47 protein-coding genes and 1 pseudogene (2 of these 48 running past the window's edge) are annotated in these 57671 nt (G+C 31.5%); 12 read left to right on the top strand and 36 right to left on the bottom strand.

Translation table 11 applies throughout. The features are described from left to right. From SAMSHR1132_RS03740 to fakB1, 18 genes and pseudogenes are all read right to left on the bottom strand, one after another. Positions 1-245: the 5' end (the start) of a YvcK family protein gene (locus SAMSHR1132_RS03740; protein ID WP_001248944.1), read on the bottom strand. Its footprint begins 751 nt before the window's first position; 245 of the gene's 996 nt are visible here — the first part of the coding sequence; it begins with the start codon at positions 243-245; its stop codon lies beyond the left edge, outside the window. Continuing rightward, positions 242-1153 carry an RNase adapter RapZ gene (gene rapZ / locus SAMSHR1132_RS03735; protein WP_000369731.1) on the bottom strand — a complete coding sequence of 304 codons (912 nt, stop codon included), beginning with the start codon at positions 1151-1153 and terminating at the stop codon, positions 242-244. Before rapZ ends, SAMSHR1132_RS03740 begins: the two co-directional genes overlap by 4 nt. A 346-nt stretch (positions 1154-1499) precedes the next feature. Next, positions 1500-2435: a thioredoxin-disulfide reductase gene (gene trxB, locus SAMSHR1132_RS03730; protein ID WP_000141138.1), complete on the bottom strand. Its 936-nt coding sequence runs from the start codon at positions 2433-2435 to the stop codon at positions 1500-1502. 66 nt (positions 2436-2501) lie between these two features. Then, a complete protein-coding gene (locus SAMSHR1132_RS03725) occupies positions 2502-3941 on the bottom strand; it encodes a tetratricopeptide repeat protein (RefSeq protein WP_000079026.1) in 1440 nt (479 codons plus the stop codon). Between the two features lie 7 nt (positions 3942-3948). Further along, positions 3949-4435: pseudogene (locus tag SAMSHR1132_RS03720) on the bottom strand (acyltransferase). A gap of 7 nt (positions 4436-4442) precedes the next feature. After that, positions 4443-5282, bottom strand: coding sequence for a prolipoprotein diacylglyceryl transferase (gene lgt / locus SAMSHR1132_RS03715; protein ID WP_001103507.1), 840 nt, complete (start codon positions 5280-5282; stop codon positions 4443-4445). Positions 5283-5287: 5 nt separating this feature from the next. Continuing rightward, positions 5288-6220, bottom strand: coding sequence for an HPr(Ser) kinase/phosphatase (hprK, locus tag SAMSHR1132_RS03710; protein WP_000958222.1), 933 nt, complete (start codon positions 6218-6220; stop codon positions 5288-5290). A 374-nt stretch (positions 6221-6594) separates the two neighbouring features. Continuing rightward, positions 6595-9441: an excinuclease ABC subunit UvrA gene (gene uvrA, locus SAMSHR1132_RS03705; protein ID WP_000662672.1), complete on the bottom strand. Its 2847-nt coding sequence runs from the start codon at positions 9439-9441 to the stop codon at positions 6595-6597. A 7-nt stretch (positions 9442-9448) separates the two neighbouring features. Next, complete coding sequence (gene uvrB / locus SAMSHR1132_RS03700; RefSeq protein WP_000229261.1) at positions 9449-11434, bottom strand: excinuclease ABC subunit UvrB; 1986 nt, start codon at positions 11432-11434, stop codon at positions 9449-9451. Positions 11435-11701: 267 nt separating this feature from the next. Then, the gene (locus tag SAMSHR1132_RS03695; RefSeq protein WP_000638422.1) at positions 11702-11938 is read right to left on the bottom strand and encodes a CsbA family protein; all 237 of its coding nucleotides are present in this window, start codon (positions 11936-11938) and stop codon (positions 11702-11704) included. Continuing rightward, positions 11935-12585 carry a YfbR-like 5'-deoxynucleotidase gene (locus tag SAMSHR1132_RS03690; protein ID WP_000538137.1) on the bottom strand — a complete coding sequence of 217 codons (651 nt, stop codon included), beginning with the start codon at positions 12583-12585 and terminating at the stop codon, positions 11935-11937. Before SAMSHR1132_RS03690 ends, SAMSHR1132_RS03695 begins: the two co-directional genes overlap by 4 nt. 167 nt (positions 12586-12752) lie before the next feature. Continuing rightward, entirely contained in the window at positions 12753-13580 is an 828-nt protein-coding gene (locus SAMSHR1132_RS03685; RefSeq protein WP_000753315.1) for a COG3942 and LysM peptidoglycan-binding domain-containing protein, read from the bottom strand. Between the two features lie 407 nt (positions 13581-13987). Next, positions 13988-15098 (bottom strand): peptide chain release factor 2 gene (gene prfB / locus SAMSHR1132_RS03680; protein ID WP_014373801.1). Its coding sequence is split into 2 segments (ribosomal slippage): positions 13988-15025 and positions 15027-15098, totalling 1110 coding nucleotides; the frame shifts between segments, so codons are not numbered across the junction. Positions 15099-15412: 314 nt separating this feature from the next. Then, positions 15413-17944, bottom strand: a complete 2532-nt coding sequence (gene secA / locus SAMSHR1132_RS03675; protein ID WP_000506539.1) for a preprotein translocase subunit SecA — start codon at positions 17942-17944, stop codon at positions 15413-15415. Positions 17945-18357: 413 nt separating this feature from the next. Beyond that, complete coding sequence (gene hpf / locus SAMSHR1132_RS03670; protein WP_000617737.1) at positions 18358-18930, bottom strand: ribosome hibernation-promoting factor, HPF/YfiA family; 573 nt, start codon at positions 18928-18930, stop codon at positions 18358-18360. Positions 18931-18990: 60 nt separating this feature from the next. After that, positions 18991-19665, bottom strand: a complete 675-nt coding sequence (locus SAMSHR1132_RS03665; protein ID WP_001030559.1) for a ComF family protein — start codon at positions 19663-19665, stop codon at positions 18991-18993. Continuing rightward, positions 19658-20740: a DEAD/DEAH box helicase family protein gene (locus SAMSHR1132_RS03660; protein ID WP_042354868.1), complete on the bottom strand. Its 1083-nt coding sequence runs from the start codon at positions 20738-20740 to the stop codon at positions 19658-19660. Before SAMSHR1132_RS03660 ends, SAMSHR1132_RS03665 begins: the two co-directional genes overlap by 8 nt. Positions 20741-21103: 363 nt before the next feature. Next, positions 21104-21970: a fatty acid kinase binding subunit FakB1 gene (fakB1, locus tag SAMSHR1132_RS03655; RefSeq protein ID WP_000686339.1), complete on the bottom strand. Its 867-nt coding sequence runs from the start codon at positions 21968-21970 to the stop codon at positions 21104-21106. A 143-nt stretch (positions 21971-22113) separates the two neighbouring features. On the opposite strand from fakB1, the gene SAMSHR1132_RS03650 reads away from it, so the two are divergent. Then, complete coding sequence (locus SAMSHR1132_RS03650; RefSeq protein ID WP_000192941.1) at positions 22114-22755, top strand: YigZ family protein; 642 nt, start codon at positions 22114-22116, stop codon at positions 22753-22755. 112 nt (positions 22756-22867) lie between these two features. On the opposite strand, the gene SAMSHR1132_RS03645 is transcribed toward SAMSHR1132_RS03650, so the two are convergent. Continuing rightward, on the bottom strand, positions 22868-23923 hold the full coding sequence (locus tag SAMSHR1132_RS03645; RefSeq protein ID WP_000258144.1) for a glycosyltransferase family 4 protein: 1056 nt from the start codon (positions 23921-23923) through the stop codon (positions 22868-22870). Between the two features lie 317 nt (positions 23924-24240). Between SAMSHR1132_RS03645 and gdpS the strand changes: the two genes are divergently transcribed. From gdpS to pepT, 4 genes are all read left to right on the top strand, one after another. Next, the gene (gdpS, locus tag SAMSHR1132_RS03640; RefSeq protein WP_000460981.1) at positions 24241-25311 is read left to right on the top strand and encodes a GGDEF domain-containing protein GdpS; all 1071 of its coding nucleotides are present in this window, start codon (positions 24241-24243) and stop codon (positions 25309-25311) included. A gap of 196 nt (positions 25312-25507) precedes the next feature. After that, positions 25508-26269: a threonine/serine exporter family protein gene (locus SAMSHR1132_RS03635; RefSeq protein WP_001113407.1), complete on the top strand. Its 762-nt coding sequence runs from the start codon at positions 25508-25510 to the stop codon at positions 26267-26269. 17 nt (positions 26270-26286) lie between these two features. Next, complete coding sequence (locus tag SAMSHR1132_RS03630; RefSeq protein ID WP_000899889.1) at positions 26287-26781, top strand: threonine/serine exporter family protein; 495 nt, start codon at positions 26287-26289, stop codon at positions 26779-26781. A gap of 13 nt (positions 26782-26794) precedes the next feature. Further along, positions 26795-28024 carry a peptidase T gene (gene pepT / locus SAMSHR1132_RS03625; RefSeq protein ID WP_000744362.1) on the top strand — a complete coding sequence of 410 codons (1230 nt, stop codon included), beginning with the start codon at positions 26795-26797 and terminating at the stop codon, positions 28022-28024. A gap of 237 nt (positions 28025-28261) precedes the next feature. Here pepT and SAMSHR1132_RS03620 read toward each other — a convergent pair whose 3' ends face one another. The 3 genes from SAMSHR1132_RS03620 to SAMSHR1132_RS03610 form a co-directional block, all read right to left on the bottom strand. Further along, positions 28262-29386, bottom strand: a complete 1125-nt coding sequence (locus SAMSHR1132_RS03620) for a glycerate kinase (RefSeq protein WP_000866755.1) — start codon at positions 29384-29386, stop codon at positions 28262-28264. Between the two features lie 424 nt (positions 29387-29810). Next, the gene (gene ytxJ, locus SAMSHR1132_RS03615) at positions 29811-30131 is read right to left on the bottom strand and encodes a bacillithiol system redox-active protein YtxJ (protein ID WP_000985617.1); all 321 of its coding nucleotides are present in this window, start codon (positions 30129-30131) and stop codon (positions 29811-29813) included. A 153-nt stretch (positions 30132-30284) separates the two neighbouring features. Next, positions 30285-31163 (bottom strand): EMYY motif lipoprotein, encoded by an 879-nt coding sequence (locus SAMSHR1132_RS03610; protein WP_000724877.1) that lies wholly within the window; start codon positions 31161-31163, stop codon positions 30285-30287. A 119-nt stretch (positions 31164-31282) separates the two neighbouring features. On the opposite strand from SAMSHR1132_RS03610, the gene SAMSHR1132_RS03605 reads away from it, so the two are divergent. From SAMSHR1132_RS03605 to SAMSHR1132_RS03595, 3 genes are all read left to right on the top strand, one after another. Next, the gene (locus tag SAMSHR1132_RS03605) at positions 31283-31801 is read left to right on the top strand and encodes a GrpB family protein (protein ID WP_000287193.1); all 519 of its coding nucleotides are present in this window, start codon (positions 31283-31285) and stop codon (positions 31799-31801) included. Between the two features lie 126 nt (positions 31802-31927). Beyond that, the gene (gene murB / locus SAMSHR1132_RS03600) at positions 31928-32851 is read left to right on the top strand and encodes a UDP-N-acetylmuramate dehydrogenase (protein ID WP_000608431.1); all 924 of its coding nucleotides are present in this window, start codon (positions 31928-31930) and stop codon (positions 32849-32851) included. Positions 32852-32868: 17 nt separating this feature from the next. Next, a complete protein-coding gene (locus tag SAMSHR1132_RS03595; protein ID WP_001123295.1) occupies positions 32869-33183 on the top strand; it encodes a CHY zinc finger protein in 315 nt (104 codons plus the stop codon). A gap of 135 nt (positions 33184-33318) precedes the next feature. On the opposite strand, the gene SAMSHR1132_RS03590 is transcribed toward SAMSHR1132_RS03595, so the two are convergent. The 7 genes from SAMSHR1132_RS03590 to nrdI form a co-directional block, all read right to left on the bottom strand. After that, positions 33319-34347 (bottom strand): ferrated catecholamine ABC transporter substrate-binding lipoprotein SstD, encoded by a 1029-nt coding sequence (locus tag SAMSHR1132_RS03590; protein WP_000754463.1) that lies wholly within the window; start codon positions 34345-34347, stop codon positions 33319-33321. Positions 34348-34459: 112 nt separating this feature from the next. Then, the gene (locus SAMSHR1132_RS03585) at positions 34460-35221 is read right to left on the bottom strand and encodes an iron ABC transporter ATP-binding protein (protein WP_000616904.1); all 762 of its coding nucleotides are present in this window, start codon (positions 35219-35221) and stop codon (positions 34460-34462) included. Then, positions 35218-36174, bottom strand: a complete 957-nt coding sequence (locus SAMSHR1132_RS03580) for an iron chelate uptake ABC transporter family permease subunit (RefSeq protein ID WP_000551779.1) — start codon at positions 36172-36174, stop codon at positions 35218-35220. Before SAMSHR1132_RS03580 ends, SAMSHR1132_RS03585 begins: the two co-directional genes overlap by 4 nt. Continuing rightward, complete coding sequence (locus tag SAMSHR1132_RS03575; protein ID WP_000876315.1) at positions 36161-37132, bottom strand: ABC transporter permease; 972 nt, start codon at positions 37130-37132, stop codon at positions 36161-36163. The genes SAMSHR1132_RS03580 and SAMSHR1132_RS03575 overlap by 14 nt, the downstream gene beginning before the upstream one ends. Positions 37133-37468: 336 nt before the next feature. Then, positions 37469-38440, bottom strand: a complete 972-nt coding sequence (gene nrdF / locus SAMSHR1132_RS03570; protein ID WP_000562498.1) for a class 1b ribonucleoside-diphosphate reductase subunit beta — start codon at positions 38438-38440, stop codon at positions 37469-37471. A gap of 116 nt (positions 38441-38556) precedes the next feature. After that, a complete protein-coding gene (gene nrdE, locus SAMSHR1132_RS03565; protein WP_000855501.1) occupies positions 38557-40662 on the bottom strand; it encodes a class 1b ribonucleoside-diphosphate reductase subunit alpha in 2106 nt (701 codons plus the stop codon). Further along, positions 40625-41023, bottom strand: coding sequence for a class Ib ribonucleoside-diphosphate reductase assembly flavoprotein NrdI (nrdI, locus tag SAMSHR1132_RS03560; RefSeq protein ID WP_000692520.1), 399 nt, complete (start codon positions 41021-41023; stop codon positions 40625-40627). The genes nrdE and nrdI overlap by 38 nt, the downstream gene beginning before the upstream one ends. Before the next feature lie 806 nt (positions 41024-41829). Between nrdI and SAMSHR1132_RS03555 the strand changes: the two genes are divergently transcribed. From SAMSHR1132_RS03555 to SAMSHR1132_RS03535, 4 genes are all read left to right on the top strand, one after another. Next, positions 41830-42699, top strand: a complete 870-nt coding sequence (locus SAMSHR1132_RS03555; RefSeq protein WP_001068500.1) for a DMT family transporter — start codon at positions 41830-41832, stop codon at positions 42697-42699. A gap of 19 nt (positions 42700-42718) precedes the next feature. Next, the gene (queF, locus tag SAMSHR1132_RS03550) at positions 42719-43219 is read left to right on the top strand and encodes a preQ(1) synthase (protein WP_000046961.1); all 501 of its coding nucleotides are present in this window, start codon (positions 42719-42721) and stop codon (positions 43217-43219) included. A 337-nt stretch (positions 43220-43556) separates the two neighbouring features. After that, entirely contained in the window at positions 43557-45062 is a 1506-nt protein-coding gene (locus SAMSHR1132_RS03545; protein WP_000193759.1) for a peptide MFS transporter, read from the top strand. A gap of 584 nt (positions 45063-45646) precedes the next feature. After that, positions 45647-46561, top strand: a complete 915-nt coding sequence (locus SAMSHR1132_RS03535) for a diacylglycerol/lipid kinase family protein (RefSeq protein ID WP_000428983.1) — start codon at positions 45647-45649, stop codon at positions 46559-46561. Between the two features lie 381 nt (positions 46562-46942). Here SAMSHR1132_RS03535 and SAMSHR1132_RS03530 read toward each other — a convergent pair whose 3' ends face one another. The 7 genes from SAMSHR1132_RS03530 to ltaS all read right to left on the bottom strand — a co-directional run. Continuing rightward, positions 46943-47485, bottom strand: coding sequence for a 5' nucleotidase, NT5C type (locus SAMSHR1132_RS03530; protein WP_000197274.1), 543 nt, complete (start codon positions 47483-47485; stop codon positions 46943-46945). A gap of 344 nt (positions 47486-47829) precedes the next feature. After that, entirely contained in the window at positions 47830-48888 is a 1059-nt protein-coding gene (hisC, locus tag SAMSHR1132_RS03525) for a histidinol-phosphate transaminase (protein ID WP_000663040.1), read from the bottom strand. A 240-nt stretch (positions 48889-49128) separates the two neighbouring features. Next, positions 49129-50643, bottom strand: coding sequence for an ABC transporter permease/substrate-binding protein (locus SAMSHR1132_RS03520; protein WP_000181000.1), 1515 nt, complete (start codon positions 50641-50643; stop codon positions 49129-49131). Then, entirely contained in the window at positions 50636-51613 is a 978-nt protein-coding gene (locus SAMSHR1132_RS03515) for an ABC transporter ATP-binding protein (RefSeq protein WP_000589253.1), read from the bottom strand. Before SAMSHR1132_RS03515 ends, SAMSHR1132_RS03520 begins: the two co-directional genes overlap by 8 nt. Before the next feature lie 221 nt (positions 51614-51834). Further along, positions 51835-53616: a DNA helicase RecQ gene (recQ, locus tag SAMSHR1132_RS03510; protein ID WP_014373798.1), complete on the bottom strand. Its 1782-nt coding sequence runs from the start codon at positions 53614-53616 to the stop codon at positions 51835-51837. Between the two features lie 10 nt (positions 53617-53626). Further along, entirely contained in the window at positions 53627-55510 is a 1884-nt protein-coding gene (locus SAMSHR1132_RS03505) for an ABC-F family ATP-binding cassette domain-containing protein (RefSeq protein ID WP_169929180.1), read from the bottom strand. 247 nt (positions 55511-55757) lie between these two features. Next, positions 55758-57671 carry the 3' portion of a polyglycerol-phosphate lipoteichoic acid synthase LtaS gene (ltaS, locus tag SAMSHR1132_RS03495; protein ID WP_000098278.1) on the bottom strand. It continues 27 nt past the right edge of the window, so the window shows 1914 of its 1941 coding nt (coding positions 28-1941); the start codon falls outside the window, past its right edge; the stop codon is at positions 55758-55760.

Raw genomic sequence — 57671 nt, 5'->3', positions numbered from 1 at the left:
TTTTCTTCAAAACGATACTGGAAAAGTTGGCTTAGTACGGACTCAGAATCACTTAAAGCTGCGATTACATTTCTGATGTCTCCTGGTGCTGGTATATCCATTTCGTCCCTAATTTTACCTGTACTTCCGCCATTATCAGCAACCGTTACAATTGCTGTAATATCAATCGGGAATTCCCTCAATCCCCTAGCCATGACCGATAAGCCAGTGCCACCACCTATAAGTACAACTTTAATTTGTCTCATTTTTTCTCGCCACTTTCAATATGTGCGTCTCTGTGATGCACATAAACATTATATTCGAATACTTCATTTAGATAATTACCAAGTCGTTCAGCTAATGCTACTGAACGGTGTTGTCCACCCGTACAACCAATGGCAATTACTAACTGAGATTTCCCTTCTTTTTTATACCCGGGTATCATAAAATCTAACAAATCAGTTAATTTTTCAAAGAAAATATCTGTTTCTTTCCATTTCATAACATAATTATATACGTCTTCATCTAATCCTGTTAATGGTCTTAAATCAACAACATAATAAGGATTTGGTAAAAATCTAACGTCAAATACTAAATCTGCATCCATTTGTATCCCATGTTTAAACCCAAAACTCGTAACATTAATTGTAAATGTTTCAAATTCTTCATCTTCATAATATCTACGAATTCGTTCTTTTAATTCTTTAGGAGACAATTTTGTTGTATCTATAACAAAGTTAGCAATACTTCTAATTTGTGATAAATGTTCTCTTTCGTCATTTATAGCATCGATTAATGATCGTTTACCTTGCTCCATCAATGGGTGTGCACGACGCGTCTCTTTATATCTCGAAATTAATTTTTCAGTATTCGCTTCTAAAAACATGACATCGACAATAACGTCACTTTCACTTTTGATTTTATCTACTACTGCAACAAGTGAATTGAACAATTCCTTACCTCTTAAATCTATAGCAATTGCTACTTTTCTTAATGAGGGATTACCTTGTTCCATCAATTCTACAAATTTAGGTAATAACACTGGAGGTAAATTATCTACACAAAAATACCCCATATCTTCTAAACTTTGTATAACTAATGATTTCCCTGCACCAGATAAACCTGTTACAACTAATAATTCACTTTTACTTTTTTCTTTTTCATTGTTATCCATAATTATTCACCGCCAACACGTATTTCTTGATGTTAATTTTAATTGTCTATGACAAATTTAAGTAAAGATATGTTTTTATTTTAACTATACATAGATTCATTTTAAAAAATATACATCATTTACAAGATGTGGAATGTTAAGCTTATCCACATGTTAAGTTATAACTTTAATATAACATAGAAAAAAACTAGAACTTATTGAAACGCATATTTAATACGTACAAAGTTCTAGTTTTCGATGTTGTTTAATTTATTTCATATAAAGCAACAATATCTATCTTCGTCACTATTATCTAAAATACTTGTGTAACTAAAACACAATATTACTTTTCATTTAAATTAAATCTCTAAGCTTGATCATTTAAATGTTCAATATATTCCGCTGCACTTTGCGCTGCAATACTTCCGTCACCAGTAGCAGTAACAATTTGACGTAACCCTTTATCACGAACATCTCCAGCTGCAAATATACCTGGTACAGATGTTGTCATATCATCTTTTGTAACAATATAACCTACATCGTTTGTAATACCTAAGTCTTTGAATGGTGTTGTTAATGGTTTCATACCAATATAAATGAATACACCATCTGCGTCATGTGTTTCTTCTGAGCCATCTTTTGTAGATACTAAAGTAACTGATCCCACTTTACCATCTTTTTCATTAATTGATTTAAGTGTATGACTCCAAATAAAATCTATCTTATCATTTTTGAAAGCTCTATCTTGTAATATACGTTGTGCTCGTAACTCATCACGGCGGTGTACAATTGTAACTTTATCAGCAAATTTAGTAAGAAATGTACCTTCCTCAACTGCTGAGTCACCACCACCAATAACGAATAAGCGTTTGTTTTTAAAGAATGCACCATCACATACTGCACAATAACTTACACCGCGTCCTCCAAGTTCTTGTTCACCTGGTACACCGATTTTTTTGTATTCTGCACCTGTAGCAATAATTACTGCTTTAGCAGTTAATTCTTTATTACCAAAATTAATGACTTTGTAGTCACCTTTATCTTCTACAGATTTAATGTCGCCATATTGATAAACAGCACCGAACTTTTTAGCATGTTCAAACATTTTGGTAGACAAATCTGGACCTGTAATCATTTCAAAGCCAGGGAAGTTTTCCACTTCTTCTGTATTGGCCATTTGACCACCTGGAATACCTCTTTCAATCATAACTGTTTTTAAATTTGCACGTGATGCGTACACTGCTGCTGTCATACCAGCTGGACCAGCACCGATAATTGCTATGTCAAAATCTACTTCAGTCATTTTAACAACGCCTCCTCATTATTAATCATTATGCGCATTATATAATAAATCTAACTTTTCATAAATCTATATGCTCAAGAGAAATTCTATCATTTTATTCAGTTTATATTGTGTTATATCTAGCCATGTTGTGATTTGTTTTTTTGTTATATTTTGCGGTTCATTTTTAAAATATAAGTATAGAAATGCACCGATATATGGCTTAACATCAGTTAAATCTACTTTTTCAGCAATAATCAGCTCAGCTTGATTAATCCATGCAACCATCAAATCATTATTATTTGTAAATAACTCATTGCGATAAAGTAAGATTAAACCACGATGTATAAAATCTAATTTATTTAATGTTAATCCTTGCACTAAATATGTCAAATATAATTTTTCATAGTTATTGAGATTTTCCAGTACCTGCCAAATGCTTTCGGTCATAACAATTTCTCGACCATTTAATTCGTTTAATAAGAAAATCCCGTACAAACGATAGTGGCTGTCATCACTAACTAGCATTGGCAAAATTTTATGTTCAAATACCTCTTTACTATGTTCAATTACCCAAGGTGCATGTCCAACTTCTACTTTAGAGATTTGCGTCAATCTTTCCCAAAAATAACGACTTTCTTCTTTATCACCTAGATAATAATAATTGTATGATAACGCGTTAAACATTTGTATAGATAAAAATTTACCCTTTTTATATAACGGATACAGTAACTGTTGCGATGCGCGATACTGCTTTAAATAACTTAATACAATACCTAATTTAAAACTTTCATCATCATTCATTGGAGCAACTTTATTTAATATCTTTAGATATTTTTGGTATTGTTCATTATCTTTAGTATTATAAAGCAACAATGTGTAATGACATAAAGCATAAATATCAGTACTATCTTCATTTAAAAGTGCTTCATATAGTGCTTTTGCCGTGTCATATTCACCAAGATATAAATAACACATTGCCAATAAATTACGTACGACACGATGGTCTTGAACTTGTTGTGATTGATGTAGAACATAATTTTTGGCATCCTTCAAACGACCTTGTGAAAAAAGGTATTGAAACAATATTTGTACTGCAAATAATTGGGCTTCTAGCTCAATTTGCTCCTCGTTTTCATATTTCACATCAAACATTTGCTCTAATTCGTCTCTATATTCCTGATCATCACTAACAAATACATAATTAATACCAAACAAGAATGCCTTGTTTGGTTCATTAAGTTCAATGTTAAGCTGACTCAATTCATAATAGCTATCTTCTAAATGCCTATTATAAATAATATTGTCGTAAAATAAATGTTCTGCTTTTTTAGCAACACCAAGCTGCACAAGACACTGTGCATAATCAATTTGAATTTCCAGATCATCAGGTGACAATTCTAACACTTTTTCAAAATATTCAGCAGCTCGTTTATATTCTCTTTGTTTAAATTTTTGACTAGCCATTTTTCGATAAAAAGCATCATCAAAGGTCATCGAAATTACTTTATTGTTCCGTTGCGCCATGCAATTGTCACCTCCTAATCATTTTTTATATACATAGGGTTGCCATATGCAAATACATTATCTGGTACATCCTTTGATACAACTGTACCCGCTGCTATTTTAACGTGATTACCAATCTTCACTCCAGGTAAAATTGTTGAATTTGCACCTATTAAAGTATTTGATCCAATACATACAGGACCGTATCTAAACTCATCAACTAAGGCTTCATGCGTTAATATCGTGACATTATATCCAATAACGCTATTACTGCCTATTGTGATTAATTCTGGGTAAAATATATCCACCATTACTTTATATGCTATTGAAGTTTGTTTACCAATATTCATATTTAAAAAACGTTGATATACATATTTTTTTAACGACATACTAGGAATGAATTTTGCGATTTCTATGATGATTGTATTTTTCAACACCTTCGGAAATTTAATAATCCGATAAATATGCCATAAAGGATTTACATGATGATACGTTTTAGACAAGAATTTTCTCAAAATATCACTACTTCACTTTTTTTGTTGGCCATGTTAGTGGCCCAACACTACTATAAACAGGCGGATTATATTTCATTCTTCGGTACACAATTAAGCCAATACTTACTAAAATTAAAATGATCGATACAACTTGCGCAATTCTTATATTACTAGTTAACATCAAACTATCAGTTCGTAAACCTTCTATAAAGAATCTTCCAATGGAATACCACGTTAGATATAAAAAGAATGTCTCACCTAGTTTTAAATGTTTTCGAATATTAACTAAAATGATAAATCCAGCCACATCCCAAATCGATTCATATAAAAATGTTGGATGATAATATTGACCATTAATATACATATTTTCAATTATAAAATTAGGCAAATGCAATTGTTCTAAAAATGCACGTGATACAGGACCGCCATGTGCCTCGTGGTTCATAAAATTACCCCAGCGTCCAATACCTTGCGCTAAAATTATGCTCGGTGCAACAATATCACCTATTTGGAAAGGATTTAAATTTTTAATTTTACATACAATGACACCAGCAATAAAGCCACCGATTAAGCCACCATGAATTGCTATACCTCCATGCCAAATTTTAATAATCTCACCAGGATTTTCCGCGTAATATGGCCATTGGAAAATGACAAAATATATTCGTGCCGCAATAAATCCAAATAAAGCACTGTAAAAAATGATATCTACTAATGTATCTTTATGCAATCCTGCTTTAACAAGCGCTCTTTGTGCAACAAAGTAGCCAAGTAATATACCAATAGCAATAATAATGCCATACCATCGTACACTAAGTGGTCCTAAGTTGAACGCCACAGGATCTATATAGTTAAATACAACATTCATTCAACCTACTCCTCACTCTTATGACTGTTCTTGATAATCTCTTCATTTAAACGTTCGCTAAATTCTTCTGCAGTATTAATTCCCATAATATTTAATCGATAATTCATTGCTGCAACTTCGATAATAACTGCTACGTTTCTACCAGGTCTAACTGGAATTGTTTTCTTCGTAATTTCAGTGTCTAGAATGCTTAATGTTTCCTCATTCAATCCTACGCGATCATATAACTTTTGTTTATTCCAGTTTTCCAAATTAATATTTAATCTAATTCGCTTCTCGGTTAAAATAGAACCTGCACCAAATAAAGTCATAACATTAATAATACCTAATCCACGTATTTCTAATAAATGTTCGATTAACTTTGGTGGTTTTCCGATTAATTCATCTTTATTAATTTGACGAATCTCTACATTGTCATCGGCAACTAATCTGTGACCACGTTTCACTAATTCTAATGCAGTCTCACTTTTACCAATACCAGAATCACCAGTAATTAAAACACCCACACCATATACATCAACTAAAACGCCGTGTAAAGAGGTTGTTTTTGCTAATGCATGCTCTAAAAACGTAGTTAAACGACTCATTAAACTTGTTGTCGCATCTTTAGCAATTATAAGAGGTGTATTTAATTCTTTTGCAGCTTCTACAAGTTCTTCTGGTGGTTGCAAGCCACGAGTGACAATAATTGCCGGTGTTTCCGGTCTACAAAGTTTACGCATACGTCCTGCTCGGTCTTTATCCGGCAATAAATTATAAAATGATAATTCGGTAGTTCCTAATAATTGTATTCTATCTGAAGCATAATGTGAAAAATAGCCTGCCATTTCTAAGCCTGGTCTTGATATATCTGCATTTTTAATTGGCTTTGACAAACCTTCTTCACCAGCGATTAAATCTAACTTTAACGTTTCAACTAGTTTTTCTGTCGTTAACATGGGTTCACCTCAATTATATTTATCCCTTCTCTTACATCTCCTATTATCATATCAAAAATATGACAACAATCTACATTGAAAAGCTAAATTAAATATTAATTGTTCATTATTATTAATGTTTTGCAAGTCACTATTAATACCATTCATTTATACTTTAATACATTGCTTAATAAAAAGACTGAAAAATTGGAAACATTGTCTTCTGTTATTTTAAATATTAACAACAATTTAATTACTTATTTATAATTAGCTAGTCTGATTTTGACCCTATATCAACATATTTCTTTTCAGCAATCTTATATAATGATATACGTATATCATTATATAAAAAGAAGTGAAAGATCTCCTAACGACAACTTTCACTTCTTTTATTATTATTTATTTTCAGTATATTGTTTATCTCGTTCAAGTACTTCTTTTAAATATTTACCTGTATATGATGCTTCTGTTTGTGCAATATCTTCCGGCGTACCTGTTGCTACAATCGTACCGCCACCATTTCCACCTTCTGGTCCTAAATCGATAATATAATCAGCTGTTTTAATCACATCTAAATTATGCTCAATTATCACTACAGTGTCACCATTTTCAACTAATCGATTTAATACCTTTAATAACCTACTAATGTCATCAACATGTAACCCAGTTGTTGGTTCATCCAAAATGTAGATTGAACGCCCAGTAGAGCGTTTATGCAATTCTGAAGCAAGTTTTACACGTTGTGCTTCACCACCAGATAATGTTGTAGCTTGTTGACCTAATGTTACATAGCCTAGCCCTACATCCACAAGTGTTTGAAGCTTACGATTAATCTTAGGAATATTTTCAAAAAATTGTGTTGCTTCTTCTACAGTCATTTCCAAAATGTCTGCAATATTTTTACCTTTATATGTTACTTCTAACGTTTCACGATTGTATCGTTTACCATCACATACTTCACATGGCACATAAACATCAGGTAAAAAATGCATTTCAATCTTAATGATACCATCGCCTTTACAAGCTTCACAACGCCCACCTTTTACGTTAAAACTAAATCGTCCTTTTTGATAACCACGAATTTTAGCTTCATTCGTTTGCGCAAATACATCACGTATATCATCAAATACACCTGTATAAGTTGCCGGATTTGAACGTGGCGTTCTACCGATTGGAGATTGGTCAATATCGATAATTTTATCTAATTGATCAATACCTTCAATGTTGTCGTATAATCCCGGTTTAACTTTTGATTTATTAATTTTTTGTGCTAATGATTTGTATAATACTTCATTTACTAGAGAACTTTTACCGGATCCTGATACACCAGTTACTACTGTCATGATTGATAATGGAATGTCCACATCCACATCTTTAAGATTATTGCTTCTTGCACCTCGAATCGAAATTTTACGGTCTGAAGCAGGTCTACGGTATTCTGGAACTTCAATTCGTTTTTTCCCACTTAAATATTGACCTGTTAAAGACTTTTTATCTTTCATTACTTTCTGTGGCGTACCACTAGAAACAATTTGACCACCATGCTCGCCAGCACCAGGGCCAATATCAACCAAATAATCTGCAGCCCTCATCGTATCATCATCATGTTCTACTACGATTAAAGTATTTCCTAAATCTCTCATTTCTTTGAGAGTATTTATTAACCGATCATTATCTCTCTGATGAAGGCCAATTGAAGGCTCATCAAGTACATATAATACACCTGTTAATCGTGATCCAATTTGTGTTGCTAATCTAATACGTTGTGCTTCACCACCCGATAACGTTCCAGAAGCTCTATTTAATGTTAAATATTCCAGTCCTACATTATTTAAAAATGTTAATCGAGAAATGATTTCTTTTAGTATTTGATTAGCAATCGCTTGATCTTGTTCTGATAAATTGATGTTTTCATAATAGTTTAACGCTTGACTAATTGAATATTCAACAACTTCTCCAATATTCAATCCACCTACATACACCGATAAAGCCTCTCGACTTAATCGTTGCCCGTGACAAGTTTCACATGGTAATTCTGTCATATATTTACTCATCATTTCACGTGTATATTCTGATGGTGATTCATGGAATCGACGACTAATGTTTGGAACAACTCCTTCAAATACCATCGTTCTTTTTCTAGTACCGCCTTGACGTTGAGTAAACGTAAATTCAATTTCTTTTTCACCTGAACCATATAATAAAATATCACGTTGTCGATCTGTTAACTTTTTAAATGGCTTATCCATATTAATTTTATATACTTCACAAACACGTTTTAATAAGGTTGGATAAAAATCAGAACTAGTAGGTATCCATGGTTCAATGGCACCTTCATTTAATGTTTTATCTTTGTCTGGTACCACTAAATCAACATCAACAGTTAACTTTTGACCTAAACCATCACAGGTTGGACATGCACCAAATGGACTATTGAAACTAAACATTCTTGGTTCTAATTCTCCTATTGAAAAGCCACAAATCGGACAAGCATGGTTTTCAGAAAATTTTAAGTCCTCACCATCGATAACATCAACAGTTAATTGACCTTCAGCAAGTTCAAGTGCTGTTTCAATAGAGTCAGCTAGTCGTGTTTCAATGCCCTCTTTTACAACTAAACGATCGACAACAACTTCAATTGTGTGATTTTTATTTTTATCTAATGCTGGCACTTCATTTACATCAACAATATCTCCGTCAATTCTTAGACGTACATAACCTTTTTTACCAATATCTTCTATTAGCTTTTCATGACTACCTTTACGATGAGAGATGACAGGTGCTAATAATTGAATCTTTGTACGTGTATCTAACTCCATTATACGATCAACCATTTGTTGTACCGTTTGAGATTCAATTTCTATATTGTGATTTGGACAATATGGCTTACCTACACGTGCATATAACAGACGAATATAATCATATATTTCTGTTACCGTAGCTACAGTAGACCTTGGGTTTTTACTCGTTGTTTTTTGATCTATTGAAATTGCTGGCGATAATCCTTCAATCGTATCAACGTCAGGTTTATCCATTTGACCTAAAAATTGACGCGCATAGGCACTTAATGATTCAACGTATCGACGTTGCCCTTCAGCATAGATTGTATCAAATGCTAAAGAAGATTTACCTGACCCTGACAAACCAGTCATTACTATTAATTTATTTTTGGGTAATTCAATATCAATGTCTTTTAAGTTATGCGCACGAGCACCTTTTACTACTATAGATGGTTCTTTCATTTACTTGTCACCCTTCTGCTTTTAATTCAAATAACATATCTCTTAATTCTGTAGCTCTCTCGAAATCTAAATCCTTCGCTGCTTGTTTCATTTCTTTTTCTATATTTTCGATTGTTTTTTGTCGTTCTTTTTTTGTCATTTTCTTAGGTATTACAGTTTGTTCTTTTTCATTGTTTTCATCGTTGTCAACAGTTGCACTTATCAAATCATGAATCTTCTTATTGATGGTTTTAGGCGTAATGCCGTGTTTTTCATTATGCTTCATTTGAATATCACGACGACGTTGTGTTTCATCTATTGCGTACTTCATCGAATCTGTCATTTTATCAGCATACATTATGACTTCGCCTCTTTCATTACGCGCAGCTCTACCGATTGTTTGAATTAATGACCTATTTGAACGTAAAAAGCCTTCTTTATCTGCATCTAAAATCACAACTAAAGAAACCTCTGGTATATCAATACCCTCTCTCAATAAATTAATACCTACAATGACATCATACGTACCCATACGTAAATCTCTAATAATTTCAATTCGCTCTAATGTTTTAATTTCAGAATGCAAGTAGTTAACTTTAATACCTGCTTCTTTCATATACGTTGTTAAATCTTCACTCATTTTTTTAGTAAGTGTTGTTACTAAAACTCGTTCATTTCTTTCAACTCTTGCTTGTATTTCACTTAGTAAGTCATCGATTTGATTTTCAGTAGGTCTAACTTCAATCTTAGGATCTAGTAAACCAGTTGGACGTATAATTTGTTCAACCATTTTATCTGTATGTTCTATTTCATAAGGTCCTGGTGTTGCCGAAACATATACTAACTGCTTCGTCTTTTCTTCAAATTCTTCAAATTTAAGTGGTCTATTGTCTAAAGCACTTGGTAATCTGAAACCATGATCAACAAGCACTTGTTTACGTGCTCTGTCTCCATTATACATACCTCTAACTTGCGGTAATGTCACATGTGATTCGTCAATCATTACTAACCAGTCATCACCAAAATAATCTAATAAGGTATATGGTGTTGAACCTAGCGGACGTAATGTTAAATGTACGGAATAATTTTCAATACCTGAACAAAATCCCATTTCTCTCATCATTTCTAAATCATAATTAGTTCTTTGCTCTAAGCGTTGGGCTTCTAACAATTTATTCTCATCACGCAATTCCTTTAATCGTTCTTCTAATTCTTTTTCAATACGTTCTATTGCAACTTTCATTTTTTCTTCACGCGTTACGAAGTGAGATGCTGGGAATATTGCGAAATGTTCTCGTTCTTTTAATACTTCACCTGTTAAATAGTTAACTTCTCTTATGCGATCTATTTCATCTCCGAAAAACTCAACTCTAATACATAACTCTTCTTTTGAAGCTGGGAATATTTCTACAACATCTCCACGAACTCGAAAAGTACCACGTTGGAAATCAATATCATTACGTGTATATTGAACATCTACAAGTTTTCTAAGCAACTCACTTCTATCCATTTCCATACCAACACGAACACTTACTACTAAATCTTTATATTCTTCTGGATTACCTAAACCATATATACAACTTACACTTGCAATAATTATTACATCATCACGCTCAAACAATGCACTTGTAGCTGAGTGACGTAATTGATCTATCTCATCATTAATGGATGCATCTTTTTCAATAAATGTATCTGTAGATGGAACATATGCTTCAGGTTGATAATAATCATAATAACTCACGAAGTATTCTACTCTATTTTCAGGGAAGAATTCTTTAAATTCACTATACAATTGACCTGCTAATGTTTTATTATGTGCGATGATTAAAGTCGGTTTACCAACTTCTTTAATTACGTTACTCATTGTAAAAGTTTTACCAGTACCTGTAGCACCTAATAATGTCTGATGTCTCTTACCTTCTTTAATACCTTGAACAATTTCTTTAATTGCTTGTGGTTGGTCACCTTGAGGCTCAAATTCAGAATGTATTTTAAAAGGATAATGCTCAACCATTGTTACATACGCCTCCTATTTAATGTGTTATTTATTTATCCCGTTCAAATTTGCTCTTTCTTATTTCATATTTTATCAAAATAATCGCTAAAAAAGCAAACATTTGTTCGTAATATTTTAATACAAAGAAAAACAAACATAGTTGTTCTAACTATGCTTGCATTTAATCAATTCATTTATCTAGTTATATTTTGTGAGTATATACACTTTATATCAAACGTCTTATTGTTTCAATTAATTTGTTTGGACATTGTCCTTAGGTCAAAATTAGCGATCTCCATCTTGATGCTTATGAAATTCAAGCTGATCTATTATAAGATATCCAGCTAATAGTGATACTACGTCAATAAAGATAATCCACTCGTTATGAAAGTATTCCTTATATATGGAAGCCCCTATTAAAATCAACGTTAGTGTTGTACCAACCCATTTACTTCTAGTCAATACACTAAATAACACTACTAAGACACATGGAAAGAATGCAGCGCTAATATACCATATCATTCATTTTCCTCTTTTCTTTTGTTTAAAATGTTCATTGTAGTTTCTCTTAATTCTGTTTTTGGGATGAAGTTTTCAGTTAACATTTCTGGAATGATATTATCGATAAAATCTTGTACAGAAGCTAAATGATCGAATTGAATAATTGTTTCTAAACTCATTGCATAAATTTCAAAAAATAATTCTTCAGGATTACGTTTTTGAATCTCACCGAATGTTTCATATAATAAATCAATTTTATCCGCAACTGAAAGTATTTGTCCTTCTATGGAATCATCTTTACCTTCTTGCAATCGTTGCTTGTAAACTTCTCTATATGGCAACGGAATTTCTTCCTCTATAAATGTTTCTACCATTTCTTCTTCAACTTGCGAAAATAGTTTTTTCAATTCACTGCTGGCGTATTTCACAGGCGTTTTAATATCACCAGTAAACACTTCTGCAAAATCATGATTTAATGCTTTTTCATATAAACTTTTCCAATTTATTTTTTGCCCATGATATTCTTCTACAGTTGCTAAGTATTGAGCAATTTTAGTTACTTTAAAGGAGTGTGCTGCTACGTTATGTTCAAAATATTTAAATTTTCCAGGTAATCTTATAAGTCTTTCCATGTCTGATAATCTTTTAAAATATTGATGTACGCCCATTTCAATTACCTCCCTATTATTTAATCATAAATTATACTTTCTTTTTACATATCCTTCAATTAAATATCATTTAAATTTCTTAATTGTTTACCTTCGTTCATATTATAACAAAAAAATCCTCTTAACCCATTTTACAAGACAGGTTAAGAGGATGAATAAATAACTAATTAATGAATGTAATTGTATTTACCTGGATTTAAAATTGTTCTTGTTGACTTAACATTAAATCCTGCGTAATTCATTTCGGATACCGTGATTGTTCCATTAGGATTTACTGATTCAACTACGCCAACATGACCATATGGACCAGCAGCAGTTTGGAAAATAGCTCCAACTTCTGGTGTTTTATCTACTTTAAATCCTGCACTTTTCGCTGCGTAATTCCAATTATTTGCATTACCCCATAGACTACCGATACTTCTGCCTAATTCTGCACGGCGATCAAAAGCATAATACGTACAGTTTCCATATGCGTATAAGTTACCTCTGTTTGCAACAGATTTATTGTAGTAATGTGCAACTGGTTTAGTTGAAGCTACCGTTTGTACTTTAACTGGTTTATATGCTACATTAACTGTTTTAGCAACAGTCTGCTTAGTTGCTACATTTTTTGAAATTTGCTTAGCAGGTTGCTGTGTTGACTTTGCTATTTGATTTGGTTTACTTACTGGTGTTTTAACAATCTTAACTTGTTGCGCTTTATTTTGAGGCACTAATGAAAGTACATCACCAGGGAAAATTAATGGCGTCACACCAGGATTGTATGAATATAATTGATTCAATGTTAAATGATGTTCTAATGCAATTTTATATAATGAATCCCCAGGCACAACTGTATATGTTGTTTGAGATTGTGTTTGAGATTGAACATTTGATACATAATTATGCTTAATTGGTGATTTAACCACTGTGCCTTGTTGTTGTGCATGTGCTGCATTATTAAAAGCTAAAAAAGCTAACACTGACGAAACTGTCACCGTAAGAGTTTTCTTCATCTTGTTGTCATTCCTTTGCTGTTAGTATTTTAAGTATGAAAATACTATAGCACAATACATTTTATCAAAAGCTATTGTTATGACGATGTAATCAAATGGTTAACAATATAAAAACATAACTAGGAAATGATTTAGTGTAAAATGTTTTTATCACAATGATTTGGTAACGCTTTCACACTTTTTGTCTTAGTGGCGAATTTGGTTACAAGTAATATTACTTAATGTACTCTACATGCATTTTATAAACAAAACAATTCTACAAAATAAGCGAATCTACTTGATTGAAAAATAAAGATTTACAATTTCAATCATAATCCTATCTTCTAATCGAGCCCCTCATTAAAATAAAGATTTAACATTTATACGCAAAAAACCGAAACCAAAATGGTCTCGGCTTATCGGATTATTTAGTCATGTGACATTGTTTGTCTCAAATATGATTCGATGAATGGACCTATTTCTCCATCCATTACAGCATCTACTTTACCAGTTTCTTCGTTTGTACGATGGTCTTTTACCATTGAATATGGATGGAAAACATACGATCTAATTTGACTTCCCCATCCTATTTCTTTTTGTTCACCACGAATTTCTGCCATTTCGCGCGCCTGTTCTTCTAATTTTAATTGATATAATTTTGACTTCAGCATTTTCATTGCCGCTTCACGGTTTTTAATTTGAGATCGTTCATTTTGATTATTAACTACAATACCAGATGGATGATGGGTAATTCGAATAGCTGACTCTGTTTTATTAATATGCTGTCCACCTGCACCAGAGGCTCTAAATGTATCTACAGTAATATCATCCGGATTGATTTCAATTTCTATTTCATCATTATTAAAATCCGGTATCACATCACACGATGCAAATGATGTATGGCGACGACCAGATGAATCAAATGGAGAAATTCTAACAAGTCGATGTACACCTTTTTCAGCTTTTAAATAACCATAAGCGTTGTGACCTTTAATGAGCAGCGTCACACTCTTAATTCCTGCTTCATCACCAGGTAAATAATCAACAGTTTCTACTTTAAAACCTTTCTTTTCACAATAACGTTGATACATTCTAAATAACATATTTGCCCAGTCTTGCGATTCCGTGCCTCCCGCACCTGGGTGTAATTCTAATATGGCATTATTAGCATCATGTGGGCCATCTAATAGTAATTGTAATTCATATTCATCCACTTTTGCTTTGAAATCAATTACATCTTGTTCTAAATCAACTTTCATTTCTTCATCAAATTCTTCTTGTAATAACTCCCAAGTTGCTTCCATGTCATCTACATCTTGTTGTAACTTTTTATAACCATTTACAATTGATTTTAATGCATTGTTTTTATCTATAATATCTTGAGCTTTCGTTTGATTATCCCAAAAATTCGGTTCAGACATCATCTCTTCATATTCTTGAATATTGGTTTCTTTGTTCTCTAAGTCAAAGAGACCCCCTAATTTGCGTTAAATCTTGATTATATTTATCAATATTACGTTTTATTTCTGATAATTCCATAGTTTTCGCTCCTAGCTATTATTCAAATAATGGTACTAATCTCGTACAATTTATAATGTTAAATTTTAACATAGATTTGTTAAAATTTAACATTGATAAGGAATTTAAATCTATTTAAATTATATCGACATATTTGGAGTAAGATACTTTTTACCAATTTTAATATAGCTAAATGACCATTTACAATAAATCTATCATTATAACTTATACATGATTAAAAAGTTTTCTATCTACATATGTTTTATTAAATTTCAAAAAATTACTCCTTCCAAAACACAATATTGTGTTTTCATGGAAGGAGTAATTAATATCATTTATTTACCGTGACAATTTTTATATTTTTTACCACTGCCACATGGGCATTCGTCATTTCTACCAACTTGTTCACCTTTTACGATTGGCTGTGCTTTAACTTTTTCTTTACCATCTTCTGCTGAAACATGTTTAGCTTCACCAAATTCAGTCGTTTTTTCACGCTCAATATTATCCTCGACTTGTACTACAGATTTCAAAATGTACTTACAAGTATCTTCTTCAATATTTTGCATCATAATATCAAATAGTTCATGACCTTCATTTTGATAATCACGCAATGGGTTTTGTTGAGCATATGAACGTAGGTGAATGCCTTGACGCAATTGATCCATTGTATCGATATGATCAGTCCAATGACTATCGATAGAACGTAATAATATCATACGTTCAAATTCATTCATTTGCTCTTCTAAAATATCTTTTTGACTTTGATATGCTTTTTCGATTTTAGCCCATACAACTTCAAAGATATCTTCAGCATCTTTACCTTTGATATCATCCTCAGTTATATCGCCTTCTTGTAAGAAGATATCATTAATATAGTCAATAAATGGTTGATATTCTGGCTCATCATCAGCAGTATTAATGTAATAATTTATACTACGTTGCAGCGTTGAACGTAACATTGCATCTACAACTTGTGAACTATCTTCTTCATCAATAATGCTGTTTCGTTCGTTATAAATAATCTCACGTTGTTTACGTAACACTTCATCATATTCTAATATACGTTTACGTGCATCAAAGTTATTTCCTTCCACACGTTTTTGTGCTGACTCAACAGCTCTCGATACCATTTTGGATTCAATTGGTGTTGAATCATCCAAGCCTAATCGACTCATCATTTTTTGTAAACGTTCAGAACCAAAACGAATCATCAATTCATCTTGTAATGATAAATAGAAACGACTATCACCTTTATCACCTTGACGTCCAGAACGACCACGAAGCTGATCATCGATACGACGAGACTCATGACGCTCTGTACCTATTACTGCTAAGCCGCCTAGTTCTTCAACACCTTCGCCTAATTTAATATCTGTACCACGACCAGCCATGTTAGTTGCAATTGTAACTGCACCCTTTTGTCCAGCTCCTGCAACAATTTCGGCTTCTCGTTCATGGTTTTTCGCGTTTAACACATCATGACGAATACCTCGTTTTTTAAGTAAGTTAGAAATATATTCTGATGTTTCAACTGCAACTGTACCTAATAATACTGGCTGTCCAGCTTTATGTTTTTCAACAACATCTTCAACTACGGCATCAAATTTACCTTTTTGGCTAATATAGATTAAATCTGATTTATCACGACGTTGTACCGGCTTGTTAGTTGGAATTTGAGTAACTGTCATATTGTAAATATTTCTGAACTCTTCTTCTTCAGTTTTTGCTGTACCTGTCATACCAGCAAGTTTATTGTACATTCTGAAATAGTTTTGGAATGTAATTGAAGCCATTGTTTTAGACTCATTTTGTATTTGTACACCTTCTTTAGCTTCAATAGCTTGGTGTAACCCTTCTGAAAAACGACGTCCAGGCATCGTACGTCCTGTAAATTGGTCTACAATCAATACTTCCCCATCAACTACCATATAGTCTACATCACGTTGTAATGTCACATGTGCGCGTAAAGCTGTATTAATATGACTAATAACATCAACATTTTGTACATCATATAAGTTTTCAACTTTAAACATACGTTCCGCTTTATCTGCACCTTGTTCAGTTAAATGTACAGCTTTTGTTTTTTCATCATATTTATAATCTTCATCTTGCTTTAACATTTTCGCAAATACATTTGCTTGTGTATAAAGTGACGTTGACTTTTCAGCTTCTCCAGAAATAATTAATGGTGTACGCGCTTCATCAATTAAAATCGAGTCAACCTCATCTATGATTGCAAAATGCAATGGACGCATAACTCTATCTTCAGAGTAATTCACCATATTATCTCTTAAATAGTCAAAACCTAACTCGTTGTTAGTACTATAAGTAATATCTTGAGCATAAGCATCACGCTTCTCTTCAGTTGTCTTACTATTTAAGTTCAATCCTACAGTCAAACCTAAGAAATTGTATAATTCTGCCATTTCTTCACTTTGAACACTTGATAAATACTCATTGACTGTAATAACGTGAACGCCTCTACCAGCAAGTGCGTTTAAATATGTTGGCATTGTCGCTGTTAACGTTTTACCTTCACCAGTTCTCATTTCAGCGATATCACCCTTATGAATCGCAATACCACCCATAATTTGAACTTTATATGGTGTCATATTAAATACACGTTTAGAACCTTCTCTAACTAGTGCATATGCTTCTGGCAAAATTTTATCTAAATAGTCATTCTGTTTTTTGACATTTTCTATGTCAGCTAATTCTGTTTGGAATTGTTTCGTTTTATTACGAATTTCTTCATCAGTTAAAATTGCCGTTTTTTCTTCTAAAGCGATTACTTTATCAGCAAGTTTACCTAACTGTTTAATTTCTTTATTATTGCCATCAAGAATTTTTGATAAAAATCCCATTTCGTTCGCTCCTTTAGCTAAAAAACTGTTTGGCCTACAACAATATATCTTATCATTTATAGTTATAAAATTATACTTATTTACTCATTTAAGGAATCAATATAAATATATTTACGACAAACTTCATTCACATTCTGTTGATAACAAGTTTATCACTATTAAATATAATCTCAATACACATTAATGCTTTCCCATAAAATATAGCATCGTTATTTTACGATTATTTAAGTGGATTGTTCAATAAACTGACATACTATAATTAATTCAACATTCAAATATATACATCCATTTACATTAGCATAGACACTATGTTTCATTCAACAAATTACATAAGTGAATACTGAAATAATTTAACTGACCATTTTGAATTTAAAAAAGCACTTGTGCTAGAACACAAGTGCTTAAAATATCATTTATTGTTCGCTAGTTTGAATTAAACCATATTTACCATCTTTACGACGATAAACTATGCTTGTTCCATCTGTTTCTCTATCTGTGAATACAAAGAAATCATGACCAAGAAGATTCATTTGTAATACAGCTTCTTCTGAATCCATTGGTTTTAAGCTGAATTCTTTAGAACGAATAATTTCGATTTCGTTATCATCATAAGTCTCATTGTCAACTGGTGTTTCTTGCATTTCTTGCAACTCTGCAACAAACACTTCTTGATCTCCACGATCACGGCTCTTACGATTAACACGTGTTTTATATTTTCTAACTTGTCTTTCAAGTTTATTATTAATTAAATCAATTCCTGCATATAAATCATCGTTGCGCTCTTCAGCTCGTAACGTTACATTTTTCAATGGAATTGTTACTTCAATTTTAGTTGCTGAATTTGAATAAGTTTTAACTTTTACATGCGCGACTGCATTTGGTACGTCATTAAAATAACGTTCCAACTTACCAATTTTTTCCTCAATATAGTTGCGAATAGCATCTGTGATAGTGAGGTTATCTCCATGAATTTCAAATCTAATCATAGTAATCTCTCCTTAAACCTCTTTATTGGTAACTCTTTATTATATTTTAACATTTTTACGCTATCGTGCAAACGCAAACACTTTGAATTTTCTGATATTTTTAGTATATAATTTACACCCAGCACGATGAATTGTTAATCCTGTTGTATAAATATCGTCAATGAGTAATATTTCTTTACCTTTTAAATCTAAACTAGTATCAACTATAAATGGATTCTCTTCTAAAAGTCGTTCTTTTTTAGATAAGCCAGCTTGTTTTGGACGGTCAACCATTTTTAAAATCTTATCAAAATGAATGCCCTTTGCTGTTAAAACCGCTTCAACTGGATTATATGTTCTATATTGATCATTTGATGCAGATGAAGGTATTGGTACAATATAATCATACGTTGTCGAAGGTATTTCAATTAAATGTGCCAACAATTCACATAAATAATAGTCTTTCATAAATTTAAATTGATGAATAATCTCTTTCATTATCCCGTCATAATTATATCCACAATACAATTGTTCCATTAATTTAAAATGTGTTGCTAAAAATTCGCAATCTAAGCACATTTCTTCCATATCGCTTAAACATTTAAGACATTTAACACATCGTCTTTCTTTATTATTGATTTTCATCTGTTTCCATTTATTCTCGCAAAATTCACATAATTGAGAAGGCTTCTTAAATAAATTATAAATTGAAATAGTTTCATTGATATTCCTACCACAATTTAGACACTTATTCATCAATCCACCCTCTTTTTAAAGCTAATCGATTCATTTGCAAGATTTCTTTTCTTGCTAGCATCATACTTAAACTAACACCTTGATGAAAATACAATACTTTACCATTTGGACATTCTAATTTACGTCCAACTCGTCCAGCAATTTGAATTAATGCTTCTTTAGAAAACTGATGTGCATCAATGACGATAACATCTAAATTAGCCATCGTGAATCCTCGTTCTAAAATTGTTGTAGTAAAAATGACATCATAGTTTCCATTTCGTAAATTTTCTACTTTTTCAAAACGAAAAACGTCTTCACTATGAACGTATGTTAATCTTGAAATTTTATTCTTATAAGACGAAAAAGTTTTAATCATTATCTCTATATTATTAAAAAAGACCAGTGTGTAACGTTTATTAGAAATTTGTTCCATTAGTAATTTATAAAGTCTATGTTGAATTTTGCTTTCCTTTAATTTGAAATAATGGAATTTAGGAACTGGTAGTGACTTTTTATGAAATCGTGCAGGTAACTTAATAATATTTTCTCGAGGAATTGTTGCTAAAAGGTGCTTTGGAGGTGTGGCCGTCATATAAATCATTGCATGATTTTCTTTAGCGGCTGAAATTAATGCCTGTTGTAAAGTATTGTCCATTGCTAATGGAAACGCATCTACTTCATCAACAAAAATCGTATCAAAATGTTTTTTGAAGCGGTATAGCTGGTGAACAGTACTTACAACAAAATGACCATTAAATTGTTGCTGCGACTGCTGATGTAAGACATCTATATTTTCTCCTATAAACGCGTCTTGAATTCGTTTGCTAATCTCCACGACCACATCTACACGTGGTGATACGACAGCAACATTATCTCCTTGACGTCTTGCATATTGAATACCTTGAAACATCATTTCTGTTTTACCAGCACCTGTAACTGCATATAACAAAATCGTTTGCCGGTTGTGAATTGCCTGAACAATATGTTCAGAAGCATATGCTTGTTGTGCGGATAAATCAAACGGTAGATTATAATAAGCTTGCGAAGGATTCTGAGAACTCTCAGTTATTTTATAAATTGTCATATCATCCATGCGACCAAGCGAAATACAATTTCGACAATACACAATCATTTTTGAAATAGTTGATGAGTAATATTGATAAAAATGTTGAGGATTATTACTTTCACATTGAAGGCACCGATAATATCGTCCTTCTTTTGTTATACCGGTAGTTTCTGTTTTAATTACCTCTGTTGTTAGTTGCGTTCTTGGTTGTATTAATTTTCCATAATGTTTGATATGTTTTACCTCTTTTCAATAAAAAAGTCTACATTTAATGATTATTACGTTTTAACTATAGAATTTCAGCATTTACATGATAAATCATAAAAATACTTAAAATACTAAACTTAAAACTTTAATCATAATGTAGACACTTCAATTAAAATTTTATAATTATGTTAATCTTATTTTTCTACCAACGTATCCTAAACCTAATCCACCAGATCCTAAATGTGCTGCAATTACTGGACCAAATTCTGAATATGCAACTTGATAATTTGAAGGACAATCTTCTAACAGCTTTTTGTATAATGCTTGCCCATCTTCATAGTGGTCTCCATTAATAACAAATAATGTTACTTCTTCGTAGTCCTTAACAATTTCTAATACTTTCTTTTCAAGTGTTTGTATAGCACGCTTTTTAGCACGGACTTTTTCTTCAGGTATAATCTTACCATCTTCAAATTTAAGTACTGGTTTCATTTTCAATAATGTTCCAACCCATGCTTGTGCTCCTGTAATTCGACCACTTTTTTGTAAGTTTTTTAAATCATCAACAATTAAAAATGCACCTGTATGTTCACGCATTTCAGTTAAATCATCAATAATCTGCTGTGGTTCATACCCTTCGTCAACCATTTCAATAGCTCTTAAAACATAGCAGCCTTCAATCATCGCTGCTAATTTACTGTCGAAAGCATGCACATTAACACCGTCAACCATTTCTCCTGCTTGATAACTAGATTGGTAACTACCGCTGATTCCACTTGATAAACAAATGACAATGATATCTGTGTAACCTTGATCTCTTAGCATTTCATATTTTGTGATCCATTCGCCAATTGCAGGTTGGCTTGTTGTTGGTATCGTTTGTGACGATGCCATTTTATTGTAAAATTCATCAATTGCTATTTCATTACTTTCTGTAAAATTCTTACCATCATCAAATGTCACACTTAATGGCGCGATTTGAATGTTATATTTATCAATTAAGTCTTGCGACAGATAACTTGTAGAATCGGTCATCACAGCAATTTTCATAGTCGTCCTCCTCAAATATACTCATAGTCATGATACAATATTTCTGTTAAAAAGAAAATGGCAATCAAACGATTTATTGTTGTGTCATTTTCAGTGTATAATGAAGTTTAAATAATCTTAAGCTGATGAATTAAGGAGTTATTATGACACAAAATATCATTACTATTAAAAAAGAACACATCATTGAAAATGTAATTAGTAAGTCGAGATTTATTGCTCATATTAAACCAGTTCAAAGTGAGGATGACGCTAAAGCATTTATTGCCACAATAAAAAAAGAGCATAAAGATGCCACACATAACTGTTCAGCATATACAATAGGACCTGAGATGAATATTCAAAAAGCCAATGATGATGGTGAGCCTACAGGTACTGCTGGCGTACCGATGTTAGACATTTTGAAAAAACTTGAAGTTCATAATACATGTGTTGTTGTTACAAGATATTTTGGAGGTATCAAATTAGGTGGTGGTGGCTTAATTCGTGCATATAGTGGTGCAGTAAGAGATGTCATTTATGATGCTGGACGTGTAGAACTACGTGAGGCCATACCTTGTATTGTCACACTTAATTATGATCAAACCGGAAAATTCGAATACGAATTAGCCTCTACACATTTTATGTTACGTAATCAAATTTACACTGATAAAGTTAGCTATTATATCGATGTCGTCAAAACTGACTATAACGATTTCATCAATTTTTTAAATCAAATAACTGCTGGTAATTTTGAATTAACTGAAGAGAATACAAAACAGTTACCTTTCGATATTCCAACAACATAAAAGCACTAGCAAATGATGGTGTATTTCAATTGCAATTGAAGTAACACGATCATGCTAGTGCTTTATTTATTATCTTTTTTAATTTCAATAAAGTATCTATTTAAACCCCATCTCACTCTTCTTTATGAGATGACTTACGACTAATTAAATTCAAAATTGGTCTATAGTTATTATCAATGAGTCCTGTAAATTCAACAATCAACTCAATACTAAAAATAATTAACACAAACATCAATACAACACCTAATGGTGGCGACACATATAGAATAATACTGGAAAGGCTAAATAAAATAGAAATCGAATAGATTAATAATACTGTTTGCCTATGTGTATAACCTAAAGCCAATAATTTATGATGTAGATGAGACTTATCAGCTTGCATAATATGCTGCCCTTTTTTAACACGTCGAATCATGGCAAATAATGTATCGATAAATGGCACTGCTAAAATAACGATTGGGAAGAATAAAGCAATAATTGTAATATTTTTGAATCCTAATAAAGATAAGAATCCAATTATAAATCCAATCATTAATGCCCCGCTATCTCCAAGGAATATTTTTGCCGGATGAAAATTGTAAAATAAAAACCCAATCAATGAACCTAATAGTACGCAGCAAATCATAGTAATGAATATGTTTGCTTGTAAAATCGCAATAAATCCAATTGTAATAAGTCCAATTGCTGAAACCCCAGATGCCAATCCATCCAATCCATCAATTAAGTTTATTGCATTTGTGATTGCAACAATCCAAATAACTGTAATTGGTATACTTAAAAATCCAAAGTGAATCGTCGTACCCATTGGCAATGAAATAAAGTCAATGGTCACACCATAAAAAGCAACAACTAAAGCTGCAGCAATTTGGCCAGCAAGCTTAATATAAGGTTTCAAATCATAAATATCATCTACAAGTCCAAGTATGTACATAATAATCGCACCAATAATAAGTGGCTTGATTTCTGTTTCAATAGGATGTCCAATCCAAATACCTATTAAAAATGAAAAGAGAATCACAGTTCCCCCCATTACAGATACAGGTTTGGTGTGTACTTTTCTAAAATTTGGTTTATCAACTAAATTTAATCTTTTCGATATTGCAATAACGATTGGCGTTATAATCAAACTGACAATCATCGTGACTGCAACAAGTAATAATGTAACCATTTATTCACCTTCATCGATATTAATTGTTTTTAACGTTGTATTTATTTAATATAATCTTTATAGAATGATATATATACTTTCTATGTATATCTTATGCCTTTATTATAAATTAATTCGCTCAATAAATGATATCATATATACAACTATACGATTCATTTCGTTTAAATCGTTTATTACTCATTTTTTTATCATATCATTTAAGGCAACATTTTAACATTAAAGTCTATATTAAACGCTAATTTTATATATAAATTAATGACAAAATGTAAGTTTTCACTTACAATAGCTAGTGGTCAATTAAAGGAGTCGATTAAGACATGTTCGAAGCATTTATATACAATATATCTGTTATCGTCGCTGGAATCTATTTGTTCCATCGATTACAGTATTCAGAAAACAAGCGTATGGTTTTTTCTAAAGCCTATGTCACAGTATTGATGACAATCGTTTCATTATTATTATCTGTTTACCCAATTCCTTATCGTGAGGATTATTTAATTCATTTAACTTTCGTTCCTTTATTGTTTTTAGGTAGATTTACCAATATGGTCTATACATTATCTGCTACTTTAATTGTATCAATTGTTGAAGTCGTTGTATTCAACAACTCAATTATGTACGGTGTCACATTAATCGTTATTGCTGCCGTAACAAGTGCTATAGGACCATTTTTAAAACAAAACGATGTACTATCATTATTAATTCTAAATGTTGTCACAATTATTATTTTATTTGGTGTTGCTTTAGTGAGCCCGATTTATAGTTTATCTGAAGTTATCATTTTAATACCAATATCATTAATTATCACGTTAGCATCTGCAATAACTTTTGTAGATATATGGCACTTCTTCTCACTTGTTAATCGTTATGAAAATGAAGACAAGTATGATTATTTAACAGGATTAGGCAATGTAAAAGAATTCGATAGACATTTAAATGAAATTTCACAAAAAGCTGAAAAAGAACATCAAAGCATCGCGTTATTATTAATTGATATCGATGGCTTTAAAGATGTCAATGATACGTATTCACATAAATCTGGTGATGCAGTATTAAAACAAATGTCACAATTACTTAAAAACTATGTACCAAATCAATTTAAAATTTTTAGAAATGGTGGCGAAGAGTTCTCTGTAGTTATACACAATTATTCACTAGATCAAAGTGTTAAATTAGCTGAAAACATTCGTTCAGGAGTAGAAAAATCTTCATTCCATTTACCAAACAAAGAAGTTATAAAATTATCTGTATCAATAGGTGTCGGTTATCTAACAGACGAAGACCCTAAATCACAGCGAAAAGTATTTAAAGATGCAGACGATATGGTACATGTAGCTAAAAACCAAGGGCGAAACAAAGTCATGTTTAACCCTATTATCAATTTATAACAACGACAAAACTGTTAATCATTTGCTATTATTAAATCATGATACAATAGCAAAGATTAACAGTTTTTTATTATTTTAATTTTATCTTTGCAATTACTTCATACGGACCCAGCGTCTCACTATTGAAAGTTGCAACAACAAGTTGTAAACTTCAATTGTTCAAATAAATAAACAAAATCATTGGAGGTGAATTGATATGCCTGATTCAATCACAATTATAGATGAAAATAAAGTGATTGATGTTGTATTGATTGCAGGAAGAATTTTGCTAGAGTCTGGCGCAGAAACATATCGTGTTGAAGATACGATGAATCGTATCGCACATAGTTATGGTCTTCATAATACATATAGTTTTGTCAGTTCAACTGCAATCATTTTTTCATTAAATGATCGAACAAGCACGCGATTAATTCGTGTACAAGAACGTACTACGGATTTAGAAAAAATCGCTTTAACAAATAGTCTTTCACGTAAAATATCAAACCAAGAATTAACAATTGATGAAGCAAAGTCAGAGTTCATTCATTTACAGCACGCATCATTACAATACTCATTTTTAACAAATTTCTTTGCAGCAGCCATCGCATGTGGCTTTTTTCTTTTCATGTTTGGTGGCGTTGCCTCAGATTGTTGGATAGCAGTAATAGCAGGTGGTGCAGCATTTCTAACATTTAGTTTTGTACAACGTTACATTCAAATTAAATTTTTCTCAGAATTTGTTGCAGCAGCAGTTGTCATATCGATTGCCGCCACATTTACGAAATTAGGCATTGCAACAAACCAAGATATTATAACCATTGCCAGTGTTATGCCTTTAGTACCAGGTATATTAATTACCAATGCGATTCGCGATTTACTAGCCGGTGAATTACTTGCCGGCATGTCACGTGGTGTTGAAGCGGCATTAACGGCATTCGCAATAGGCGCTGGTGTCGCAATTGTATTACTAATTATTTAAGAAAGGACTGTTAAAGCATGTTATTTTATTTATTTCATTTTACGATAAGCTTTATTTCAACAGTACTTTTCTCCATTATATTTAATGCACCAAAAAAACTTTTAGTTGCATGTGGTTTTGTAGGTGCCATTGCATGGACAATATATCAATTAACAGTTGATTTAGAATTTGGAAAAGTTGGCGCGTCGTTTTTAGGAAGTTTAATTTTAGGTTTAATGAGTCACACGATGAGCCGTCGATATAAGCGCCCTGTAATCATTTTCATAGTGCCAGGAATCATCCCATTAGTACCAGGTGGCGCTGCTTATCAGGCAACTCGATTTTTAGTTTCAAATGATTATACAAGTGCTGTAAATACATTTTTAGAAGTTACTCTAATATCAGGTGCCATTGCTTTTGGTATTTTAGTATCCGAAATACTGTATTACCTATACACACGCATCAAACAACTGTATGGTAAAATTAAAGGTAAGACATATAAAAAATCTTACAACATGAATAATAGAGTTTAAGGGGTCGAATAGGATGAAGAAACAATTAATAGATAGATTAACAAGATATGCAACAATTGATACACAATCTGATCCACAATCCACAACTACGCCTTCTACTAAGAAACAATGGGATTTGCTACATGTATTAGAAAAAGAATTACAACAATTAGGATTGCCGACCGATTTAGATGATAATGGATATTTATTCGCTACACTAGAAAGCAATATCGATGCTGATGTACCAACAGTTGGTTTTCTAGCACATGTAGATACTTCACCTGATTTCAATGCTTCTAATGTCAAACCACAAATTATTGAAAACTATGATGGTAAACCATATAAATTAGGTGATACGAAACGTGTATTAGATCCTAAAGTATTTCCAGAACTTAATAGTCTAGTCGGTCATACATTGATGGTTACTGATGGCACATCTTTATTAGGTGCTGACGACAAAGCTGGTATTGTAGAAATTATGGAAGCCATTAGTTATTTAAAATCACACCCTGAAATTAAGCATGGTACGATTCGCATTGGATTTACACCCGATGAAGAAATTGGTCGCGGGCCACATAAATTTGATGTCGAACGATTCAATGCTGACTTTGCCTATACGATGGATGGTAGTCAATATGGCGAATTACAATACGAAAGCTTTAACGCTGCTGAAGCAGTGATTACATGTCATGGTGTAAATGTTCATCCAGGTTCTGCTAAAAATGCAATGGTAAACGCGATACGTTTAGGTGAACAATTTGATAGTTTATTACCTGATAGCGAAGTTCCTGAACGTACAGAAGGCTACGAAGGCTTTTATCATTTAATGCATTTCGAAGGTACTGTCGAAAAAGCAACATTGCAATATATTATTCGTGACCATGATAAAAAACAATTTGAATTACGTAAGAAACGTATGTTAGAAATTCGCGACGATATCAATGCACATTTTGAAAATTATCCTGTAAAAGTTGATATTGCTGATCAATATTTTAATATGGCTGAAAAAATATTGCCTTTACAACATATCATTGATATTCCAAAACGAGTTTTTGATAAATTAAATATCCCTGCAAATACTGAACCTATTCGTGGGGGTACTGATGGTTCTCAATTATCATTTATGGGATTACCAACGCCTAATATTTTCACTGGCTGCGGCAATTTCCATGGTCCTTATGAATATGCATCAATTGACGTTATGGAAAAAGCAGTACATGTTATTGTTGGAATTGTACAAGATATCGCTGAAAAAAATAATTAATACATTAGTATAAGATGAACACCGTTTCCATCTTAATTCACAATAAAAATCACGCTAACATTTTGTGCTACGTTAGCGTGATTTTTCATTTTATCTATAATTCCTATTCAATTTAATAATTAAATTTTAGTCACGTATACCCTCATTATCAGGCATGGTTATCTCTTAAAAATATTTTTTATAACTCAATTTTCCAGAAAACTAACATTGCATAATTTGTGACTTTTCTATAATGTACTAACTTTCCACATTAAATTGCGTTTTCAACAACTTTAATGATTGAACAGTATAATGTCGTATTTGTAAGCCCATTTTAAAGTCTGTATAACTTTCAGGCATATCAATAAATGTATTAAACATTGCTGTTACGCCTTGTGATTCAAATAAATCAAACTTTTCATCAGTAGCACAAATTGCAATTGAAATTTTTTGATGTTTATGGCAAAGTTCTGCGATACGTAAAGTTGTAGTCTCTAACAATTGATCATTTTCATTTAAACCTTCGCCAAAAATAATTAAATCAGCTTGCTCTACTAAGTTTTCTAAATGTGTTAGTTGATCAACTAGTGCGTGACTCGTTAGGATTTCAGCTTGGTATAGACCATTCAATACAGCTGCAATCCCCCCACCTGCACCACCGCGTTCAACAGGACCAATAGCTAATTTCAATTCACTCTTAAACAATTCACTAAAGTACCAAATAAAGTTGTCAATTTCAGCAGCTTGATTATGATTTAATTGATGCGCTTCATAAGTTTGCATGATTTCGCTTTGCTTTCCATATAATCGACTTGAGAAATCTGACATTACTTGAATTCTTGTCGTTGCCAATTTAGGATGCAATTTTGACATATCCATTCGTCTAATATATTTAATTAATCCTGCACCTTTTCTCATATCAACGATGCGGCCTTCATCATCATAAAATACCGCACCAAGTGCTTGTAACATACCTGCTCCTGCATCAAAGCTATCAATGCCACCAAGAGAAATGACAATATGATTAGCCTCATTATCTAATGCATGTTTCATCATTTCACCTAAGCCGTAACTCGAACGCTCTGTAATTGGCTTATGCCCTTTTAAAAACAAATTCCCCTCAATGACTGTCATACCAGTATCTGTTTGTCCATAAACCCCTTCAGTTTCATTCATATCTGCATCATGAACAGGTATACGATACTTTTGACCTGATTGCCATAAAAATACTGAATCCAGCAATTCATGTCGTCCATTAAATAAAGGTACTTGTACAACATCTGCTGTTTCAATTTGACTAGCAACAGCTTCTTCAACATATCTATTTGCTTGATAACTTGAAATAATACCATTAAATTCATCCATGGCTACTAATACTTTCATAACCTTGACCACCTTACTTTATTATTTATTGTTTAACGTTTCAATTAAGGTATATCTAACCTTATTATTTACATTTAATTTTACGATTTGAAATTTAAAATCACTTTCATCTCTATCTATACTAATATTTAACACAAATCATACATATAGTTTAGCTTCATTATCATTTATTTTTTCGCAAATTTTCCATAAATAAATCTTTAAATAGTTTTGCTTTCCAAGCATTAATTCGTATACTTTTTAATAAAAATACTCGAATACATTATACATATGTTTATTAAAAAGTACTAACGTTACTGCTTTTACATAATTAAAAAAATAAAAGGTTAGAACATGATTATAACCTTATTACCGTGCATATGAACTTAAAATCACAATTCATATGTGGCAAGTTAGGCAATTATGTTCCAACCTTATAGCTTTATTATTCTTCTGCTTGTGCTAATGACGAAACATTAATATCACCATGGTCTCTATTCCAAACCATTTCACCATTCACAAAATAAAATGCTTGAGGTGATTCGTGTTTAACGTTCGTTTTTTTAGCAATATAATCTGACAAATCGCGTTCTTGTTGGACTATGAGATAATATCCGTCCATATCGCGTTCATATAAAAATTTATTAAATTGATCATACGCATTTGCCGATATTGGACAAGTTTCACTATGTTTTAATACAAAAACATATTTGTTTTCTTCAATAACCTGTTCAAATTGGTCAATTGAACTTAGCTTTATAGCCACTCTATTCACCTCTAAAAATAATTATCACATTTAAATAGCATCTGCGTGACATTTCTATACATTTAGTTAATATCAATGTTTACCATTATACACATTGTATGTTGTCCTGTTAACCATAAATTCAAATTTTTTAACTTTGAATAATAATGATAGTTATTTATCTTCTAATTTTTCAAGCTTTTTTACAAAGACTTTGTCGCCACTAGTTATATCTATACCCTTTTTCGGCATCTTATCTACATCAATCTTTGATAACTTTTCACTGACTTCAATCGTCTCTATACGTGTATTATAATAGTTCTGTAAACTATAGTACATTTCTATAGCATTTTTACGAGCATTATTAACATGTTTATCACTTATATTTGTCTGATTAATATCAGTGATTTGTTTCTCAATCATTGGCATAATATGATTTTTAATAGCACGCTTCACTTCATTTTCTTTACTATCATCTAAGTTTTTCTTAGCAGTATCTCGTAGCGCTTGATTATTTTGTTCTAGCTTTGTTGTTAAATTTCTTGCCTCATTTTTATTATCTGCTAATTTTATTTCCGATTCAACTTTATATCTATTTTTTTCAAATTGCTTCGTATAATCTAAAATATCTTCATTATACTTAATCGATTGATTACATAAATCTATGAATGTCTTTAATTGCTTTATCGACTTCTTCTTCTCATTAGCAATCGACATATATTCTTTTTTTAATTTTTTCACCTTTGCAGTGTCATCTGGTAAACTTTCAGCAGATTTATAATATGCTTGAAACTTTGGCATTAAATGATTTTTCACATCTTCCTGTAAAGCTTTAAATTCTTTACTATTCTTATCCGTCGTATCAGTTTTACTTAGATGATCAATCTCTTTAAGGTGAATATTATCCATGACATGTTGCAGTTCTTTTTGTTTTTGCTCAACATCTTTAAATTGTTTAGTAAATTGATGTTGTGCCTCTTTTTCTTTATTACCACATGCACAAATTACTATAATTAAAATCGCTAACATAGCGAATATGACAATTTTTTTCATGGCTGCACTCCTTAACAGATACATTATACAAAAACATGTTTATTATGAAAATGAATTATGTTATAGTATTTCAGACTTTATCGCGATTAAATTAAGTTTTATTACCAAAGGAGTTTATCATGTATTCAAATGTTCAACCATTCATTAATAATGATTCATATCATGACTTTCATACGCAATATACAAACATAAAATCATTATTATTCAATTTATTAGATAGCCCTGTAAAATATACAAAACATATCGGTGGTACGTCTCATTTTAAATATTCAACTGAGCCGATTTTAGATATTTTAGTAGGTGTTGAAAATTTACATGATATAACTGCACTCGATGAAAAACGTTTAAATTATGTTGGTTTTTATCGCCTTCATCATAAATACAATAAAAAAGTTATGATGGCAAAGTTTAACAATTACCATGATTTGAAACAAGAAGTACGCTTACATATAATCCAAATGAATACTCAAACATTCGAATCATATATTGCACTTGATTATCTGTTATCTACTAATAATGAAATAGCGTTGCTGTTTAATTCTAAGAAACGACAAATATTACAACACTCTCCATCAATAAGACAATATGAGATTCAAAAGCAACAATACTTCGAAAAACTATGTAAAAAATATTTATAACAGTAGTTATATCGTGTTTTACAATTATACTAATTTTAATACTTAATTTTCAATTTTCGCAAATGAATTTTAAAATTGGTATAATACTATATGATATTAAAGACATGAGAAAGGATGTACTTAAAAGTGATAAATAAAGACATCTATCAAGCGTTACAACAACTTATTCCTAACGAAAAGATTAAAGTTGATGAACCTTTAAAACGATACACTTATACAAAAACTGGTGGTAATGCAGATTTTTATATTACCCCTACTAAAAATGAAGAAGTACAAGCCGTTGTGAAATATGCCTATCAACATGGCATACCTGTTACTTATTTGGGAAATGGCTCTAACATTATTATTCGCGAAGGAGGTATTCGTGGCATTGTAATAAGCTTATTATCATTAGACCACATTGAAGTGTCTGATGATGCTATTATAGCCGGAAGTGGCGCTGCTATCATTGACGTATCTCGTGTTGCTAGAGATCACGCATTAACAGGCCTAGAGTTTGCATGTGGCATCCCTGGTTCTATTGGTGGTGCTGTCTATATGAATGCTGGTGCCTATGGTGGCGAAGTGAAAGACTGTATTGACTATGCACTATGTGTCAATGAACAAGGCGCACTTATCAAACTTACAACAAAAGAATTAGAATTAGATTATCGCAACAGTATCATTCAAAAAGAACATTTAGTTGTATTAGAAGCTGCATTCACACTAGCTCCAGGAAATATGACTGAAATACAAGCAAAAATGGATGACTTAACAGAACGTCGTGAATCAAAACAACCTTTAGAATATCCTTCTTGTGGCAGTGTATTCCAAAGACCACCGGGACATTTTGCTGGTAAATTAATACAAGATTCTAATTTGCAAGGCCATCGAATTGGTGGTGTTGAAGTGTCAACTAAACACGCAGGCTTCATGGTGAATGTTGATAACGGGACTGCAACAGATTACGAAAATCTTATCCATTACGTACAAAAGACTGTTAAAGAAAAATTTGATATTGAATTAAATCGTGAAGTTCGTATAATTGGCGAACATCCAAAGGAATCATGAGTTAAGGAGATTTATTTATGCCTATAGTTTATGGTTCTTTGATTGATACAGAAACACGTTGTCGCCATTATTTTACCGAACAAGATATTATTGCGATTAAGTTTAAGTGCTGCAATAAATATTATCCATGCTATAAGTGTCATAATGAATTTGAAAAGCATACTATTAAACGTTGGCCAGAACGCACATTTAATGAAAAAGCAATTTTGTGCGGGGTATGTCAACATGAATTGACAATTAACGAGTACATGATGGTAGAGCATTGTCCAAATTGTCATTCAAAGTTTAACAATCGCTGTAAATATCACTATCATATTTATTTTGAAATTTAATTAACTAAATCATTACATTTACGGACTTATATATTTATCATGATGATAAGTAGTAAGTCCTTTTATTTTGAATTTTAGCAAAAAAGCGTGGAGAACATTGATTATAATAAATAATCGTTGCTCTCCACTTAGTAATTATTTTACAACTTTTTCAAGCTCATCAATTTGTTTAATTGTAGTTGTAGTTGATCCAGCTGCAAAATACCATAATTTAGGATCTAAGTTATAAACTTTATCTTCTTTAATTGCTTTAACGTTTTTCAATACTGGGTTATTTAAGGCTTGTTTTGCTGTCGATTTGCCACTTACAGCTTGTCCTCTATCCATCGCTAAAATTACATCCGGATTTTCTTTGTTTACATATTCATTAGAAACATTTTGTCCATGATTGCTATTACTTACTTTTTTATCAACGGCATTGAATCCTAATGTATCGTATACTAATCCACCAAAACGTCCTTTAGGTCCAAACGTTGATAATTCACCTTCGTTAACTAATAAATACATTACAGTTTTATTGAAATGTTTCGTTTTATCTTTCATAGAAGCAATTTTATTATCTAAATCTTTATTTAATGCTTTAGCTTTATCTTCTTTATCGTAAATTTTACCGATATTTTCAGTAGTTTGTTTCATTGAACCAATTAAATTTTTCTCATCAGCACCAACATAAACTATTTTCGCTTTAGGTGCCGCCTTTTTAAATTCATCTAAATTCTTTTGATTTGCTGTACGTCCAGAGATAAAGATGACTTCTGGTTTTGTTGCAGCAATTTTATCAAAATTAACTTCTTTCAAATTACCAACGTTAGTATATTTATCATCCTTAAATGACTCTAAGAAATTCGGTAATGACTTACCACCTTCACCTTTTGGTAATGCTTTAACTTTATCAGCTAATCCCATTTCTTTCATGACATCAAGTGCACCATAATCTAGTACAACTGCATTTTTAGGGTTCTTTGGTACTTCAACAGTTTCTTTGACTTTTTTAGCATCGCTACCGTCTTTTTTCTCGCCACGCATTTTGTAATTATTTTCGATTTTCACTGTTTCTTTTGAACCTTTAGTATCTGATTTTGATTGTTCTTTTCCAGAATTATTACCACATGCTGCTAATAAAAACATTAATACTACTACTAAATATAAGACTGTTTTCTTCATAATTTAAATGTCTCCTCTATTGACTTAATCTGTGTGCTAAATGTGACAATGAACAATGTCTAATACTTACTTCTTTAATTGGCGCATCACCCCTTTAAAGCATTTCCAAAAGTTAATCTTTAAAATATAGACAAATTCGTTGATTTCTAATAAGTTCTATCTGTATGTCCATATCATATAAATCGCTTAAAACACTACTTTGAATGACCTTATCTTTCAAATCTGATTTAACTAATTGTCCATTTTTCAGTGCAACAATGTGATCTGAGTAACAGGACGCAAAATTAATATCATGTAAGACTATGACGATTGCTTTATTCATTTTATGTGCTAACATTTGCAAGGTTTGCATAATTTGAACAGCATGTTTCATATCTAAATTATTTAAAGGCTCATCTAGTAAAATGTATTCCGTATCTTGTGCTATCGTCATTGCGATATAGGCACGTTGGCGTTGCCCACCTGACAATGATTTAATATTTCGATGTCTAATGTCCTGTAACTGTAATAAATCTAATGCATCATTAACAATGGCATGATCTTCTTTTGTTAATCGCCCTTTTGAATATGGAAATCGTCCAAAATTAACTAATTGCTCAACTGTAATATTCATTTCAGTATGGTTTGTTTGTTTTAAAATTGATATCCTTTTAGACAAATCATTATTTTTGTAATCCGACATAGCTTGTCCATCAATTTTCACTTCACCATCATCAAAGCGAATTAAACGACATATCGCTGAAAGTAATGTACTTTTACCAGCGCCATTTGGTCCGATTAATGACGTCACCTTCCCTTTTTCAATAGCTATACTGATATCTTTTAATATCGTTTGATTATGTATCGTCTTAGTTAAATTATTAACTTGTATCACTGCGCATTTCTCCTTTTAACTAATAGATAAATGAAATAACTTCCACCTATCAAATCAATAAGTAAGCTCATCTCTGTCGTAGCTTCAAAAACATTTTCAACAACCCATTGTGCGCTAAATAAACTAATCCAACTTAAACAAATTGTCGCAATTAATATATATTTATGTTCATATGTCTTCATTAATTCATGAGCCAAATTCACAGTTAAAAGGCCTAAAAACGTAATGGGACCTACTAATGCAGTTGAAACTGAAACTAAAATTGATACAATCACTAATAAAATTCGCGTCAATTGTTCATACGAAATACCTAAATTTATAGCTTCTGCGCGACCTAAAAGTAATACATCCAAATAAGGTAGTAAGAAAATCGTAACGATTAATAGTACTACTAAAATGACTGCTGAAAAAGTGACTAGATTTGAATTAGAAGCATTAAAATTCGCAAACATACTACTTTGTATTGCTAAAAATGATTCAGGGTCCATAATTAATTGAATAAATCCGGTAATACTTCTAAAAAACGTACCTAGTAATACCCCAATTAACAAAATGAAGTAAATTGAAAAATGTCCAATTTTAAAAATGACTTGAAATAGTATTAAAGCAAAAAGTACCATCGTAATTAACGTTAAAATAAAATTCAAATATACATTTGTCACCCAAACTGATTGTATGCCAAGTAGAAATACCGGTATTACTTTTATAAACAAATAAACTGCATCAAGTCCCATAATCGAAGGTGTTAACAAACGATTATTGGTAATAGCTTGAAAGATGACAACTGAAGTTGCAATTGCTCCGCCGACAAGAATAATTAAAATAAATTTTCGCAAACGACTTGAAAATTGATATTCAAAAATTTCAAAATCAATGCCTACAAATAAATAGAGTACAGCAATAAGACATGTCACGATGATTAAAATAGCAAGCTTTTTATTATTGTTGTGCATAATTTTTCCTACCTTTCATCAATAAGATAAGGAAAATAATTGTTCCAAAAACACCGATAGTTAAACCAATATTTATTTCATATGGATAAACGACAACTCTACCTACGATATCTGAAAACAATACAAATATAGCACCTAACATCATCGTGTGTGGTATGGCATTTTTCAAATGATCGCCTTTATAAATTGAAATAATATTCGGAATAACTAAACCTAAAAATGGCAAAGTTCCAACTGTGACAACAACTAAAGCTGTAATTGTTGCAGTTATGAATAGCGCAATATTAATTAACTTCTCATAACTCAAACCTAAATTATTAGTGAAATCTTTACCCATTCCTACAATAGTGAAGTGATTAGCAAAAAGATATGTCAGTGCTAAAAGAGGAATACTTAAATATAAAATTTCATAACGTCCGCTTGTAATAATGGCAAAGTTCCCGTTAAGCCAGTTACCAATGCTTTGTACAGCATTTGTACGCAATGAGATGAAAGTTGTAAAACTAGCAACAATACCACCTATCATAATCCCTAATAGTGGGACAAAGATGACATCTTTCACTTTGATAAAATCAATTATTTTAACAAATAAAAATGTACCGCATATGCTACATACAACAGCAAATACTAATTTCAATAATATATGACCTGTTGGAAAGAATAATAAGGCTATTAAAATACCTAATTTAGCCCACTCCATTGTTCCTGCTGTAGTAGGACTTACAAACTTATTTTGCATCATTTGTTGCATAATCAAGCCCGCTAGTGCCAATGAACTACCGGCAATTAAAATACTCATCGTTCTAGGAATTCGACTTGAAAATAAAATATTTTGCTGATCTTTAGTTAAATGAAAGATATCTTTGATTGATAATTCACTCACACCAATAAACAGCGAAATAATCGTCAACAATATAAGTAATAGAAGCAAAATATTTCCCTTTAATAAATACTTCATTACAAATTTTTCTCCCTTTTAATTAATGATAATCATTATCATTGATAATATTTCTCATTAATAGTATCGTTTTTTGATACTCATTTCAATAGCCTTTCAAATAATTTATTGTCAATATTATTGATTTTTGCAATTAAATTGAAAATTAATTTTCTTAACGATGTATTTAAACCCATAATGCGAAATAAGAAACTCACTGTTCTATAATATCGCCTAAATGAATTATCCAAATATAATCCCCGTCTTCTTCAATTTAAAATAGAAAAAAAGACCTTCCACATGAAAGTAGTGAGATATATCACTATCCCTGTTCATGTAAAGGTCTTTTTATATTATTTATTTGTTGTCGAACACAAAGTCATCATCTTGTAGTGCTTCAACATTTAATGCTAAGACATAGCCATCACCTTTTACGGAGAAGAAGTCATGGTTTTTAGTTGTTGTATCTAATGCGTTTTCAATGATTGGATTGAATTCACGTTCTTCAAAATAAGGTTCAAAACCTAAGTTAGAAAGTGCTTTATTTCCATTATATTTAACGTAGTTTAACACGTCTTCAGTAATTCCAAGATCATCGTATAACATCTTTGTATAAGACTCTTCATTTAAGTATAGGTCATTTAAAAGTTTATACATTTCTTGATCTGCTTTTTGCTTTTCACTTTCAGATAATTCATTACGTAAATGTTGAGCATCTAGCCCAGTAAATACACCATGAATAGATTCATCTAATAAAATTTTACGAATGATTTCACCTGATGTAGTCATTTTCCCTTGACCAGCTAGGTATAACGGATAATAGAAACCTGAGAAGAATAAGAATGTCTCTAAAAATACACTTGTTACTCTAGCCATATATTGATCGTAAATTGAAGCCTCTTTACCCCAAAGTTTGTGATAATTTGCAACAATTTTATCTGATTTATATTTTAAATGAGGTTCTTCTAATACCCACTCATCTAATAAATAATTTGTTTCGCTAGATGGTAATAATGTTGTGAAAATATGCGAATAACTTTTCGCATGAATTTGTTCCATCATCGCCATAAATGAATAAACAGCCTTTTTTCTTAAATCCGTAGTATGAAGCATAACTAGTGGCATTCCATCATCTGCTTGATGTGTATCTAAACCTGTTAATCCTGCCAAAGCTTTTTTAAATGTGTCTTGTTCAGCTTCAGATAATGTTTTCCAACTTGCAATGTCTTTTGATACTTTAAATTCTGTTTCAACCCACATTTGAGAAATGTTTTGTCTCCAAAACATATTCGTCATATCTTCTTGTGTGTTCCAATTAACAGCTATCATGAATATAATTTCCTCCTGTAATGTTAATCAATTATTGATAAATATAGACATAACAGTCTAATCATCTGTCACCTTTTACAGATGATTAGCTGATATTGTCTATAAACGTTAATTTGTTAGATAGAACAACTAGTACATTCTTCTACGCTTAATAATTTATTTCTAGTATAGTAAAGTGATTTTAATCCTTTATAATGCGCATATACATATAATCTCGCTAACTCACGAGTAGAAATTTCAGAGTTAACATATAGAATTGTTGAAATACCTTGATCAATATGTGTTTGAATCGTTGCAATTAAATCAATTAATTTCATTTGATCTGTATTAAATGCTGATTTGTAATACCACATTGTTTGTGGTGATAAGAATGGCATTGGATAGAATGTTTCAGCATTACCATAAGTACGACGTTCAATTTGATCAACAATAGGCATTACAGAACTTGTAGCATTTTGAACATAAGAAATACTTTGAGTTGGCGCAATCGCCAATCTATAAGCATGGTATAAACCGTATTGTTCAACATCTTGTTGTAATTTCTTCCAATCTTCTGAAGTAGGAATTGTCATTCCATCGAACAATTCACGTACTTTTTCAAATTGTGGTTCAAATTCTTGAGACGTATAGAACTCAAAATATTTACCATTTGCATAATCAGATTTTTCGAAATCTTGATATTTAATACCACGTTCTTTAGCAATTTCCATTGAACGTTCAATTGAGTAGAAGTTCATCATCATAAAGAAGATATTTGCAAAGTCTTTTGCTTCCTCTGACTCATAACCAATTTTATTTTTAGCTAAGTAACCGTGCAAGTTCATAACACCTAGACCAACTGAGTGTAATTCACTGTTTGCTTTTCTAACGCCTGGCGCATTTTGAATATTTGCAACGTCACTTACAACTGTTAATGCATCCATACCAGAATGTACTGAATCTCTAAACTTACCACTTTCCATTACATTCACAATATTTAATGAGCCTAAGTTACATGAAATATCACGTTTGATCTCATCTTCAACACCATAATCATTAATAATTGATGTTTCTTGTAATTGGAAAATTTCAGTACATAAATTACTCATTTTAATTTGACCAATATTTGAGTTCGGATGCACTTTATTCGCATTATCTTTAAACATTAAATACGGATAGCCTGATTGTAATTGCGTTTGTGCAATTAAATTCAACATTTCACGTGCATTCTTTTTCTTTTTGTCAACATTTGGATTTGCAACCATGTCATCATAAAATTTATCTAAATCAATATCATCTAATGTCACACCGTATTCTTCTTTAACTGTATGAGGCGCAAACATATAGAAGTCTTTACCCTCTTTAGCTAAATCAAAGAATTTAGATGGGACGATTAAACCAGTTGAAATTGTAGATAAACGTAGGTCTTCATCGGCATTTACTTTTTTAGTATCTAAAAACTCTTCTACATCGTAATGGAAGATATTTAAGTACACGGCACCAGCACCAGGTCTTTGACCTAGTTGGTCTGCATAACTGAAACCACCTTCTAGTGATTTAGCGATTGGTAAAACACCTTTCGCTACGCCTTTAATACCTTTAATCGCTTCGCCACGTGCACGTAGTTTAGATAAGTTAATCGCTACGCCGCCACCAATTTTACTTAATTGCTTTGCAGTTGAATCAATAAAGTTGATTGAATTTAAGCTATCATCTACTTCTAATAAGAAACATGAAACTAGCTCACCACGACGCGCACGACCTGCGTTTAAAAATGTTGGTGTTGCTGGTTGATATCTTTGTTCAACCATAGCAGAAATAAATTGTTTCGCTTGTTCTTTATTACCGTTTGCTAAGTATAAAGCAACAATAGCAACGTGTTGATTGTAGTCTTCTAAATATTGACTTTTATCATTAGTTTTCAAAGCATAATCTTTGAAAAATTTACTTGCTGACATATAACTTGCAAATTTAAATGGAATAGATTTTGCATAGTCAGTAATTTCAATAAGATCAGCTTCGCTATATATGTCAAACACATTGAAATAGAAATCATTAACTACTAAGTAACGTAAACGTTCTATTTCTGAATCGAAAAAGATTGTTTTGTCCTTTACTTCTTCTAAATAAGCAGCTAATGCTTCTTGGTCTTTTTCTAAACTAAAGAATCCATCTTCTCTTCGTTTAGTGACCTCATTATTTAATTCAATATGATTGTACTTTTTCTCTTCCATGGTTTTCATTAAAATTACCCACCTTGTTCTTAAATTCAATAACGTCTTTGTTTTTTCCATGTAACTCAAACTTCATTAATAAAGGGACATTATACTCCTCTGATATCGTGCGACCCGCTTTAGCGAAATTTAGTCCCCAATTTCGATTACCGCTTGCTGCCACACCTCTGATGTATTGATGATTAACTTCTAAAAAAGATTGAACTGGTTTTGGTACTTCTCCAAATCCAATAGTGCCTGTAACGATAATAAACGGTTCATTAACTGGTTCCATACAATTGTCTGCTGTAATCTCAAGTGTATTTTCTAGTTCTGTTCTCTTGATAAATCGACGGACATTTCCAGTAAATGAAAAATATATTATTTTCATTGGATCACCTTCTTTCTTCAACCCTTTTAAATTAAGTAGTCATTACAATTAAAAAATGCTTTAACAACATTAAAATTCATGTTTATCTCAGCATTGCTTTAACTATAATGAAGCTACTTATTTTCTCAAATGTAAACCAAACCAATTGCATAGATTTATATTTGAGAAAATAGTAGCTTGTATGGGTTGTATGTATCAAAATCACTATATGTAGTGTTTACATCATTTGACATCTTCCATTTGCTTAGTGCATTTTCTGAAAATATGACTATAAATTGATAATAACTATTAAATTCCAGTGTTAAATTACTTTTAAAAGTAATTTCTTCATAAATAAAGCATTTGCATACAAAACACAAGATATTGTGTCTTTATCGGATTACCAACACTATATTATGTGTTTCATTATACATAAGACCACCAATGATTTAAAGTGTCATTTTCCGGTTGAATGTTCGTAAAACGTTCCAATTAGGCACCATTACTTAAATAGAAAAACTTCGGTAAAATTAAAAAATTTTTTCAGTAGATATCGCTTGCTTTTTTAAAATCTGTAACAAACTCAATCGTATCAACAAAAATCAAGAAATAATCAATTACATAGATGCTTAATTGATTTTATTTAAACGTAATAACACAAACATTCATGACTAAGTAATGCCCTATAATTCCGTCAAATGAACATAAGAACATTTGTTCGTATAAACAATTATAGTTCTTTTCTTTTAAATTTCAACTATTTATGCACAATATGTTGATTTGTGCTAATATAAATACGTTAATTTTATATAAAAGAGGCGATAAAATTGAATCCTAAAGTAAAAGGTATCATTGCCATATTAATTTCGGCTATTGGTTTCAGTTTTATGTCAGTGTTTTTCAGACTTGCAGGTGATCTTCCTGTTTTTCAAAAATCATTAGCACGAAACTTAGTAGCAATGTTTATTCCACTATTTTTTATATATAAATATCATCAACCCATGTTTGGTAGACTTTCTAGTCAACCATTATTACTAACCCGTTCTACTCTTGGACTTATTGGTGTATTGTTAAATATTTATGCAATCGACCATATGGTACTAAGTGATGCAGACTCTTTAATGAAACTTAATCCTTTTTGGACGATTTTATTAAGCATTATTTTCTTGCATGAAAAAGTGAGGAAATATCAAATCACAGCTATGATAATTGCAATTCTAGGTATGCTTTTAATTGTTAAACCTGAGTTTTCTTCATCAATAATTCCTTCACTAGCCGGATTATTTTCAGGTATTTTTGCAGCATCAGCATACACTTGTGTCAGAGCACTTAGTACAAGAGAAGCACCATATACAATTGTATTTTACTTCTCATTATTCTCTGTCATCGTTTTAATACCTTTCACTGCATATACATATGTTCCAATGACTCAAATGCAAATACTGTACTTGTTAGGTGCTGGACTAGCTGCAGCAGTTGGTCAAATTGGCGTCACATTGGCATATAGTTTTGCTGCTGCGAAAGACATATCTATTTTTACGTATGCATCTATAATATTTACAGCAATACTCGGTTTTATTTTATTTGGAGAGTCTCCAGATTTCTATGCAACATTAGGTTATGTCGTTATTATCGGTGCAAGTTATTACATGTTTGAGAAAGCACGCCGAGACGCAAAAGTATCATTAAATAAATAAAATCAAAGGAGCGTTTTTTATGGCACAAGGCCGTCAACAAGATGAATTACAAGATATTACTTTATTAGGAAACCAAGACAATACTTACAATTTTGACTATCGTCCTGATGTATTAGAGTCATTTGACAATAAACACCAAGGACGCGATTATTTCGTTAAATTCAATTGTCCTGAATTTACGTCTTTATGCCCTATTACAGGCCAACCAGATTTTGCAACAATCTATATTTCATATATTCCGAACATTAAAATGGTTGAATCAAAATCGTTGAAGTTATATTTATTTAGCTTTAGAAACCACGGAGATTTCCACGAAGATTGCATGAACATCATCATGAATGATTTGATTGAACTAATGGATCCTCATTATATTGAAGTTTGGGGTAAGTTCACACCTCGTGGTGGCATTTCAATTGATCCATATACAAACTATGGCCGTCCAAATTCTAAATATGAAAAAATGGCAGAGCATCGTTTAATGAACCATGATTTATACCCTGAAAAAATAGATAATCGTTAATGAATTAATACAAAAACACACCAAAAGTTGTTTAGACATCGACTTTTTGGTGTGTTTTTTTCGTACGTGTTTTGTAATTTAAAATTAAATTTTAAAATTCTAAGTAATCAAAAACGGTAATTATACACAAAATAAATAACAATTTTATAGAAACCTATTGCACTTTAACGTCAATAAGTATATTTTTATATTATCTCTAATTAATTGTGCGCGCTTAATAACAGAATATTCTCAATATTTCTATTTTTTTGTGATTTATTGAAAGTACTTAGTTGATGACGCACAACCATTTTAAAACTAACTATTGTATTAGGGGAAGAAAGGATGGGATGTATAAATGACACAACAAAACTCCCATGGAAGTCAAATTCAAGACATACCTCAAACAGGATTTTTCGGGCATCCTAGAGGGCTAGGCGTACTATTCTTTGTAGAATTCTGGGAAAGGTTTAGTTATTATGGCATGCGTGCCCTACTCATTTTCTACATGTACTTCGCTGTAACAGATAATGGCCTTGGAATTGACAAAACAACAGCTATGTCAATCATGTCAGTATATGGTTCATTAATCTATATGACATCAATACCGGGTGGATGGATTGCTGACAGAATTACAGGCACAAGAGGCGCTACTTTATTAGGTGCAGTCTTTATTATTATCGGACATATTTGTTTAAGCCTACCATTCGCTTTAATTGGCTTATTCACATCAATGTTCTTCATCATTATTGGTTCAGGTTTAATGAAGCCTAACATTTCAAATATTGTTGGACGTTTATATCCTGAAAATGATAGACGTATGGATGCTGGTTTTGTAATTTTCTATATGTCAGTTAATATGGGTGCATTGTTATCACCTATCATTTTGCAACACTTTGTAAATGTTAAAAATTTCCACGGCGGATTCTTAATTGCAGCTGTAGGTATGGCACTAGGTTTAGTATGGTACGTACTTTTCAACCGTAAAAATTTAGGTACTGTAGGTATGAAGCCAACTAATCCATTAACACCAGCCGAAAAGAAAAAATATGGCATTATCATCGGAAGTGTCGTATTAGCTATCGTGTTAATTATCGTAATTGGCGCAGTAACTAACTCACTTTCATTTAACTTAGTGAGTAATACGGTTTTAGTACTAGGAATAACATTACCTATCGTCTACTTCACATTAATTATTAAAAGTAAAGATGTGACAGATACTGAACGTTCACGTGTTAAAGCATTTATTCCATTGTTTATACTTGGAATGGTTTTCTGGGCTATCCAAGAACAAGGATCTAATGTATTAAACATTTACGGTATTGAACAATCAGACATGAAATTAAATTTATTTGGCTGGAAAACAAACTTTGGTGAAGCGATTTTCCAATCAATTAATCCATTATTTATTTTATTATTGGCACCAATTATTTCGCTTTTATGGCAAAAGCTTGGTACTAAGCAACCTAGCTTACCAGTGAAATTTGCAATTGGTACATTTTTAGCAGGTGCATCTTACATACTTATCGGTATTGTAGGTTATACATCAGGATCTGCACATTTCTCAGTTAACTGGGTAATTTTATCTTACATTATCTGTGTAATCGGTGAACTGTGCTTATCACCAACAGGTAATAGCGCAGCCGTAAAATTAGCACCAAAGGCATTCAATGCACAAATGATGAGTATTTGGTACTTAACTAATGCTTCTGCACAAGCAATAAATGGTACATTGGTTAAATTAATTGAACCACTTGGTCAAACAAATTACTTTATCTTCTTAGGTATCGTAGCAATTGTCGTTACAACAATTGTATTAGCATTCTCACCTTTAATCATTAAAGCGATGAAAGGAATCCGCTAATCAGCGACCTTAAATTATTTTTATAGACATCAAAAACTGTAAGTCATTCAATTGGCTTACAGTTTTTTGTATTTCACATTGAAAATAAAACTTATAGTTGGGCGTATGTCAGTAAAGATAAAGAGCCACCAATGTTTTATTCTGTAGTGATTTTTTGGAGTATGACAGTAAAGAACCACTAATGATTTATTATGTAGTGGTTCTTACATATTAGCTACAGCTAAAGTGTACTTAAAAATAGGGATACATGAGTAAAACTTATGCATACAATCTGGGACATAAATCATAGAGTCTATAATATTATATTGGCAGTAGTTGACTGAATGAAAATGCGCTTGCAACAAGCTTTTTTCAATTCTAGTCAACCTTGCCGGCGGGGCCCCTCCAACTCGCACATTAATGAACGCTGATACTCCGTCACCTTCCCCGCCAATTTGCACATTAATGAACGCTGACATTCCGTCAGCTTCTATGTTGGGGCCCCAAGCGCCGATATCATTGATATGTGACAGAGTCTTTGGTATATACATTTAAAAATGGGTATATATAGTTAGTAAATCAATTTTTAGAAAGTAGGCTAAATAATGGAAAATAAATATCACCATGGCGTCCTCTTTTACCATGAACACAGTGGATTGAAAAATATTAATCAAGGTATTGGGGAAGTTACAACAGCATTAAGTTCAATTTGTAAACATCTTTCTATTCAATTGAGTGAAAATGAAGGAGACATCATTAAATATTGTCAAGAAATCAAAGCTAAAGACTATGCAAGCGATGTAGACATATTATTTATTCTCGGCGGCGATGGTACCGTTAACGAGCTAATAAATGGCGTTATGACATATGACCTTCAATTACCTATTGGTATATTACCAGGCGGTACATTTAATGATTTTACAAAAACACTTAATATAGCACCTAATCATAAACAAACTAGTGAGCAAATGATTTCAGCACAAATCGGAACTTATGATGTCATCAAAGTTAATCAACAATATGCACTTAATTTTGTTGGCTTAGGCTTAATCGTTCAAAATGCTGAAAATGTACAAGACGGTTCAAAAGATATATTTGGTAAATTAAGTTACATTGGTTCGACTGTTAAAACGCTGTTAAACCCAACACAATTTAATTATCAATTATCTGTTGATAATCAATCATATACAGGTGAAACATCAATGATATTGACGGCAAATGGCCTATTTATTGGAGGTAGCAAAATACCTTTGACAGATTTATCTCCTCAAGATGGCGAACTAAATACATTCATTTTTAATGATCAAAGTTTCAGTATTTTAAATGATATTTTCAAAAAACGTGATAGCATGAATTGGAATGAAATTACTCAAGGTATAGAGCATATCCCTGGTAAACATATTACGTTGACAACTGATCCAGTCATGAAGGTCGATATAGATGGAGAAATATCATTAGAAACACCTCTTGATATTGAAGTTATGCCAAATGCAATTCAATTGCTAACTGTAAATGAATAGGGCTAGTTAGTTGACTATGCATTTAACAGCAAGATGATGTGATAGATAATATGACCTTTCCAAATTCTTTATAAAATTATTGGTCTATTAATCTATATCACAATTTAATAACTATGAAACTGGTACATCCTCTTTGATGAATGTTTTTCTAATTTGAATCATCATGGATAATTCGCCCTATCTATCTTTTAAATACAAAAATCGGATGGTGTGTAATCTATTACAGATTAAATCACTCATCCGATTTATAAATTGTGATATGTGTACTTAGAATCCCTTTTATATGCTATGTATGTACCTCTTATGATACACATAACATAATCCGTGTTGGTGGAACTCTATTTAATAGTTAATTGAGCTCAGTTTAAAAGTAATAAACCTCTACTTATCTATATCTGATAAAAAATACTGCTCAACATCTTTCCAACCATTTACGCGTTCAAAACGATCGTCATTTATATTATGCACCGCAGTAAACATAATTGGTGTTCCAGTAAAAATTTCAAGTTGTCTGGGATTATCGTCAATTAAATAATCGGTTTTGACAATATTCTTTCTACCACAAAAAACAAAATGTTGTGGATCTAAAAATGGAAAGAATTCAAGTAACCATTCATATTTATCGCTAAATGAAGTAGGTACATCCATTGCAGCTGTGGCAATATACACATCATAATGTTTAGTTAATTTTTCAACAACTTCTTGTGCATGCGGCATCACTTTAAGATGTCTAAAGAAACCAGGCTCTCTCAAAACTTCAGTAATTAAACCATCATGTTCTGGAATAACATGTTTTAACTTTTGACCATTTAAGGCTTCCATCTTAATACCTAAATCTGCCCTATGATTGACAGCATCAATTATTTCTCCTAATGTATCTGCCAGTACTTCATCCATATCAATCGCAATTGATTTACGGGTCATTTTAATCTTCTCCTCAAAATATCAGTATTGGTTCAGTATAGCAAAAATTTATGTTCGACAAAATAATATAAGACTTGTACTATCACAATACCTTTATTATAAATTTATAGCATCAATAAATTAACAACTTTATCAGTATCAATAAATTCAACTTTAAGTTGTCACTTCATTTACCCAATATGGTATTACTTAATAACTAATTTAAGGCATATCTAAATTATAGAAACCAGTGTAATAAAAGTTTTTCATTTTCAATTGAAATCTTCTCTTTTTATTGACATAAATGACATAATACCTTCAACACCCGATTCAAGGTAGGTTTTCACACAATTTTATTTTGATTCTTACTCATATTTAAAATTTGATAATACCTCTATCATTTTGTCATTTTGTTCTTTAAATCCAATCGTAATTCTAACTCCTGTTGGAAATGGTCGAGTAATACACCCTACATTTAGAAGCGCTTCATACAATTCATTTACATTTGTCGTCTTTACAAATATAAAATTCGTTTGACTTGGTAAAAAATGCTCACTTTGAGGTAATTGATAAAATCTTTCTCGTTCAGTACTATTTTTATGAGTAATTTCTTTCAAATACTGTTGGTCTTCTAATGCTGCAACTGCTGCATATTCAGAAATACGTGTAACATTAAACGGTGGTCTAATGATATTCCATTTTTCAATTGCTTGTTCACTCGCAACAACATATCCTACACGTAAACCAGCTAAACCATATGCCTTTGAAAATGTACGTAATAAAAAGGCGTTGTCATATTTTTCCTGTAATGCTAAAGTATCTGGAAAATCTTGAGCTGTTACAAACTCAAAATATGCTTCATCAATAATTACTGGAACATTTGAAGGTACTTGAGATAAAAATGAATCAAGTGCTTCATGATTGAAATAAGTACCTATAGGATTATTCGGATTACATAACCATACTAATGCGGTATCCTCATCAATTGCTTTTAAAATTCCTTCTAAATCGAAGCCACCATTTTTTAAAGGAACTTGTACAACATTAGCCGCTTCTACAATTGCATTATGGTAATATTGACCAAATGTAGCTTCACTTGTAACGATAGTGTCGCCTGGTCTTAATACTGCCCTTGAAATCATTAATATAACTTCATCTAACCCGGCCCCAAATAATATACGTGAAGGTTCCACGTTTAAAAATTTGCTTATCGCCTTTCTCAATGTAGGCGCTCCTGTTTCTGGATAATAATATAATTCATCTAAGTGTGCAGTTATTGCTTCTTTTACTTTAGACGATGGTCCATATAAGTTTTCATTCGATGCTAGTTTATATAATTCTCCTTCAATTCCATACTTTTCTTTTAATGCCCTTGGTGATAAACCCGGCTGATATGCTGATAATTGATTAAGTTGTTCTTTCATAATAGAAACAGCCTCCTTTAAATTGACTGAAATTTTAAAAAACTTACATTTATTATATCTCTCTATGTTTCTAAAATGCAATGCTACTATTTTCACAATTTGCAATTGTATCATTGTGATTTCTCGCTCATAATATGTCACTAAGTTTGCATGTTTAGACTTAACAAATACATACATTTAAATATAGCAACGCCACATAAGATATAATGTGGTGAACCTCATCTTATGTGGCGTTGGTCGTTATTTGATTAACCCTTTTGCTTTTAAATAATCCTTTGCAACGGTGTAAGGATCTTCGTTTTTGACTGTTACTTTGTAATTCATCATTTGCATGTCTTCATCAGATATTTTGTTTGCTAATTTGTTTAGTGGCTTGATGATTTCTGGATGTTTCTTTAAAAAGCTTTCTTTGAATAAAGGCGCACCTTGATATGGTGGAAATACATGTTTGTCATCTTTTAACACAACCATATCATATTGCTTTAATTCTGCGTCAGTCGAATACGCATCGATTAAATTAATATTACCTTTATTAATTGCTTGATATCTTAATTTAGGTTCCATTGTACGTATATTATTCAAGTCTAAATTATACGCTGTCTTAATTGCTTTGTAACCATCTGGACGATCATTAAACTCTAAAGTAAATCCTGGTTTAAGCTGATCCTTAACTTTATTAAGATCTCCAATTGTTCGTATATTATGCTTTTTAGCAAAGTCACGTTTTACTGCTAATGCATAAGTGTTATTATATTTCATTGGCTTTAACATTGTCATCTGATATTTCTTTTCAAGACTCGTTTTAGCTTGTTCATAAACTTTATTCTCTTCTTTTGATTTCAATGGTTCTTTTGTTAATTCGCCTAAAACTGTACCCGTAAATTCCAAATAGCCATCAATATCATCAGATTTTAAAGCGTTGAATAAAAATGCAGTTTTTCCCATTCCATCTTTTACTTCAACAGTATTATTTGTATTTTCTTCAATTAATATTTTGTACATATTCGTAATAATAGACGGTTCAGAACCAAGTTTACCAGCTAATGTAATTTTTTCTCCTTTTTGCGCAAACATAGGAATAGCAATGGCCAATATAATAATCATGACAATGACACCTAACGTCATCAATAATTTTTTATACGATAATTTAGCCATAAATCTTAAAATTAAATCAAAAATAATTGCTAATAATGCGGCAGGAATAGCACCTAATAAAATTAATGATGCATTGTTACGGTCTATACCTAATAAAATTAAGTCTCCTAGTCCACCTGCTCCAATTAATGCGGCAAGTGTCGCAGTACCAATGATAAGTACCATAGCAGTTCTAATACCCGCCATAATTACAGGCATTGCAATTGGCAATTCAACCTTAGTTAAACGTCTAAAAGGCTTCATCCCTATACCTTTTGCTGCTTCAATCAAAGAAGGATCTACTTCCTTGATACCAGTATACGTATTTCTTAATATAGGCAACAGCGCATAAACCACTAATGCAATAATTGCTGGTACGCGACCGATACCAAATAGCGGTATCATTAATCCTAATAATGCTAATGACGGAATCGTTTGTAGTATTGCTGCAATATTCATTACGATTTCAGATATCGTTTTAGTTTTAGTTAGTAAAATACCAAGTGGTACAGCAATCGCAGTCGCAATTAATAGTGCTATAAATGATATTTGAATATGTTCAATCATTGTAGATAATAATTGTCCCTTACGTTCACCCAGTATTTCAAAAAAGTTAGTCATGTTGAGCTACCCCCTTTTGTTGGGACAAAAACTTAAACATATCTTGTCTATCAATGACATACTGTCCAACATGGTCTTCACGCTTAACAATAACACGTTCGTGTTCTGCTAAAAGCTGATATAATTTTTCAACTAGTTCATAGTCATCTACAATTGGAAAATCTCCCGTTGATGTAACTTCATCTATAGGTCTCATAATATTCAAATCACGAATACTTAAATTATGCTCAACACATGGTGCTTCATCTTCCAAATGGCTACCCATAAATTGTTTTACAAATTCACTCTGTGGATTGTTTTTAAATCCTTCTGGTGTATCAATTTGTTCAATATGACCTTCATTTAAAAGACAAATTTTATCGCCAAGTTTCATAGCTTCTTGAATATCATGTGTTACAAAAATAATTGTCTTCTTTATTTTTGTTTGAAGTTCAATTAAATCATCTTGCAATTTTTCTCGGCTAATTGGATCTAATGCACTAAACGGTTCATCCATTAAAATAACTGGAGGGTCAGCTGCTAATGCTCGTATTACACCGACACGTTGACGTTGACCACCTGATAATTCATCAGGCTTTCTATTTTTATATTTAGTTGGTTCTAAGCCAACCATATCAAGTAATTCATCCACTCTTTTATCTATGTCTTTTTCTTTCCACTTTTTCATTTGTGGCACTTGTGCTATATTCTCTTTGATTGTCATATGTGGGAATAATGCAATCTGCTGTAATACATAGCCAATATCCCAGCGCATCTCATACACAGGATAATCACTAATTGGTTTATCTTTAAAATAAATATAACCTTCACTTAAGTGAATGAGTCGATTTATCATTTTTAAAGTTGTTGTCTTTCCACAACCTGAAGGTCCAATTAATACAAAAAATTCGCCTTCATTAATATTGAAACTAATGTTATCAACAGCAACATGTTTGCCATAACGTTTAGTTACATTTTTAAACTTAATCACTTTGCCACCTCTTTTTTTCTCATAGCATAAAACCGAGATTATATGTATGTATTCCCTATTTAACCATGTTTATTACAAATTTCAAATTTAAATGATTAATATTTGAAGTTTTTTATCAAAATAATGAATGAAATACAATTTTCAGTATAAAATTAGGATTATTTTTCTTATATTTAGAAAAAACACCCAGTAAAACAATGAATGTTTACTAGGTGTCCTAATCATACTTTTGCTTTATAATTTTGGATTGTTTCTAAAAATGCTGGGCAATAGTGTTTTAGCTTATAACTACCAACACCATCAATATTAATCATATCTTGCTTCGAAGCAGGTTTACGTTTAGCAAATTCTTCTAGTGTATAATCCGAAAAAATACTTACAGGTGCAATGGTTAATTTGTCGCTTAATTTTTTACGAACTTCCACTAATTGACTGAATAAAGCACGATCAACACCTTCAACTGTATTAATAAATACTTTTTCAGTTGCTTTTTGTTTAAATGGTGTAGTAAAAACTTCTACCTTATTACTAAGTAATTTTTTAATTGATGTGTCACACATTAATATTTCATCATTTTCATTTAAAAATCCTTTAAACCTTAGTTCATCAATTAAATGACTTAATTCCGATGTTGTGTAACCTTTCATTAATCCATGGGTTGAAATTTGGTCATAACCTTTATACTTAATATAATCGGTCGTTTCACCTCTAAGCACCTGAATGATTACACTATAGCTTTCCTGTTGTTTCATACGCGCAATACAACTAATAATCATCTTTGCTTCTTGAGTCATATTATATGATTTATCTTGTTGAACACAATTACTACATTGTTCACATTCTTCTAATTTCTCATTCGGTTCAAAATAATGAACTATTGTTGCTTCTAAACACTTTTTCGTTTTAGTATATTGAATCATTTTAGTTAATTTTTCGCCCATTTTATCTTTATAGTCATCATCAGCTTGAGAGACTGTTATAAAATATTCGTGCAAATTGATATCACGTTCGCTAAATAGTAAAATACATTCACTTTTCAAGCCATCACGACCCGCACGTCCTGCTTCTTGATAATACGACTCTAAATCACCAGGCATATTATAATGAATAACAAAACGAACATTTGATTTGTCAATTCCCATACCAAAAGCATTTGTTGCAACAACTACCTTCACACGATCAAATAAGAAGTCGTTTTGTGCTTCCTCACGCTCTTTATTACTTAAACCTGCATGATATATAACACTTTCTATCTTTTGACTTTCTAAAGCTTCTTTAAGTTCTTCAACCTGTTTACGTGTCGAACAATAAACGATGCCTGCATCTTCATCGTGAGATTTAATGTAATCAATGACATATTTTTGACGTTGATACGTAGGGTTAACTTTAAAAATCAAATTTCTACGTTTCGTACTTGTTTTTACTTGATCAGTTTGAGCAATATTTAACTTTTCTCTAATATCTTGTTGAACTTCAACAGTTGCCGTTGCGGTTAACGCAATAATTGTAAAATCTTGAGGTAAAGTAAATACTTTAGAAATAACATTTTGATAACTTGGTCTGAAATCATGTCCCCACTTGGAAATACAATGGGCTTCATCAAATGCAATTAAATGTATTTTGATACGTTGAAGTAAATTTAAAAAATATCGATTTTCAAATCGCTCTGGTGCTACGTATAAAAATTGAATTTCACCATTCGATAATTCTTTTTCAATACGTTGTTGTTCTTTTTGTGACAAACTGCTATTAAGAAAAGCAGCTTGTATACCCATCGCTTTTAATTGATCCACTTGATCTTTCATTAATGAAATCAAAGGACTTATAACTATCGTTGTACCGCCTAACATCAAACCTGGTACTTGATAGCATATCGACTTACCACCACCTGTTGGTAAGACACCAAGCACATTACGATGGTCGAGCACTTTACTTATAATTTCTTCTTGTCCTGGACGAAACGTTTCATATCCAAAGTAATGCGATAAAGTTTGTTGCATCATATTTGACCCCTTATTGTTGTTCTTTAATTTCTTCTAACTCACTCCACCTTGTGATGTCGATATCATATTGATTTTCCAGTTGTTCTTTTTCTTCATTTAATTCTTTAATTTTCCCATAATCTGCACTAGCTTCTATCATCAGTGAATCAATTTCTTCCATACGTATTTCAGCTTGTTCAATACGTTCTAATAATTGTTCGTACTCTAATTTTTCTTTGTATGATAATCCACTTTTCTTACGTACAGTTGTAGATGCTTTTACTGGTTGCTTAATTGCCGTTTTATTTTTATCTAAGGACTTTTTATAGTTTTCATAATCTTCGAACGTGCCAATAATTTTTTCCATTTTGCCATCATGAATAAACCAATATAACTGGGCTACTTTATTTAAAAAGTATCTATCATGACTAACTGTAATGACTGTACCACCAAAAGTATGAATATAATCTTCAAGTATTGTTAATGTTTCAGTATCCAAATCATTAGTAGGCTCATCTAATAATAAAACATTCGGTTGATGGACTAGTAAACGCAATAAGTATAGGCGTTTTTGTTCACCACCTGATAATTTATAAACTTTTTTACCATGAGTTGCACTTGGAAATAAAAATCGTTCAAGAAGTTGTGTAATAGAAACGGAAGTACCATCTTTTTCTTTAGCCAGTTCACTTTCTTCTCTTAAATAATCAATCATTCGAATGTCTCTATCTAAAGTTTCATCTGTCTGCTTAAAATAGGCTATTTTAACTGTCTGCCCTGTTTTTAATGTACCTTCAAAATATTGGTCTTCTCCACTCAAAATATTCAATAAAGTCGTTTTCCCAGCACCATTAGGACCTACAATACCAATTCGTTGACCTTTTTGGATAATTTCATTCACGTGTTTGAATAGCACTTTATCATTAATAGACTTTGATATACTTTCTAATTCAAATACTTGTTTACCTAACCTTGAATATGCAAGGTTCAATTCACCTTTATCTTCTTTGAATGGTTGATTAACTTCCTGTTCCAAATCATTAAATCGATTAATTCTAGCTTGTTGTTTTGTTGTTCGTGCTTTAGCACCTGCTCTCATCCATGCAAGCTCTTCTTTGTATAATGCGCGTTGCTTTTGTTGTTGCTTTTGAAGCGTAACTTCTTTTTCCGCACGCATTTCAATATAGGATTCATAATTACCTGGATATGTTTCTATTTTTCCTCTTTTTAATTCTATAATTCTGGTAGAGACTTCATTTAAAAAATATCTATCATGTGTTACAAATAATACAGTGTGTGGATATTGTTTTACGTAGTTAATTAACCAATTAATTGATTCAAAATCTAAATGGTTCGTTGGTTCATCTAATAACAATAAGTCTGGTTGTTCAATTAACGTTTTAGCCAGAACAACACGTTTTTGTTGTCCACCCGATAATTCTTTAATTTGCTTTGTCGTATCATGAATACCTAATTTTGATAAAATAGTTTTAATTTCAGCATTATAGTCCCAAGCATCATGTTGATCCATAGCATCTTGTGCGTCCATCATTCTCTTAAATAATTGATCACTTTGATTAACAGAATAAGCTTGAACTGCTTGTTCATATTGCTTAATGATTCTTAATGTTGTTGTATCAGAGCTTAATACTGCATTGAAAACAGTCATCTCGTCATCTAAGTCCTGTTTTTGAGACGAATATCGAATTCGATATTGGTTTGGATGCATTACATTGGCAGTAAAATCATCATCAATACCACCAATTACTTTTAATAACGTACTTTTACCTGTACCGTTTATACCGACTAAACCAATTTTCTCACCTTCTGATATTGATAAATCAAGGTTATCGAAAATAATTTTATCGGCATATGATTTATTTAAATGTTCAATTTTATATGCTTCCATACCCATCTTCCTTTATCTAATAAAATCTATACGTTCTTAAATCAGTTCTATATATTATACACCTTTTTCAATTCGAATGAAATCGATACCATTAAGTAGTACCCAACAAAAATACTTTATATTTTTAACCATTAAGATTTATTCATAATAAGAAACGAGCGCTTAATAAAAAACTTTTCATTAAATCTATTTTATTTGCTCTAAATACGACAAAACCCGAATTGATTCATTATCAATTCGGGTTGAAATTATATTATTTTTTAGAGTTTGCTTTTGGTCCTGTTTCATATTTATACTTCGAAGGGTTTACCTTTTTGAAGTCTGGATTTTTATAAAATCTAAACAAGTCACCGTTAAGCACATTGTCACTCATTTCGAGATCTTTTTCAACTTGCTTTTTATTCTTTTCAAAGTCAGCAGGTTTAGTAGTTAATAGTTCATTATTTTTGTTTGAATAAATTTTACCATTAACATATTTATAATCTTTCGTTATAAAGTCACCATTTCTGAATGGTACAACTTGATTATGATCTTTAGAGAACAAATCAGTACCAAACATTAAATAGTTCTTAGAATCAATACCAGCTAAATGTAGAATTGTTGGCATAACATCTACTTGTCCAGCATATTCGTTATTGATACCGCCAGATTTACCTGGGATTTTAATCCAGAAACCAGTTCTGTTTAAATCTGTAAATTTCGCTGGTGTAATTTTCTCGCCTAATAATTTTTCCATTGCATTATTATGATTTTCAGAAATACCATAATGGTCACCGTAAATCATAATTACAGAGTTGTCATATAATCCTTTTTTCTTCAAGTCATTGATATATTCTTCTAAAGCTTCGTCTAAATAACGTGCTGTTTGAATATATCCGTCTACCGTCGCATCACCTGTATTAGGTTTTTCAATCGTTGCATCCTTTTCATCTAATGTGAAAGGATAGTGATTTGTTAATGTAATTAAATGTGAATAAAACGGTGATTTCATTTTAGCTTGATAATTCGCTGAATCTTTGAAGAAGATTTTATCTTTCAAGCCTAAATTAACAACATTTTTATCAGACATATCATAATATGTTGCATCATAAAACTTATCTATACCAAAGTGTTTGTATACTTGGTCTCTGTTCCAGAATGTTTTATAGTCACCATGCATTACATCAGATTTATAACCTTGCTTTTGATCTAAAATTGCTGGTAGTGACTGATACGTATTATCACCTTTTAGTGAATAAGCAGAACCTTGTGGTAAACCGTATAAACTATTATCCATTGTAAACTCAGAATCAGATGTTTTACCTTGTCCTGTTTGATGGAAGAAATTAGGGAAATAAGTAAACTGTTCTTTCCCGCTTGATAGTTTATTTAAAAACGGTGTAACTTCTTTACCATTAACTTTCTTATTAATTAAGAATGTTTGGAAACTTTCTAAATGAATCTTAATAATATTTTTCTTCTTAGCTACCCCATAATATTCTGGGTTTGGCTCTGTTTGACGTTGTTTAGTATAATTCAATACTTTTGTTAAATCATCTTCAGATGCCAGTGCTTTTTGTTGATTATTTTCGATTGTTTTCACACCATCATATACTGTGAAGTTATATGGCCCTAAATATTTAACTAAATATTTATGGTCAAATGTACGTGTTAACAATTCAGGTCTGTCTGTTTCAGCAAAAGCTAAGTTTAAGAAGAATAGTGCTACTGATGCCGCCATAACAACAGGAACAAATTTCTTACTAAATGCTTTTGTGTCTAACCATTTCGTTTTAAAGATTAAAATGAATAAGTAAACTAACGTATCAATGAAGTATACAAAGTCATACCATTTGAATGAAGCACTAACAGCTCCACCCATTGATTCTACGTTACCTACTTGGTTCAAAGTACTAAACGTTAAAAAGTCTGAGAAGAATCTAAAGTACACAACATTGGCATATAAAAGGAAAGTTAATAAGAAACCACCTATAAACATGAACCAAAATGCTTTTTTACCTTTAAAGAATAGAAAGACACTTAAAATAAGTGCTACTAAACTATATGGATTCATCAATAAAATTAAGTTTTGTACTAAACCTTTAACACCTAAAGAAAAATCAACATAATAAGAAAAATACGTCTTCAAGGTAATCGTTATTACAGTTAATAAGAAGAACGCAAAAAG

The organism is Staphylococcus argenteus (assembly GCF_000236925.1).
Taxonomy (GTDB): Bacteria; Bacillota; Bacilli; order Staphylococcales; family Staphylococcaceae; genus Staphylococcus; species Staphylococcus argenteus.
The sequence above is the reverse complement of the archived record's forward strand: the minus strand, read 5'-3'. Positions and strand labels throughout refer to the sequence as shown.

What these genes read in the sequence shown, in the direction of transcription:
- rapZ (WP_000369731.1), bottom strand. Translation starts at nt 1,153, where the DNA reads ATGGATAACAATGAAAAAGAAAAAAGTAAAAGTGAATTATTAGTTGTA.
- trxB (WP_000141138.1), bottom strand. Translation starts at nt 2,435, where the DNA reads ATGACTGAAGTAGATTTTGACATAGCAATTATCGGTGCTGGTCCAGCT.
- SAMSHR1132_RS03725 (WP_000079026.1), bottom strand. Translation starts at nt 3,941, where the DNA reads ATGGCGCAACGGAACAATAAAGTAATTTCGATGACCTTTGATGATGCT.
- lgt (WP_001103507.1), bottom strand. Translation starts at nt 5,282, where the DNA reads ATGAATGTTGTATTTAACTATATAGATCCTGTGGCGTTCAACTTAGGA.
- hprK (WP_000958222.1), bottom strand. Translation starts at nt 6,220, where the DNA reads ATGTTAACGACAGAAAAACTAGTTGAAACGTTAAAGTTAGATTTAATC.
- uvrA (WP_000662672.1), bottom strand. Translation starts at nt 9,441, where the DNA reads ATGAAAGAACCATCTATAGTAGTAAAAGGTGCTCGTGCGCATAACTTA.
- uvrB (WP_000229261.1), bottom strand. Translation starts at nt 11,434, where the DNA reads ATGGTTGAGCATTATCCTTTTAAAATACATTCTGAATTTGAGCCTCAA.
- SAMSHR1132_RS03695 (WP_000638422.1), bottom strand. Translation starts at nt 11,938, where the DNA reads ATGATATGGTATATTAGCGCTGCATTCTTTCCATGTGTCTTAGTAGTG.
- SAMSHR1132_RS03690 (WP_000538137.1), bottom strand. Translation starts at nt 12,585, where the DNA reads ATGGGCGTACATCAATATTTTAAAAGATTATCAGACATGGAAAGACTT.
- SAMSHR1132_RS03685 (WP_000753315.1), bottom strand. Translation starts at nt 13,580, where the DNA reads ATGAAGAAAACTCTTACGGTGACAGTTTCGTCAGTGTTAGCTTTTTTA.
- secA (WP_000506539.1), bottom strand. Translation starts at nt 17,944, where the DNA reads ATGGGATTTTTATCAAAAATTCTTGATGGCAATAATAAAGAAATTAAA.
- hpf (WP_000617737.1), bottom strand. Translation starts at nt 18,930, where the DNA reads ATGATTAGATTTGAAATTCATGGAGATAACCTCACTATCACAGATGCT.
- SAMSHR1132_RS03665 (WP_001030559.1), bottom strand. Translation starts at nt 19,665, where the DNA reads ATGAATAAGTGTCTAAATTGTGGTAGGAATATCAATGAAACTATTTCA.
- SAMSHR1132_RS03660 (WP_042354868.1), bottom strand. Translation starts at nt 20,740, where the DNA reads ATGGATGATATGACAATTTATAAAATAACTGAGAGTTCTCAGAATCCT.
- fakB1 (WP_000686339.1), bottom strand. Translation starts at nt 21,970, where the DNA reads ATGAAAATTGCTGTGATGACCGATTCTACAAGTTATCTGTCGCAAGAC.
- SAMSHR1132_RS03650 (WP_000192941.1), top strand. Translation starts at nt 22,114, where the DNA reads ATGACACAAAATATCATTACTATTAAAAAAGAACACATCATTGAAAAT.
- SAMSHR1132_RS03645 (WP_000258144.1), bottom strand. Translation starts at nt 23,923, where the DNA reads ATGGTTACATTATTACTTGTTGCAGTCACGATGATTGTCAGTTTGATT.
- gdpS (WP_000460981.1), top strand. Translation starts at nt 24,241, where the DNA reads ATGTTCGAAGCATTTATATACAATATATCTGTTATCGTCGCTGGAATC.
- SAMSHR1132_RS03635 (WP_001113407.1), top strand. Translation starts at nt 25,508, where the DNA reads ATGCCTGATTCAATCACAATTATAGATGAAAATAAAGTGATTGATGTT.
- SAMSHR1132_RS03630 (WP_000899889.1), top strand. Translation starts at nt 26,287, where the DNA reads ATGTTATTTTATTTATTTCATTTTACGATAAGCTTTATTTCAACAGTA.
- pepT (WP_000744362.1), top strand. Translation starts at nt 26,795, where the DNA reads ATGAAGAAACAATTAATAGATAGATTAACAAGATATGCAACAATTGAT.
- SAMSHR1132_RS03620 (WP_000866755.1), bottom strand. Translation starts at nt 29,386, where the DNA reads ATGAAAGTATTAGTAGCCATGGATGAATTTAATGGTATTATTTCAAGT.
- SAMSHR1132_RS03610 (WP_000724877.1), bottom strand. Translation starts at nt 31,163, where the DNA reads ATGAAAAAAATTGTCATATTCGCTATGTTAGCGATTTTAATTATAGTA.
- SAMSHR1132_RS03605 (WP_000287193.1), top strand. Translation starts at nt 31,283, where the DNA reads ATGTATTCAAATGTTCAACCATTCATTAATAATGATTCATATCATGAC.
- SAMSHR1132_RS03595 (WP_001123295.1), top strand. Translation starts at nt 32,869, where the DNA reads ATGCCTATAGTTTATGGTTCTTTGATTGATACAGAAACACGTTGTCGC.
- SAMSHR1132_RS03590 (WP_000754463.1), bottom strand. Translation starts at nt 34,347, where the DNA reads ATGAAGAAAACAGTCTTATATTTAGTAGTAGTATTAATGTTTTTATTA.
- SAMSHR1132_RS03580 (WP_000551779.1), bottom strand. Translation starts at nt 36,174, where the DNA reads ATGCACAACAATAATAAAAAGCTTGCTATTTTAATCATCGTGACATGT.
- SAMSHR1132_RS03575 (WP_000876315.1), bottom strand. Translation starts at nt 37,132, where the DNA reads ATGAAGTATTTATTAAAGGGAAATATTTTGCTTCTATTACTTATATTG.
- nrdF (WP_000562498.1), bottom strand. Translation starts at nt 38,440, where the DNA reads ATGATAGCTGTTAATTGGAACACACAAGAAGATATGACGAATATGTTT.
- nrdE (WP_000855501.1), bottom strand. Translation starts at nt 40,662, where the DNA reads ATGAAAACCATGGAAGAGAAAAAGTACAATCATATTGAATTAAATAAT.
- nrdI (WP_000692520.1), bottom strand. Translation starts at nt 41,023, where the DNA reads ATGAAAATAATATATTTTTCATTTACTGGAAATGTCCGTCGATTTATC.
- queF (WP_000046961.1), top strand. Translation starts at nt 42,719, where the DNA reads ATGGCACAAGGCCGTCAACAAGATGAATTACAAGATATTACTTTATTA.
- SAMSHR1132_RS03545 (WP_000193759.1), top strand. Translation starts at nt 43,557, where the DNA reads ATGACACAACAAAACTCCCATGGAAGTCAAATTCAAGACATACCTCAA.
- SAMSHR1132_RS03535 (WP_000428983.1), top strand. Translation starts at nt 45,647, where the DNA reads ATGGAAAATAAATATCACCATGGCGTCCTCTTTTACCATGAACACAGT.
- SAMSHR1132_RS03530 (WP_000197274.1), bottom strand. Translation starts at nt 47,485, where the DNA reads ATGACCCGTAAATCAATTGCGATTGATATGGATGAAGTACTGGCAGAT.
- hisC (WP_000663040.1), bottom strand. Translation starts at nt 48,888, where the DNA reads ATGAAAGAACAACTTAATCAATTATCAGCATATCAGCCGGGTTTATCA.
- SAMSHR1132_RS03520 (WP_000181000.1), bottom strand. Translation starts at nt 50,643, where the DNA reads ATGACTAACTTTTTTGAAATACTGGGTGAACGTAAGGGACAATTATTA.
- recQ (WP_014373798.1), bottom strand. Translation starts at nt 53,616, where the DNA reads ATGATGCAACAAACTTTATCGCATTACTTTGGATATGAAACGTTTCGT.
- SAMSHR1132_RS03505 (WP_169929180.1), bottom strand. Translation starts at nt 55,510, where the DNA reads ATGGGTATGGAAGCATATAAAATTGAACATTTAAATAAATCATATGCC.